This is a genomic window from Changpingibacter yushuensis (assembly GCF_014041995.1).
In the GTDB taxonomy this organism is placed as follows: Bacteria; Actinomycetota; Actinomycetes; order Actinomycetales; family Actinomycetaceae; genus Changpingibacter; species Changpingibacter yushuensis.
Genome location: NZ_CP059492.1, coordinates 57,672 through 115,342, shown reverse-complemented (window position 1 = coordinate 115,342; position 57,671 = coordinate 57,672). Strand labels below are relative to the sequence as shown.

Genomic DNA, 57,671 nt, shown 5'->3' with positions numbered 1-57,671 from the left:
GACATAACTTCGCGGGCCGACATGACGCTCGATCTCGGACAGTTGACATTGGACAAACAGCGTTAGGCACTTACATCCCAATTCTGGTTGTGGGAGTGGAGCGTTGAGAAAACTCAAACGGACTAGCATGCCAGGTCTGCTCGGTGACGGGAACCAGCACCTTCCGGTGGGATATGCCAAGGAGTATTTGAGGATTGAGTGATGCGTGGGGCGAGTCCGATGATCAGACAAGACTCTCAAGCATCTCCTCCACTCGGCCATGGGACAGGTAGTTAATCCCGATCTGGTGCCGCTTCAGTCAGACTCCTTGCGTGCACCATCACTGGCCACCGCCCGGAAGAACCCCGGCTCACCATAGCCTGCTGCGACGAAAGCCAACCCAATAGCATTAATCACTTCATCCACGCAGTTCTCTGGCACCAACGCAATGGCAGATCCTCCAAACCCACCACCAGTCATTCGGGCACCGATCGCGCCATGTGCCAGAGCTACATCCACCACAAGATTCAGCCGTTGTGTTGTCACTTCGAAATCGTCACGTAACGAGATATGAGATTGCGTCAAAAGACTGCCGATATTCAATGGCCCGGAATCGCGTAGCACTCGCACAGTCTCCAACACGCGAGCATCTTCACTCACTACGTGCCGTACACGACGGTAAGTCTCATCATCAAGCAGATGACGCCCGGCCTTAAGCAGTTCCTCATCAACATCACGAAGCTGCGCAACTCCCAACAACGCCGCTGCCTTCTCACAGGACGCCCTGCGCTCGGCATACTCGTTATCCGCATGTGAGTGTTCTTCGCGTGTATCAACTATGAGCAATACCAGATGATCAGCCCGCAATCCGAGCGGCACAACCTCCGTCTCGTTCGAGCGGCAATCCAGCAGAATCGCGCTATCTGCTTTCCCTTTCAGAGAGGCCGATTGATCCATGACACCAGTCGGAGCACCAACAACCGTGTTCTCCGCTCGCTGCCCAGCCAATGCGAGGTCAGTACGGGAAAGACCCAGATTCCACAGATCATTCAACGCCACTCCCACTGAACACTCCAGCGCGGCAGAAGAGGAAAGTCCCGCACCCAACGGCACATCCGAGACCACGAAGATATCAACGCCACGCGGCTCAGAACTCGGGTACCCAGCGTCCAGTACCGCGGCCATCCCCAGTACATAGGTAGCCCACTTAGGAATCTGATCACCGCCCACTTCTGAGAGCAGCGCCTCCACAACTCCGGTATACATCGCACTTGCTACCCGGAACCTGTCCGTACCATTGCAGCGCACGGCAACCCATGTTCGCCTATCGATAGCCAACGGCAGCGCAAAACCTCCGTTGTAATCTGTATGCTCACCGATAAGGTTGGCGCGCCCTGGAGCAGACCACACTCCTTCTGCCGGTTCACCATAGGTCGTCAGGAATCCAGCTTTGGCGGAGTCAAGCAAATGAGCCATCTATATTCTTTCGTGGTGGGGCATAGATCTTGCCCAAGTGGGTTCGGACTGCGGTAGTGGTCGATCTACCCATCGTTGACGCTTGCGAGCGCCTTCCGGAGGTTCTCAGCTTGAGTCTCCGGAGGAACATCACCGATAAATGCTCCCATCGCTGACTCCGAACCGGCCAAGTATTTGAGCCGATCCTTACCCCGCCGCGGCGAAGTTATCTGGAGCATGAGGCGCACCTTATCCCGGGCAACGTGCACCGGTGCTTGATGCCAAGCCGATATGTACGGGGTGGGATCTTCATACAATGCGTCCACACCACGCAACAACTTACGGTAAAGGAACGCAAGCTCGTCCTTTTCCTCACCAGTGAGACCGGCCATATCCGGAACGTGACGATGAGGCAACATGTGGATCTCAATCGGCCAACGCGCAGCAAACGGCACGAATGCAGTGAAGTGCTCACCCGCAAGCACCACGCGCTCAGAGGCCTGCTCGCGCTTCAGAATATCCGCGAAGAGGTCACCCGGATACTTCTCAATAGAGTTGAGCAACGCGCTGGTCTTGGGCGTGATAAACGGATATGAGTAGATCTGCCCATGCGGGTGATGCAACGTTACGCCAATCGCTTCTCCGCGGTTCTCAAAAGGGAAAACCTGCTGGACTCCCGGCACTGCGGAGAGCTCCGCCACGCGATCTGCCCACACTTCAACAATTGTGCGCGCCCGATTCAATGATTGCGACGCAAATGATCCCTGTGTCTGGGGAGCGAAGCACACAACTTCACAACGCCCGACCGAAGGTAGTACCTTTCCCTGGCCAACGGTGGTCAGATCGGCAAGTGCCGCAACAGGGTCAGAATCCTTCGGTGCCGTATCCGGTCCGAACGAAGGGGACTTGTTTTCAAAGACGACGACGTCGTAGTTGCTTGGGATCTCACTTGGATTCGTTGGGCTTGACGGGGCGAGTGGATCAAGCTCTGCCGGAGGGAGGAACACGCGGACCTGACGAGCTGCTGCGATGGAGATCCACTCCCCTGTCAAGGGATCCTGCCGCATCTGGGCAACAAGAGGGCGGGGCGGCATCTCACGAGTGTCCGCGGCCCGCTCTGCGGGAAGCCGAGTATCGGGATCGTCGTAGTAAATGAGTTCGCGACCATCGGCCATTCGCGTGGCGCGCTTGGTCACACCGGCACCAATTGTGGTTACTACCTGGACGGCGTGGGGGCCTTGAGCCTGCTCAATATCAATATCCACACTCACATTAAGCAACTTTCGTAATCGAAAGTCAAGGAACGGAATCTCAGCCTCAAACGAAACTATTCGAAATGTTTGACAAATCGTCGTAATGCGGCCAGACTTGGGAATGTGTCAGACAACACCAGCTCATTGAACCTTCCAATTGAGGTTCGCAGGTCCGCAATTCTCGAAACCCTCAAACAGCGTGAGTTCGTTCGAGTATCGGACCTTACGCGCCAGTACCACGTATCCGAAGTGACGATTAGAGCCGATCTCGCATGGGCCGCACAGGAACCTGGGGTCGTACGCATCCACGGCGGCGCTATGTTCGCACCCATAGATGGGAAAGAGCCGCGATACGAAGATGCAGTCGCTGCACATAGTGAGCAGAAGCGGCGCATTGCGGTGGCGGCCGCTGCCCGCGTAAACAGTGGAGATACAGTGATTCTGGACGTCGGTTCCACAACAGCGGCAGTGGCAGCTGCATTGGCGAACCGTCAGGATCTCACGGACGTTACCGTGATAACCAACAGCCTCTCCAACGCTCAGACGTTGGAGCCTCTGATCCCGCGCTTCACTGTGATACTCACCGGGGGAACACTCCGGCCCTTACAACATTCCTTGGTAGAACCGTTTGCCTCACACATTTTCTCTAGCATTGCGGCCAACATCGCCATCATCGGCGCCACAGGAGTGGAAGCTACGGCTGGAATCACAAACATCAATCTCCCTGAATCCGAACTCAAACGCGCGATGGTCCGCGCTGCCACTTCCGTAGTGGTGGTTGCTGACTCGACCAAAATTGGGCGCGTGGACAAGGGTAGGATTGCTCGGGTGGATGAGGTCTCCACTCTCATCACAGCAGGTGATGTGGACTCCGATCGTCTGGACGCACTCAAGTCCGCAGGGCTCGACGTCGTCGTCGCATAGAAGTACCACGAGCGAAAGGAAAACCATGGCTTGGCTCGTCACAGGAGGAGCAGGGTACATCGGATCGCATGTGGTCAGGGCCTTGCGCACCGCCGGTATGGAGGCGGCAGTAATTGATGACCTATCCACTGGGCACCGCGAGTTCGTGCCAACCGGTGTCCCGTTCATTGAAGGTTCGCTACTTGACAGAACAGCATTGGATGCGGCCTTCGGTGCAACCGCCATCGAAGGCGTAATACACGTGGCAGGCTACAAGTATGCTGGAGTATCTGTTGAGCGGCCTTACCACACGTACACCCAGAACATCACAGGTATGGTGAACCTACTCGAAGCCGCTCGGGAACATGGCGTTGACAAGATGGTGTTCTCATCATCAGCGTCCGTCTATGGAAACGTGACTGATGGCCTTGTCACAGAGGATACGCCAAAGGCGCCCACCTCCCCATATGGGGAAACGAAGCTTATCGGAGAATGGTTGTTAGCCGACGGCGCGCGTGCCCACGGCCTCAAGTACACCGCGCTCCGCTACTTCAACGTGGTCGGCTCTGGCACGCCAGAACTCTACGATTCGAGCCCCCACAATCTTTTCCCTCTGATTTTTGCCGCCATCGAGCAGGGCAAGATTCCCCACATAAACGGCGATGATTACCCCACCCCCGATGGCACCAACGTACGCGACTACATCCACGTATCAGATCTTGCCGCTACCCATGTGGCAGCCGCCCAGAAACTGCTCGAGGGCCAGACTATTGCAACTGCATACAACCTAGGAAGTGGCACCGGTGTTTCCGTACGCCAGATCATGGACGCTGCAGCACGCGTCACGGGCGCGGGCTTCACTCCCACCATCGCCCCACGTAGGCCCGGAGATCCAGCGCGGATCGTAGCGAGTGGCGAAGCTGCCACACGTGACTTGGGGTGGGCCAATACGCACTCAATTGATGACATGATTGCTAGCGCTTGGAAGGCAGCTCAGAGTCACCGCACCAATTAGCACGCAGGATACTTCCTGCCGTCGCGTTCGCAACAATCCGTTGCGCTCAGCAACAAGCTGTCACCTACACCTTTAGTTACTCACACAGTTCTCGATTTCGGATGCGGCCACACAATACCGCACCTGTGCCACCCTGCCTCATGACATGCGTGTTGCCCTGAGGATAGCTGATTGATCCACTTCACCTAACGGAACTCGAATACCTGCATTCACAAGCAGAGCGCCTGGAAGTTCTATTGGCTCGCTCATCCATGGGGATAACACGTCACGCCCGCGCGCGCTGACGATAGGATCTATCAACTCCACCTTGTAGCGCGCTGTGGTATCGAGTCCTGGGAGCCGCATTGCACCCAGCGGCCACGTTGCTGGCCGCTCCATCTGGAACAACCCGTAGAGTGCTTGGCTCTTGTCTGGAGCGACAGCGCCGATCACCGCGAGGCAACCAGCATGAACAGCACGATGGATCCGCGCGCGTGCTATGAATCCGCGGTACTCCTTGTAACGATCCACCCAGGCTGCCAGATCCGCCAACTCAACACTGTTCACATCGAGTAGGTTCCATTCAATTCCGAAGCTGGCGAACATCGCCACGGTAGCTCTGAAGCTCAGGTCATGAGTCCTGCCTGTGGTATGCGAACGCGGTGCGCCTACGTGTGAGCCCAAGAGCTCTGGCGGGCAGAGCTGCATCGTTCCCATCTGAATCTCTACACGCTCGTGTGGGTCGATACAGTCCGAGGCCCACACTCTGTCAGTGTGCTCCAAGATACCGAGATCGATTCGTGCGCCGCCCGACGCACACGACTCAATAAGAAGCCCCGGGTGAGCTGCCTTAATTGCATCCATGAGCCGATAGACGGCACGTGTCTGATTACGTATCGTGGCCTGTCCTGTTGCTGGCGATGCCGCATCAATAAGGTCACGGTTGTGATCCCACTTGATGTATGAAACTCCCAGGTAGCTAATCACCGCGCCTATTCGCTCCACCAGCCACGCATATGCACGTGGGTTCGAAAGGTCAAGGACATACTGGTGACGCTCCGGGATGGGCCTTCTCCCGCGAACGCCCAGTATCCAATCGGGATGTTCATGCGCCAGATCCGAGTTCAGGCTTATCATCTCCGGTTCGAACCACAGCCCAAACTCCATGCCAAGCCGGCGCACATGAACAGAGAGCTCTGCGAGTCGGTCTCCCCACACTTCCTCATCCACATACCAGTCACCCAATGATGAGGTATCGTCGCGTCGGCCACGGAACCATCCGTCGTCGACGACGAAACGTTCCACGCCAATACTGGCCGCAATTTCCGCAAGCCGCGCAAGCGTGGCGTAGTCATGCTCAAAGTACACCGCCTCCCACACGTTGAGAGTGACCAATTGTCCCTCTGTCAGTGCGGCATGTTCGTGCGAGCGGAGGTAGCGATGGAACTGAGCGGCCAATGCATCGAGTCCCTGCGCATGCGCGAAGTACACCCACGGGCTCGTATACGTCGCTCCAGTTTCCAGCGTCACCTCGCCAGACTGCAGCAGCTCACCCGCACCAACGACCTTTTGTCCGGTCGCCACCCGCTCGGCGTAGGCAACATTGTTGCCACTGTGAGCGACGTGTAATCCCCACACTTCGCCTTCGGAGTATCCACAGGCTTCTTCACCCACACACAAGACGAAGGCCGAATCGTGGCCAGTTCGCCCACGCCGCCCCTCCCGCAGATGCATCCCCACAGAAAAGGCAGTGCGTTGCTCCGTTCGTTCTTTCGTCCACCGGCCGGCGAAGTCAATAATCTGAGTTGCGCCCTCCGGCACAGGAAACGCTGTGACGATCCCGGCAAGCTCAAAAGGATCCGGCCCTGTGTTCGTGATGCTCGACTGAACGCGTACCAAGCCCTCGTCCGTGACCTCGATGCAGTCCACGAGCGTGAGACCAGCGGAGCGATCGGCACTTGTGATAGTTGCGGCCTCAGCCACAAAGCCCTGTTTGGCATGCCTGCCATCTGGGCCATCCACCTTTATGCTCACGTGCGTGAAAGAGGGCGACCAGGAATTGCCGCCAGCCCGGTGCCCCTCCACACCTGGTCGCCCGAACCAGCCTGCGGCGTGGGCTGGGTGAATCCCCACAACTAGCGGTTCATCAATACCTCCGCCGGGCACGGCGGGGACCTGCGAATCGACAAAGCTCGCGAGGTCCCCTGCACTCAGTTCTCCGGCATAGGTACCCCAATACTCCACCCGTGGGCTACTGCCAACGAAGTCGAGTATTACCGAGGTACCGCCATTGTGCAGGTGCAGGGGGCCGCTACTCATGCCCGTCTCTACAGGATTCCTTGGAACGCAAAGGTGAAGGATAGCTCCTTGTCAGCAGGAAGGCGGTACTCAGGAAGCGTCATGGCACCCCACGTATCGTCACCTCCCACACCACGGCGCATATACGCCGGCCGCAGAATAGTGCGGTGCGTGCGGGGCAGCTCGTTTGGGTGCAACGCATTCTCCACCTCAAATGGAGTCCACGGCAATGCAGAGAGTTCCATGCCGCCAGCCGTGCCGGCGCAGTCGAGCCGAATGCCATGACCTCGTTCATCCGTAATCTCTGCCCAACGCACGCCCGTGCGGTTGCCTGCTTCTTGTGGGCGCAAGTAAGGCGTAAGCATGGTTGCCACATCACGTTCAAACACGTCCAAGCGAGCTCCTTCACGCCTATCCACATAGCATTCTTCAGGACCTTCACCGTAATAGCGCAGGTTGTGCAGGTCCGCATCCACGGCCATCATGAGACTGAACTCAGGCATGTCGGGCAGCCCGGCACCGGGAGCGATCCGCGTAGTTACCTCGATCCGTCCCTGCCCATCCACCGCGTAGCTCACAGTGCTCGTGCTCTGTGGAGTAGTCGGAAGCACGTACGTAAATGTCACGACGACGACGTCGTCGTTCACTTCCAGCGTGGGATTCTCCAAAGATGCCAACGGTACGCAATAACGGCTGGCACCCAACCATTGAGCGTCGCGGCTCGGGCCTTTCCACCCCCGTTCATTCGAGGTAGGAGCATGCCAGAAATTCGGCAATGGCATACTCCGCAGAAGCTCCCTACCACCACGTTGGGTTTGACCATATCGGTATGAGACCAAACCTCCGTGGAGCTTGGAGAAGAGTGCAGAGAAGTGCTCGCCGTGTACCCCAATGTTGTGGATTGCGTTTACTACGGTTGGCGCCGATCCGCGTGCGGCGGCCACAGCGGCGTTCGCGGGGTTCGTGAACACCGCCTGATCTCCTGCGATACGGTGGCCCGCCGCTGCCCACGCAGTCGGTTCTGCCAACCTAAACTCGACGTCCACCGTGTATTCACCTGGAGTATCCGGTACCCGGACCGGATTGGGGTATGTACCGGTCTGACCAGGGGGAACAGCCGTAGCCAGCCCGTATTCTTTGATCGTGCGCCCCTCGCGGCGCAAAGTGACCACGCAGGTATAGGCGTTCGATGGTGTGAACAGGAATCGATTCTCGATCGAGATCGTTTCACGCTCAATCGTGGTGACCAACGCCCGATACACATGTGCCACTTCCTGCATGCGGGGTGTAGGAGTGTGATCGGCAAAGAGAATTCCGTTTCCGCAGAACTCCGCATCGTGTGGGGCTTCACCGCAATCGCCACCATAGCCGAAGTAGTGTTCGCCGTATCTATCAGTCAGCGCAATTGCTTGATCTGCAAAGTCCCAGATGAATCCACCTTGGAAGAGGGGCTCGCGATACGCCAGATCAATGTATTTGTGTACCGCACCGAAGGAGTTACCCATCGCGTGGGCGTACTCGCAAAGAATGAACGGCTTGTCACGATGAGTGGTTAGGTACTCCTCCACCTCGGCTGCTGGCGTGTACATGCGGCTCTTGACATCAGTGGTCTGAGGATATCGTGGATCCCAATCCACGCCCTCGTAATGCACTGGCCGATTATCCTCAGCACGGAAGTAATCAGAGACAGCGAGTATATCCGCGCCTCCAAACGACTCGTTGCCACACGACCACATGACAATGCTTGGATGGTTGCGATCCCGCCGTAGCATACTCGCTGCCCGGTCCAGGAGCACCGGAAGCCATTCAGGCCGATCTCCGGGGACCGCGGTTTCCACACCTGCGTTCTGATACCGAATCCTGTCCCACAGGCCGTGCGACTCCAGATTCATTTCATCGATAACGTACAGGCCATACTCATCGCACAGTTCATAGAGGAACGTGTTGTTCGGGTAATGACTGGTTCGAATAGCATTAAGACCCGCCGCTTTGAGGAGTTTGACGTCCTCTTCTGTGCGCTCCCTGCTCATCACGCGGCCTTGTAGGCCAAATTCGTGGCGGTTCACTCCCTTGAATACGATCCGCTGACCGTTGATCTTGAGAACGCCGTCTTCAATGCCGAACCGGCGCACGCCCACCTTCAGTGGAACAAACTCTGTGAGTATGCCCTCTGAGTCATACACCTCAAGTTCTGCTTCATAAAGATATGGATCCTCTGCGCTCCACAGGCGCGGCGCACTCAGGCTCACAGTTGCGGGTTCGCCTTCGCATTCTCCAACGGCCACCACACGTGCTCGCACATATCCGTCACCGACCAGCGAAGTATCAATGGAGATTGTTGCCCGGTCCATATCAGGAGTCAGCTCTGTGCGCACTATAACGTGTTCTGCATGTACTGCTGGCCTGCGGTACAAAACAACGTCGCGAAAGAGGCCCGAGAACCGATAGAAGTCCTGATCCTCAATCCACGAACCGCTCGTCCATTTGATTACTTGCGCAGCAACGCGGTTCTTGCCTTGGTGAACGAACTCAGTGATGTCGAATTCTGAGGGAGTGAAGGAATCGGCGCCGTAGCCCACGTAGGTGCCGTTGATCCACAGTGCCACGGCAGATTCAGCGCCCTTGAATGCAATCGAGAGCCTTTCGTTGGCTCCCACCGGATTGTCCAGAACAACATCTCTGACGTATAAGCCCACGGGGTTGAACTTTGTAGGGATCTGGCCGGGTTCTATACTCTCATGTCCATCCCATGGGTACTGTACGTTGGCATACTGTGGAAGGTCATAACCTTCCATCTGGATGTGTGCTGGCACGCGGATGTCATCCCATGTGGAACAGTCAGCATCAGACTTCTGCCACCCTTCTGAGACTTCTGAAGGATTGCGTACGTAACGGAACTTCCATGTTCCGTTCAAGCATTGTTCGAACGACGACGTGCCGAGGCAAGCTTCCTCATACGAGGCAAACCACCTGTGATCAGAGTGCGCTTCACGCCGGTTCTCCGAAAAGTACAAGGGATCAGAGACGCGGCTGAAATCGAAAGTCACTTTATGGCTCCTGTCATGCCCTCAGCAAAGCTGCGCTGAAGGGCCAAGAAGACTATTACTGCTGGAAGAGAAGCAATGAGTACGGCGAGCATGAGCACTCCGTAATCCGTTACGTAGCCTGCAATGAGGTTGGAGATCAGCATCGGCATCGTTTGATAGGACGAATCAACCAAGATCACCTTGGGCCACAAGAAGTTGTTCCATGCAGTCATGAATGTGATAACGGCCGCGGCTGCATAGGTGGAGCGCATTGTGGGCATGTAGATGCGCATAAAGATCTTCAACTCACTCAGTCCGTCCAGGCGTGCTGCCTCCAGAATCTCGTGAGGGAAGTTGCGGGATGATTGCCGGAACAACAGGATAAGGAACGGAGTGGAGATCGCTGGCAGAATCACAGCCCACGTTGAGTTGATCATTCCGAAGTTGCCAAACATCTGGAATAACGGGATCATCGTTGCGGCAAACGGAATCATCATCGCCAGAAGTAGCACTGCCATCAAGCGATCTTTGCCCTTGGAGTGATACACCTCGAAACCGTAGCCTGCAATAGAGCAGATAACGAGTGCAAGCGCGGTTGTTGCCAGAGCATTGACAGCAGAATGCCCAAGGGCAGCAAGCACATTTTGGCTGGAAACCAAGGAGTTCCAGTTATCGATAAGGCTCCCACCGGGAGTCAGTTTGGATCCCAGCACGTCACTGCTGGAGTTCGTTGCCGATACCGCCATGAAGTACAACGGGAAGAGCGAAAACGCAGCAACGATCGTGAGAAAGAGGTACATCGGAGCTTCACGAATGGCCTTAGTCACGCTTGTCACCTACCTTCATCTGGAACAGAGCAAGAACTGCAACAAGAATAAGAATCACGTACGAAAGAGCTGCCGCATATCCGAAGTTCGGATTCTTCTGGAATGAGACTTCGTAAAGGTAATGCGACATGGTCATTGATTGATGGGCGGGACCTCCTTGAGTGAGGTTCCATGATTCATCGAAGAGCTGCAGCGTTCCGTTCGTTGACATGATGGCCGTCAGTAGGATCATCGGCTTGAGCTGGGGCACCGTGACGTACCAGAAGGTCTGGAAGGAGTTGGCGCCGTCGATCTTGGCAGCTTCAATACTCGAGTACTCGATGTTCTGAAGGGCCGCCAAGTAGAAGATCATGTTGTAGCCGGTCCAGCGCCAGATCAGTCCAAGGATAATGACGAAACGCGCGGTATTGCCCTGTCCGAGCCAGTTGACTGGATCATCAAGTATTCCGATCTTCTCAAGAATGTCATTGATGAACCCGTCCTTAGCAAAGAGCGTACGAAAGACCAAGGAGTATGAGACCAGTGAGACCGCGCAGGGCAAGAATATAGCTGTTCGCCAGAATGCCTTGAACTTCAAATCACGCTTGTTGAGGATGTTGGCTAGCACTAGGGCCAGAACCAACATGATTGGTACTTGGATGATGAGGTAGAGGAAGGTGTTCTTCAGAGTCATCATGAAGATTTCATCGTCGAGCAGGCGCCGGTAGTTGTACCAGAGCGGCTCGGCGAAGCTCATGTTTGAACCACGCCCGGTCTGAAGCGAAAGGATGAACGCCTTGAACATCGGGTAGAAGTTCATAACCAAGATGAGGAATGCTGCAGGAAGCAGGAACGCCCATCCTGTGAGATTCCGCCGCTCGGAGTTACTTGGACCCCGGCCGTTTCGCTTCTTCACGCCAGGGGGCGTGGCCTTTTTATCGACTTTCCGGAAACCGAGCGTGCGCTTTTCTCCCGGAGCCGTCACAGATGTTGACACTGAGATGACCTTCCTGTGCTGGCCGCGAGCACTGCTCGCGGCCGTCCAATGGGATGGGGCTCAGGTGGTGGGGAGAACTGGCTCCCCACCACCTGATCCGAGATCCCTTACTGCATCGCGAACTCGACCGTGTCTTGTGCATTCTGTAGCGAGTCATTGGCGTCTGCGCCGCCAATGATCTCCTGAATCGCCGCACTCACAGCGTCACGAGCTTCGTAGTAGTACACACCTGTGTTGTTTGAAGGAACGTTTGCTCCAAACTCAACGATCATCTGGAAGATGGGCTGGCCGCCGAAGAACTCTGAGGGCGCTGCGTACACATCGGAGTCGCCAGCTGGCGACCAGTTCGCAATTGCGCCGGTGGACGGAAGGATCGTGTCATAAAGCTCGGTGGAGCCGGCAAAGGTTGACGCGAGGAAATCGTCTGCAAGTTCCGTGTTTGCGTTGGAACTGACCGCCCACGAAGAACCGCCATTGGCAGAGTAGTGGGTGGCTCCATCAACACTGTCCAAGCTTGGAAGGTTGGTGATCTGCCAATTGCCGGACTGGTCGTCAGCCGTCTGGATCGAACCAATGATCCATGCTCCGTTGATTGTTCCAGCAACCTGCGAGTTGACCAATGTGCCGATGTACTCATCCCACGAGTTGACCTCGAGGAAGATGCCGTCGTCGACCATCTGCTTGTAATAGTCAGTTGCCTCTACAAGGGCTTCATTGTCAGCGATGGTCGGGTTGCCATCTGAATCAAAGAGAGAAGCGCCGGCAGACTGCAGCATCATCATGATGGTGTCAGATGAACCTGCTTGCCCAGAAAGGATCGGCTGGCCTGTGGCGGCGAGAACCTGCTTGCCTAGGTCAATGAACTGATCCCACGTGACGTCTGTGAAGTCATCTACCGTCAAACCGGCTTCAGCCAGAAGATCGGTGCGAAGAGCCGTGATTGCCGTGCCCTGATCGAACGGCACGCCGTACTGTGTGCCATCTACGTTGCAGTATGCGTTCACAGCATCCGGGAACTCCGAGAAGTCAATCGCTGAGCTACTGAAGTCTGAGAACAAGTCTGGATAGTTGATGATGTTCTTCTGGCAGGCGTTGTTCTGAATGAGGAAGATATCTGGCAGCTGGTCATACTGCTGGGACTGTGCGATGGTGGTCAGTTTGGTCTGGAGATCGTCCCATGGGGTCTCAACAATGTTGAGAGTGAAGTCAGGGTGGTCTTCTTGGTAGACCTTTTCCGCTTCTTGCATGGCTGCGATGTTAAAGGCTGGGTCCCACGTCCAAACCGTAAGGCTTTGGTCGCCGCCGTCCGCCGAACTCTCTGAGTCGCTACTTCCGTTGCTCGAACCACATGCCGCCAGAATCAAGCTGAGCGGCACCATTGCTGCCATGGCCAAGTAGCCATGTTTCTTATGCGTCTTCATAAGTTGAAGATCCTCCTGTGTGTGGTGCAGGGTCTGGCAAAACCCGGCATTGTTGTGAGAGAGGCATCTTTGCCTTCTCGGATGTACCAAGCTGCTGCGCAGTTGGTGGTGACAGAAGTGTTTGGTCCGGAGGTGAGAAGCTGCATTGCTTCAAGCTCTGCTCGTGTGGAAGCGCCGAGCGCCCTCAACCAATCTAGACCGCGAATTGTTTACGTTGCCAACCGTAACACTGGTTGGCGTGAAATGTACTCTTTCGAAGATTTCTTTTTGACAACAATAGCGTCTATCAGCCAGTTGCGCGAGAGATTTGCTGAAACAATTTCATCTCGCCTTGTCATGAGGAGCTCAGTAGATCCGCAAATGCTAACGTAAACAATTTACGATGTGCTGATGCTAGACTCTCGAACATGGCCACACCCACCGGCATGGGCCGCATAAAGAACGGTCCCTCGATCAAAGACGTCGCTCTACTCGCAGGCGTCTCAGCACAAACAGTCTCTCGCGTCTCCAACGGAGCGGAGTCTGTCAGCACGGCAACTCGTGATCGGGTGATTGCCGCGATGGATGAACTCGGTTACTCGCCCAATTACGCCGCACGCGCCTTACGCAACGGATCCTTCGGCACAATCGGAGTGATTACGCAGCAGTTGCGAAGAATGGGTGAAAGTCTCACAACGTCCGCAATTGTCCAGGCAGCGGAGGAACAGGGCTACTCCGTCACACTTATCCAAGTGAAGAACCCAGAATCCGGCGGCCTCAAGCAAGCGGCATTCCGCATTTCGCATCAAGCAATTGACGGCCTCATCGTGGTGCGCTCGGGGCATGCAACCTACGGTTCACTCTCACTTCCACCTGGCCTACCGGTGGCAGTGTCCGACTCCCGCATGATTGGGTTCTTCCCGTCAGTTGTGGCTGACCAGGTCGCGGGAACGCGGGATGCAATCCACCATCTACTCGATCTGGGCCACCGCACGGTTCATCACATAGCTGGCGCACCAGACTCACAGCCAGCCCTGGTGCGGGCAGCCACATGGCAGCGCACACTAGGTGAATCAGGAGTAAGCACACCAGAGCCATGGGAAGGTGATTGGACGGCGCGATCTGGGTATCAGATCGGAGTGAGAATCGCTGGCGATCCTTCCGTCACGGCCGTCTACTGTGCCAATGACGAAATGGCCTTCGGGCTCATGCGCGCCCTTCATGAACACGGCTTGCGCGTGCCTGAGGATGTCTCAGTTGTGGGATTTGACGGAATCGACCTGTCAGAGTTCGCCTCGCCACCACTGACTACCGTGCGTCAAGACTTTGACAGGATCGGAAGAGAACTCTTTACTCTTGTCCACTCGCAGATCTCAACCGGTGTAACCGCGGAACGCCAACGCGTCGTCGTCCCAACGGAACTGTTGGTGCGCGGAAGCACTGCACCACCGCGCACCCACTAGTCGACGCAATCAGACGATCCGGTGCGTCCATTCACGCGTTGCGAACTTCGTATTGCACCGGTCCTGAGCAACAGCAATATCCGCCTCGGAAATCGCGCCGTCAGAAGCGTTGTACTTCTCTTTGAAATGGTTGTAGAAGACGTCGAGAATCTCCTCACGCTCCATGCCAGTTTGCGAACGCATCGGATCCACGCGCTTGACGGCTGACCTTGTGCCCTTGTCACGCACCTTCTCCTTGCCGATGCGCAGCACTTCCATCATCTTCTCCGCATTGATGTCATAGGACATCGTGACGTGATGGACCATGTAGCCGTTGGCCCAGCGTTTCTGTGCGGCGCCGCCGATTTTGCCCACTTCAGACGCAATGTCATTCAAGGGAATGTAACGTGCTTTGACGCCGCACTTCGCTAGGCTTTCCATCACCCACTGGTCAAGGAATGGATAGGACTGCTCGAAACTCAGGCCATCCACCAAGGCTGTGGGAATGACGATCGAGTAGGTGACGCAGTTTCCTGGCTCCATGAACATAGCTCCACCGCCCGTCACACGCCGCGAAACCGTGATGCCGTAACGATCTACGCCTTCTTGGTTGATCTCGTTCTCATACGATTGGAAGGAGCCCATAACCACCTGCGGGCCGTTCCATTCCCACAGGCGCATAAACGGCTTACGGTTTCCGGCGGCAACGTCTTCTGCAAGGGTCTCATCCAACGCCACGTTGATCATGGGATCCACAACGGGTCCATGAATCACATCAAAATCGATATCTTCCCAGCTCAGAGCATTCCCCAACGCACGCCTTACCGCAATCCCCACACCTTCAGGAGTCAGGCCGAACAAGGTGTCAGTGGGCAGCACCTCGCGAGAAATCCGGGCTGCCAAATGTGCGGCATCCGAATCAGCTGGCGCGCCTTCGAGTGCTCCCGTAATGCGATCCAATGCCTCGTCTGGTTCAAGAAAGAAGTCACCGGACACTTGGACGTTGTGAAGAGTACCGTCTTTCTCTTCGACGTCGACGACGACCAGCTTGCCCCCTGGGACTTTGTACTCACCATGCATGGAATCAATTATCTAACGTGCCGCATTCGTAATTGACAGTTGGGACCAAGGCAACAGGCAACCTCAAGAATCTCACGAGCCCGCAAGCAAGTATGCTTGTGTTAGGAGGTGTGACATGGACCATAATTCACGCGATTTCGACGACGCCTTAGCGGCGTATGAACATGACCGCGGCGCTCCTGATGTGGGTAGGGAGCCACCGGTTGAACCCATCGGCCCCGATGATCCCCGATACGTTATTGATACGTGGGAGAAGTGCTTGTGGGCCCTCGAACGCCAGATATCCATTGCGGAGCAGCATGGCTCCACCGTCAAGCTCACCTTCCAAACCCAGGACTCAACCCGGCTCCAGACTGTCATAGTCAATCCGGATCGAAACTCTGAGGACGAACTCTTCTATCACGTCAGCTCCGCAATTGGAGAATCGAACTTTGTGGATAGCGTGGGTATAGCGCAGGAAGTTGAGAAACTGGTCCTTGGTGACCTGCGCATTGTGAACAACCGGCTGGTCATCCACCAGTGCTACCGCGCCCGAAACCTTCCGTTTGCACGCCTCGAACGCGGCATCAAGTTCGCGGCTCGAACGGCCGATTGGCTGGAAGCCACATTCTCGGAGGGATTGGATGAATTCTGACATGAACGCCAACTTCTCCCCAGAGCGTGATGCTCAGACCTCCGCCACCCTCCTTGATTGGGATGATGTGCGGGAGAGTCTTCCGAGTGTCCTTGCACTGGCCATGAACACGGAGGAACAGATCGTTCTGGGCGTGGCGTGGCCCAATGGTCATCACCAGACGATCTATCTGTTCCCGCAGGGATCTGACAACTTCCGTAGCCTCTTGGGGATCCAAATCCCGCTCGGACCTGCCAGCCACGATTCGGTTGTGGCTCTGGCGAAAGCCTCTCTGCGCTATGTCCTAGGCGGCATTCGCGTGGTAGGTGACAACGTGGTTTTAGCGCACAGCACTGAGATTGCTGGTCAGACGGCCATTAGCTTAGCTCATGACATCGGCGCCCTAGCCGGCACGGCCGATACACTGCAGAACACGTACTTCGCAGACGGCAAGTTTCGTGGGGAGGCATCCTCCCGCCACAATGGAACTGATCAGGAAACTGCACCACCCGATGCGGAGCACTGATCAGCTACCTAAAACGCAACGCCCCAGCGCCAAAGTGTAAACAGAAGCGGAGAAGAATGAGCACCGGCTCCTTGCCCCCCGAGAATCTGACGAACTGGCAGGATTGTGCCGACGTCGTATCGCGCAACTTCGAATCCGACGACGTCAGTGCCATACATGTCCGCATTCACGTGCCCATCTCAGTGAACGGAGAAGACGCCATCCACCCTGCAATGGTGTGGCATGGCAAGTCCACGACCTCGGAGCGCGAGGTAGTGCACATCGCTTCCCCAGTGATCGCGGAATCTGGCGACATGATGGCGCTGGCCGCTGCTGCAGATTCCCTCCCATTGGGGGCGTTGCGCACAATGGGAGGGCTAGTGCACGTGCATGAGTCCCTCGTTATCGGGGCGCTTCCTCCTCTTCGGCTGATCGGCGCCGTGCGGCTCATTGCCACGGAGGCAGCCATCACCGCATCAGAAGCGATCTGAGGGAGAGATATGTTTGGACGCAAGAAGGACAAGCGGATTCTGACCGACTGGCCGAGCCTTCAAGATGCCCTCGTCGCCTTCTTCGATGCCACGCAGACGCCGGAAGGCGACATGTCCCTGCGCATCGAATGGAAAGCTGAGAAACGTCACCAAGAGATTCGAGTGACGCATGCGCCCACGCCGCTCGGACCCGTAGCATTCGTGACAGCTCCACTCCTGAGCGCACCCACCGAATCGCAACTGAAGTGGCTCATGAGCCAATCCGCCAAGTTGTTGATGGGCGGAATTGTCCTTGACAACGGTATTGCTCACCTCAGGTCCACTGTTCCTTTCGAGGGAACAGCTTTTTCAGAGATCGACGTGATTATTCGCCAACTCGCAGCAAACGCGGATAACCTGCGTGAAGAGATAACCGAAATCGGGTGAGCACAATGCTCACACACCGCTATCTCCAGCCATCCCGTCGATGATAATGAAACCTACGTTCGTGGCTTCGCCCTGCGCGTAGGTTCAGCCGTCAAAGGGTCTTCGGGCCACGGGTGGCGGGGGTACCGGCCCCGCATCTCCGCTCGGACCTGCACATATGCACCGCGCCAGAAACTCTCCACATCATCTGTTACGGCAAGCGGACGCTGAGCAGGCGATAGCAACTCAAGCGTGATGGGAACTCGTCCGTCTGCGATGCGTGGGGTAACCCGCCAGCCGAAGGCCTCCTGCAATCGGAGTCGCACGATCGGGCGCCCTGACGAATAGTCCACACGGGAAGTGCTTCCCGTTGGCACCTGTATGCGCTCCGGAGCAAGTTCCCCTATCCGGGCCGCTTGCGGCCACGGCAAGATGCGATCGAACTGTTCGGCTCGGATCGCTTGGAGCTTCTTGCCCCGGATGAACTGATTCAGCTCAGGGCCAGCCCACTCCTCAAGGCGGGCCGCGAGCGCCTCATCGCTGACGTCAGGCCACGGATCGCCCATGGCCATGTGGAGGAATGCGAGCCGTTCCCTCATTGAGACCGCACCCTCAGTCCATGTGAGCGGAAGCTCGCCTGAGGAGATTCGTGCTGTGACGAACTCCCGGGCCATATCTAGGTCAATCTTCGCCTCCTCACGCACGCTCAGCTCAATGGCACCGAGCGAACGCACCGTCAGTCCTTGCAACCGACCGTGGTGGAGACGAATGTGAGTGTTTTGCTCGATGAGCGATGCCGCAAGGACCTCTGCGAAGTCTCGATCAAGCGGCACTGCGGCGCGAATTACTGCATCTGATCGGCCTTGACCCCGATCCAGCTGCGCGATCGCAAGCCAAACCTCCCCTGCCAGCGGCGACCCAGTTGGAAGAGTAGCTCCGATCCCATTGGCTAGGAGATACCGGTTTGTGGGCTGCCCGTTGAGGGTGCGCACCCGCGCAATCCGTTCCGGGTAGGCAAGGCCGACGACGACGGCAAGGGCATCGTCTGCTGATCCCGTTGTGTGGTTGGCACCGCGGTTTAGCGAGGGAATGTCGATGCTGTGTGTGCCCTGTAGAGCAACCTGCCTCGCTATCTTTTCCAAGCGATCGGCCTGATGCTTCCACGTGGTGGATTGGGCGGCAACTGTGCGCCACCCGTGTGCGAGGTCGGCTCCGGGGATTCGGATGTCATCCTCGATGAGGGCGCAGACCTCGGCGGCGCGGCGGGGGCCGATGGCTCCCGCCGCGACGAGAAGGGCTCGGCCCACACGGGGCGAGACGGGAAGCCGTGCCAATTCGACGCCCAATGGTGTGGGCCGCCCCGAATCGAGTGCACCAAGAGAGGTCAATGTGGCTTCCGCCGCGTCCAGCGCTGCTGGTGGTGCCGGATCGATCAGAGCGAGCCCTGTACCACGCGGCGCACCCCAACAGGCCACCTCAAGGCAGAAGGAGACGAGGTCAGCCGTGCGGATCTCAGGTTCAGCGTGTTCCGCGAGTCGCGCCCACGTGTTCTCTGACATGCATCTATACGCAACACCTGGCCCTTCACGCCCAGCTCGGCCGGCCCGCTGAACTCCGGCGGCACGCGCCTCAAGAACCGTCACAAGTCCACCAACTCCCTTGCTGTAGTCCATGCGTGGTTCCCTGCTCAGTCCCGCGTCCACAACCGCTCGCACGCCAGGCACGGTCAGGGAGGATTCGGCAATTGCAGTGGAGACTATGACCCGCCGCAACTTCCCACCCGAAAGCACAGCATCCTGTTCCTTGGCACTCAACGAACCATGAAGCTTCATCACCTCAGCTCCACAACCAACCAGGTGGGCGGCGGCGTCGTCGACCTCCCTAACCCCGGGAACAAATACGAGGACGTCACCGTTCGTTTCGCTCAATGCGCGCCTAGCAGTGGCGGCAACGTGCGCCACAAATTCCCGGCGCACCCCCGTAGCTCCGTTCGTTCCCAGAGCTCCAAGGGGTTCTGAGCCGCGTGGAGGTTCTGCATAGCGCAACTCGATGGGATGAATTGCCCCAGGGATATCCACTACTGTGCCACCAAGCAAAGCGGCCGTACGTTGCGCTTCCACAGTGGCAGACATCGCGATGAGGATGAGGTCCTCACGAATCGTTTCACGTACCTGAACACACAATGCCATGGCAAGGTCAGAATCGATATGGCGCTCGTGCACCTCGTCCAAGATCACCGCTCCGACTCCCACCAACTCGGGGTCTCGCTGGAGGCGGCGCACCAACACGCCTGGCGTCACCATCTCAATGCGGGTCTGTGCGCTCACGCGCGACTCGCCTCGTACAGAAAAGCCGACTGTGTGCCCTATCGGCTCACCCAGCAGCGAGGCGATACGCCTCGCTGCTGCCCGTGCCGCCACTCGCCGAGGCTGAGTCACAACCACCCGCGAACTCTTGCCCAGCTGCGTGGCCACGAGCGGCGGAATGAGAGTTGTCTTGCCTGTGCCGGGAGGCGCTTGAACAACCAACACTCCGGGAAGGGCATCGCGCACTGCGCTGAGGCGGTGAGCAACCGGCAGGTCCGGCGGATTCGAAATGAGTTCCTCGAGGGACCCCCGACTCACCTGGCTTCCACTTCCGTCAGGTATGCCAATACCGCCCGAACTCGGCGATTGTCCTCGTCAGGAGACATGCCAAGCTTCGCGAAGACGCTTGCCACATGTTTGGACACAGCCGCCACGGAAAGAAAAAGCTTCTCACAGATCTGTTGATTGGACAGGCCCTGAGCCATGAGTTCGAGAACCTCTGTCTCGCGTGGCGTCAACGGGTCAAGCTTGGACTTCCTGCCGTGCACAAGTGACGCAGCAACCTCTGGATCCACCACGATTCCACCGGCTGCCACCACCTGAAGTGAGCGAATGAAATCTGCAACGCGTGCCACGCGGTCCTTGAGCAAATACCCAAGCCCGCCAACTCCATCGTGTGGGGCTGCCGGTTCAAAAAGCTTGCTCGCATAGGCTGGAGCGACGTATTGGGATAACACCATGATGCCTATTTCTGGAGATTCCTGACGAAGTTCGACGGCGGCGCGCAGGCCATCGTCGGTCATCTCGGGAGGCATCCGCACGTCCGTCACCACAACATCAGGCATCGCGTTGATCGCGAGCGCCACCAGTTCGGGGGCACTGGACGCCTGTGCCACAATCTCATGTCCCTGCCGTTCAAGCAGACCAACTAGCCCTTCACGGAAGAGTGCCGAATCGTCAGCCACAATGAGTTTCACGCGCTCTTCCTTTCCGTGGACATAGCCACGCCGAACTCTCCGTTGCGCAGAAGCAACGGTATCCTGCCACTCACTGTAGTTGGACCGCCGAGTGGACTAATCACATCAAGCGAACCTCCGAATGCCGCAAGCCTCTCCTTCATACCAGCCAATCCGTGATCAGGAGTAATGGAAGCTCCACCTGGACCTTCGTCGACAACCGTGATCCGTAGTTCGTCGTCGGCCGCCAAGAGAACGGAGACACCAGCATCAGGAGCGTATTTGGCAACATTCGTGAGAGCTTCAGAGACGAGGAAGTACCCGGCGGCAATGACGCCCTCCGTCATAGTGGGAAGCTCAATGGGCACTCTGACCAGTACGTTCATTGGGCTAGATGAAGCAAGGTCACGCACAGCTGCTTCCAGCCCGATGTCTGAAAGCACCTTCGGGTGGATCCCAGCCACCGTTTGGCGCAATGCCCGAAGTGCTGCATCCGAATCGTCTTGAGCTTTTGCCAGCAGGCGCTTAACCTCACGATACACATCAGCATCTATGTGCCCCTCTGTGACCGAATCAAGCAGAAGGTCCGCTTCACCAACACTCATGGATGCCGTCACAAGGTACTGTTGCGCGCCGTCGTGGAGGTCCCGCTCAATGCGACGCCGCTCAATCTCAAACGCGGCCACGATTTCGCGCCGAGACTCAGTAAGGGAGGCAACCGCCTCCGGGGTTCGGCACTCCTCACCTCGGTCTCTCCTGCCCAACCTCCAGCCATGTCCTTTTGCCATGGCTTCATCCTAAGCTGGTAGAGCTAGCCCTACCCTCTTTGGACAGGTGACACCATGGGAAGTCGACCCATTCTGAGATGAAATGATTCCATGAGCACATCACCAGCACCCTACTCAGGATCCGTTGACCGCGCCCTTACAGGCTCTGGGCTCGTCAAGGACTTCGGAGGCGTCCACGCCCTCGCGGGCGTAGACATCACCATTCCGGCCGGCCAAACGTTGGCAATTATGGGACCGTCAGGATCAGGAAAGTCCACTCTTCTCCACTGCCTCTCAGGGATCCTCGCACCAACTGCAGGGGACGTCTCGTTGCGAGGAAGCAGCGTATCAGGCCTCAATGACGCCACTCGCTCGAAGCTTCGGCTTCAGAACTTTGGCTTCGTCTTCCAGGACGGCCAGTTGATTCCAGAGCTCTCTGCCCGCGAAAACGTAGCAGTGCCGCTCATGTTGCGGGGATCTTCTCGCCGCAAGGCACTCGCGGTATCTGACAGGTGGCTAGGCAAACTGGGTCTGCTCTCCGAACGGAGCCGGCGCCCCGGTGAAATGTCTGGCGGCCAAGCACAACGCGTTGCGATCGCCCGGGCACTCGCGGGAGAACCGGCCGTCATCTTTGCCGATGAACCCACAGGAGCACTCGATCAGGCCACCGGCCATGAAGTCATGCAGCTGCTCACCACCACCGCACGCATGACGGGATCTACGCTTGTCGTGGTTACCCACGATCCCCAAGTTGCCGCTTGGTGCGGTCGTTTGGTGGAGATCCGCGATGGTCGGATCCATGCTGATTCGGCTGCCACCGCGACTTCGGGAGTCGATTCCTCCCCCCATTCGAACAGCAGTTCACAAGCATCATTCCCAGCGGAACCACGCGGAGGTGCCTTCTGATGGAAGCTCTCCGCCTTGCTCCCGGGCTTACTGCAGCCCGCCTACGTTCGCATTCTGGGGACGGTTGGCTGGATATTCTGGCCGTGTTGTCCTTTGCTCTCTCGGCACTCATGGCGCTCACCGTGGCGGGTGGCGTGTGGATGTTTTCCGGCTGGGCCACCAATCCTACGGCGCACATGCTGCAGACAGCTGAACACTTGGGTTGGGGCCAACAATCCGATCTCTTCACCGCATACTTCGGTATGGCGATGGGAGCTGGGGGCCTTCTGGTGTTCCCCATCTTCTCGTTGGGAGCGTCAGCTGCGCGGCTTGGTGCACGCGGCCGAGCTCAGCGCCTTGCCTCACTTCGACTGGTGGGCGTGACAGGATTCGAAGCCGTCGCCATGTCGATGGTCGAGACCGTTGTTCAGTGGATCATGGGGGCCGCTGTGGGTGTGGTGGCCTACTTCGCAACTCTGCCACTGTGGAGCAGCGTTACGTTCATTGACCAGCACATTAATCCCGCCCAGATGCGCCTTCCAGTCCCGCTGTTCTTTGCAGTCTTAGCATTTACGCTGGTCATCGCCTTGATCTCTACAGCCGTGGGCCTGCAACGAGTGCGAATCTCTCCGCTTGGAGTAGCCAACCGTGAACCGAATCCAGCCCTGCGTTTTTGGCGGGTGGGGGCGTCCGTTGCGGCCATCGCCGCTTTCGTTTTGTGGACGCGCACCGATCGGGCTCCAACAGACATGTGGACCTACGTGTCTATGGCTTTCATGCTGTTGATTGTTGTTGGAGGCATCTCCCTAGTTGGACCGTTCATACTTCAGAGCCTCGCGCGACCGGGTACGCTGACACGTTCACCCGCGATTCTTCTGGCTACCCGCCGCATTCTTGATGATCCACGAACCGCTTGGCGCAACGTCAGTGCCATCGCCTTGTTGTCTTTCATTGCTGGGTTCGTGGCCGCTGTTCCATTCGATAAGTCCGACGACGGCTCCGTCTCCCTCCTTCACGACGTCAATACGGGAGTCCTCATTACGCTGGCTTTTGGGTTTGCCTCCGCTGCTCTTTCAACACTGATGAACCAAACATCATTGGTCTTTGACCGCGCGCCACAAACTTACGCTCTGGCTCAGGTTGGCTTCCCTCGCCAGTTCTTCGGGCTCTCCCGCGCAGCACAGATCCTAGGACCATTGTTGTTATCCACACTCTTCACGACCGTTATCGGCGTATTCCTGGGATACTCCACGTCCACACTTGTGCCAAGCACGGATTCGATTGTGCTGGTGGGCGTGTTTATTCTCATTGGTATCGGCCTGTCAGTCCTGGCATTGCTCGCGTGCGAGCCACTGGAACGGCACGTCTTGGCAAATATGCGCAGGGCGAACGATTGAGCTCCGCTCGTGGCCTAAGCTGATCACATGATCATTGCAGTTCCCGTCACAACTGACGGTCAGGTAGACCCCCGCTGGGGAAAGGCGCATAACGTCGCTATCGCAGAAGTCCAGGACGATCGCATCGTTCGCTGGGATGAGCATGAAGTTGGTTGGGACGTGCTGCACGATGCAAGCACCGAAGGCTCGCATCACGCTCGGATCGTCACGTTCCTGAAAGAGAACGCGGTGCAGTCGGTCATTATCAACCACTGCGGCGCTCCCATGCTGAACACGATGACCAAGATGAACCTCGTCATCGCTACTGATGCAGAAGGCAACGCGAAGGACATCGTTGTTGGCACCGCTCCACTCATTCGCGAAGCTTTTGGCGGCTCCACTGAGCTCGAACCATCAGCCGGCGGAGGTTGTGGCTGCGGAAACTGTAGCTGCGGGCAGTAACTAACCGTATTTCGAGGTGCAAAGGCATCGACCCGCCCACGACGCCCACATGGACGCAATGGCGGATCGCCTCTAGGCGCACGATTCTAGGCGCACAGTCTGAGCACGATGATGGCAGCGCGCCTGTTTCTCTGACAGCAAGAGAAGCAGTCAGAGAAACAGGCGTCACCTGCAGACCTGAGTCAGAGCATTTTGCTGCGCAGTGCTCCAGAATCAAGCGGCGAGAGCTTACCCAGTGGAACGTCAAAGAACGTGATTGCTCCACGGTTACCTTCAATTGCCATCCGCGCAACAGCTCTGGCAGATGCCGCCACCACAGCTCCTGTGAACTCTGGATTGGAGTCCAGCGCCAGCTTGAAAGACATGATTTGCTTTGTGCCTTCCGATGTCTGGCCAAGCCGAATCACAGTTCCGCCGTGCGGCATTCCAGAGTGGTCGCGATCCAGCTCCTCCTGGGTGACGAATGTGACCGACGTAGTGTAGCCAGCAAAGTAGTTGGGCATTTCCACGATCTCCTTGGTGATCGCCTTGAGGTCCGCACCTTCTTGGGCTACGACGAAGCACTGACGGGTGTGCTTTTCCCGAGTACTCAAGTCACGTTGCTCGCCAGCGAGAATCCGCTCCTCGTTCTCGGTTACGGGGAGCGTGTATTGCACAGCATCCACAACTCCATCAATTCGGCGCAACGCGTCCGAGTGCCCTTGAGAGAGTCCCGGACCCCAGAACGTGTAGGTGCTGCCCTGCGGCAGGATTGCCTCGCCAAGCAGGCGATTAATTGAGAACAAACCTGGATCCCATCCCGTGGAGATGAGCGCAAGGTGACTGTTGGCACGGGCAGCAGAATCCACTGCCTGAAAATGTTCAGGAATTCGGGCGTGTGTATCAAATGTGTCAACTACGTTGAAGAGCGCCGCAGCTTCGGGAGTCTGAACTTCGAGATCGGTAGCAGATCCACCACAATTGATACAGACATCAACCTTGTCAACCCAATCCCTCATCTCGTCCACTGGCACTACCATTTCCGTGGCAGCATTCAAGGACGCAGGGTCGCGGCGCGTGAAGATCGCAACGACCTCCATATCAGGGTTCAGCGCAACAGCTTTCTCAACTGCCTGACCGAGGTTTCCATATCCATTGATTGCCACGCGGATGTTTGACACTACTGCACTTCCTTCTTGGAGTCGCGAGATCTTCGCGCCGAGTCGCGCCTGCGGAGCACTGGAAGCATCCGCATGCTCTCCTCTTTCAGCCTACGACTGGAGGGACTCACACTAGGTTAACTTGGCAGAGATCACGCTGTGAATGGCAAACAAGCAATGACCATCCCACCCTCATCACGAAACCTCGGCAGCCTTCTGCGAACGTGCGGCACTGACTAATCCGTGAATGGCAGCAGCCAACGCATCGCCCACCTCATCAGCAGTTCCACCCTGATCCGAAATCTTGAAGCTCTCAAACACGAGGTTGCGCGTGTAGGCCGCCCACACCGCCTGGTGTGGCACGTCCAGTGCCGCCCACTGGTCGGCTATGAAAGTATCTACCTGACCGTGAATGCCATCCACTCCATGCTGGGCGGACTCCCTCGGAGAGATCCCATGGCTGAAGCGTTGTGTGGCGCGCGGTGCGTGCTTGTTGGGGGCATGAGCGCTGCTCATCAACTCCATGAACCAGCTGTGAGATGAAGAAACGCTCTGCTGCAGGGAAGCTCGTGCGAACTGCACCAGCTTCTCCTCGGGAGAAGCCGATTCGTCTACGCTCCGAGAAATCGCCGAAGCCCATTCTGGGATGTGACGTTCTATTGCCAGCATCTTGAGATCTTCCACAGAATCCACATACCGATAGATCGAGTTGCGGGCGATTCCTACCTCCTCAGCTACCGCTCCGGCGCTGAGAGCTTTGACGCCTCCCTCGCGTAGCAGGCGCTCAGTAGCCTCCACAAGTCTGGCTTTGACAGCCTCATGGTGCTCACGGACCGTTGGAGCTGATATCTTCGGCATCTCATTCGTCTCTATCTGCGGTTTCGATCTCCGCTAGATCCTTCTTCTGAGTCAGACGATATAGCACTGGCAGGAGGACCATTGTGAGGAGGGTGGAAGAAACGAGGCCACCGATCACCGTAATGGCAAGTGGCTGCGAGATGAACCCGGCTGTGCCCGTGATTCCCAACGCCATGGGTGCCATCGCAGCGATGGTCGCGAGCGCGGTCATGATGATAGGACGGACGCGGCGTTGAGCGCCCTTATCAATCGCTTCATCAAGAGGCATGCCACGCCGCCTGTATTGGTTGATGAGATCCATGAGCACAATGGCGTTCGTAACAACGATGCCGATGAGCATGAGGATGCCGATCAGTGAGGAAATACCTAGCGGAGTGCCCGTAGCGAACAATGCAAGGAATGCTCCGATGGCCGCGAACGGAATGGAAACCAACAGAAGCACCGGCTGGACCAAGCTCTTGAGGATCCACACCAACACCACGTAGATGAGCAGAATGGCAGCGGCCATAGCCAAGCCAAGCTGACTGAACGTATCGGAAATCTGCTCGCCGGCACCTGCTTCAGTCGTGGATGCTCCAGCGGGAAGGTCGGTATCCGCCACAATGCCATTGACTGCCGAGCGGACAGAACCGAGGTCATCCGTGTTCTCCGGTGTAACCGTAATCGTGGCAGTCTGTTGGCCGTTGATAGTCACGACCGTCGGAACCACGGTGACCTCTTCAACCGTCGCAAAAGCCGCGATCGGCTGGCCCATGAGGGTCATGTTCTGCAACTGGTCCAGCGAAGTGACCGGATCGGCCAGTTCGATATAAATGTTCAGGTCAGTGTTGTCGATGGTCACCGTTCCGATGGAAGCTGAAACCATCTGTGCAGAGATGAGGCCGACGACGTCGTTCTCTGTGAGTCCTACAGCGCTTACGGCATCTCGGTTCACAGTAACTTGAACGGCAGGCTGCGCGGCATCAAGGTTGGAGGTGATCGACTTAGCGCCTTCCACGCCGTCAAGCGCTGCCAGGAGCTTCTCATTGGCATCGGCCAACGCGTCGTCGTCGCCAGCAACTACGTTGATCTCAATAGTGGAAGATGAGAGCGAGGTTGAATCCAAAGCCGACGCCGAATCCTCCGGGGGCACTACCGCCTGAAGTGCATCCTCAAGAGAGTCCGTGATCGCTTCCTGATCCGCGTCTGGATCAGTGGTAACGGTGTACGAAATGGCCGAAGTGGAGGAAGCACCTATGCCCGCTCCACCAATGATCGTGGCTACTGATTCCACTCCAGCAACGTTCTCAAGCGCTTTCTCGGATGTGGCAGCGCGCTCTACCATCGAATCTGTACTGGTACCGGCAGGGACCTGCTGCGAAAGGGAGACCATATTCTGACCGGTGTTGCCCAGCAGGTTGATCTTCAAGAGCGGAATGAGTGCTCCGCTGGCCACCAGTATCGCTACGGCAATGCACAGGGTGATTACAGGATGGCGTTGCGAGCTTCGCAACACTGGGCGGTAAGAACGCCGCAGCCACGTTCTCTTTTCCTTGGCTTCGGCCTCCGCTTGGCGCTTTGTGATGAGTTCAGCGACGCGAGCCTCGCGGTCATCCTCACGTTGCGTGCCGAGCACATCGGCAACCGTACCAACTGCAGAAATGGCATCAGCAGCCTCCCGCGCTTCCTTTGATGGGCGCAGGAACCAGTAAGCGAGCACAGGAACGATGGTGAGCGAAGTAAACAGCGAAGCCGCCATCGCCAGTACCACAGTCAAGGCAAACGGCTTAAACAGCTCGCCAGTCATACCCGAAACCAGTCCCACGGGAATGAACACCAAGCAGGTCACAATGGTCGAGGACGTCACGGCGGAGGCCACTTCACGGACGGCCATAAGGATGGCACGGCGTTTAGCTTCACCGTATTCCAAATGCCGTTTGATGTTCTCAATTACCACGATCGAATCGTCCACGACTCGGCCGATTGAGATCGTCAGGGCAGAGAGAGTCAGGATGTTGAGCGAGTAGCCCGCCACGTTCATGCCAATGAACGCTAGGAGCAGCGATAGCGGAATAGAGATCGCTGTGACGATGGTGGACCGCAGCGACATGAGGAAGAGCAGGATCACCACCACGGCCATGACCAAGCCCAGCGCGCCTTCTTCAGCAAGCGAGTTAATGGAGGTGGTGATGAATGGGGCTTGGTCGAAGATCGTCGTGAAGGAGACGTCACCGAGCGAATCCCTGACGGAGTCCAATTCCGCGCTTACGGCCCTCGAGGTGTCGATGATGTTCGCGTTGGCCGTGGGATAAATGATGAGCGCAACAGCGGCTGAACCATCAATACGTGAGACCATCTGCGAGTCCGCAGCAGTAATTGCCACGTCGGCGATGTCACCTAACGTGACGGTCCCCGATTCTCCCGTCACAGGGTTCGTGGCGGCGACGGGCAGAGCCTTCAGGCCGTCGATTGAGTCAATGGATTGACCTACCGTGACGTCCAACGTGTTGCCTTCATGTGCAACCGTGCCAACGGGAATCGAGAGCCCGTTGTTATCGAGTGCGGTTGCGATTGCAGACGCTTCAACCCCATTGGCAAGCATTGCTTCTTGGTCAAGCGAGATGGTGACCTCTTGCTCGGGTGCGCCGATAAGCTGAGCAGACGCCACTCCATCCAGCTTTTCGAGCCGCGGCAACACGTCCGTGCGCACCTTGTCAGCTGTGGAGGCCGCGTCCCCAGAGGTGGTAACTCCGATCATCGCGAGCGGAATGTCTGAGGTTCCCCCGGAGGTGACCTGAGTCGTTGTGTTCTCAGGGAAGGTATCCGAAGCAGTATCGACGGCCTGTTCGATCTTGGCGGTCGCGCGCGCCAAGTCGGTGCCGTACTCCAGTTCCACCGTGATCATTGCGTACGACGACGACGAATTAGTGGTCGTACTACTGACCTCAGCGATCGTAGACACCTGTTGCTCGATCGGAACAGCTATGCGATCACTGATCTGTTCGGCCGTTGCGCCTGCAGAAATCGCCACCACTGATACCGCAGGAAGCTCAACTTGTGGGATCAGCTCCTGGCGCATGGATGAGAGCGAAATGCCACCGAGTATTGCAGCCACGACGCATACGAGTGCGACGAAGGAACGGTTTCGTAGTGAGACGTGCGCGAGTCTGTGCATGAAAGCGAGCCTACTTGACTACACCAACGCTGGCTTCATCCGTCTAGATGTATCTCACAAAGCTGAAAACTCTATGGAATGAGCTTGAGCTTCCTGAATGCGTTGTAGATTCCGTCCTCATCAATTGAGGTGGTAGACCAGTCTGCCGCCGCACGAGCAGCAGGGGTCGCATTCCCCATCGCAACTCCGATTCCAGCGACCGAGAGCATTTCCACATCGTTTGCCGAATCACCCACGGCCACTGTGTCATGAACCGAAACCTTGAGGAAATCAGCCACTTTGGTCAAGCCGATCGCCTTGCTCATGCCCAGAGCGGAAAGCTCTCCTGTCAGACCATCTGGGTTGACGATCGATCCGTCCACGATTGTGTATCGGTTTAAGAAGTGTTCGCGAGCGTCATCAAGAGTGACTCCGCAACTGTGCGGGAGAGTGAAAGTGACCTTTGACGCCGTCGTCGGAATCCCTTCACGCACGTATGGCGCAATCTGCTCCGCGAAGGACGACCAATCTCCCTGGATGCCGCCATCGGCAGATCTCCCAACGAAACGTTCAAGGAAATTCTGCGATGGATTGAGGGATTCGGGAGACTGCCACAGCCAGCCAGCCCCCAGATCATCGAGCCATGAAGAGATCTCAACAATCTCCGGGTGGCTCAGGCGTTCGTCCTGAACCACATGGCCGTCCACTTCCGCGTATGCGCCATTCCCGCCGATGAAGCCAATGAAGCCAACCGAAAGCAACCAAGGGTAGATCTCATGCTTGGATCTGCCTGTGCAGAGAATCAAAGAGTTGCCCGCCGCCTGCGCGGCCGTCAGTGCCCGCCTAGTTGAATCGGGCAGCTGCTGATACTGATCGAGAAGGGTTCCATCAACATCAAGAAAAACGACTTTGCTCACGCAATCCATCCTTTCAGAAATACGCGGGAGTTTCTTGTGAGATCCATTCCTTTGGGGCGCGGGCAAAGGCAGGTGGTGATTTCTGCATGGAGTGGTTTGCAGCCCGAGCACGAATGCACAACCCGTGGTGCGAGAACGGTTTGCGGGTGGGCCAGTAGTACAACAGCAAGCCCGCTTGCATCACAGTTTCTCGGCGCAGTGCCCAAGACTGGGTCACAATAGACCCATGTCATCTTTTATGGAGTGGGCAACTCAAGTCGCATCAGAGCATCCCGACCTTCACGGAGCGTTCATTGATGTGGAAGGGGAATGGCTCGATGTCTTGCTGGCGGACGGGCGGACCGTGCGCTTTCGCCCGTCCCAGATGCTCAATCAGGAAGCACCTGAACCGGCCCGTCGGGAGATGTTGAATCGCCTCATCGCCATTGGTGTCAAGCTAGCCAAGCATTCCAGCACTACGGAGGGCACTCCCGGATCAGGTGTGAACGGCGATGGCAACGGTGGTGGCGATGGCAACGGTGGTGGCGATACCCGCAGTGCCGATGGACCTCAAGAAGGCGCGGCCACAGCTAACGGATCAGGTTCCGACGCACAGAATGCTGGCACTGCCGGAATGGAGGATGGCAATCACGCGGGTACTTCCGACTCTTCGCAATCGCCCGATGAAGCCCTCCCCTTCGATGACCCATCGGATATCGAGGCATCCACATCGCTGAGCGACCAGAGCTTCGGGCCGCAAGTGGCTCGGGGTCCGAACGGAAACCCGTTCGGACCCGCATTCGATGCACTCTTCGGCGCAACCTCTCAGGATGCTGGCCAACGCGAACTCACAGATGGCGAGGAAGCTGCGCAAGATTTCGATGAACTCGACGGCGAGGAATCCTCCGGACTCATCCTTCCGATCGTCCGTGCGGCAGACTATTTCATCTCCTCTCACAACCACGCCGTGGGAGATTCGATGGTCTACATTCCACTCACTGACTTCGTAGGAGTGGGCCTCGCAGATGACAAGCCCGACACCATCGAACCGATTTACTACTCTGATCTAGGCGAACGCGGCCTCACTTCGGAGATCGGCCCACTTTTCGCAGACTCTGTGAACTCCCTGCGGCACCTCAACCTCCAACCCGGGCGTCCCGGCCTAGAGCTGGGCGTCACGGAGATTGGTGGCGCCGAAGTGTTCATCTTCACCGGGCCAGCCAATTACCAAAGTTCATGGTTCGCGGACTTAGACATGACCCAGACGGTCTCAGAATCGCTGGTTGCCGAATACGGTGACAGACTGCCACTGTTCGTACCCGCGAGCCGCACCAGCTTCTTCGTGATCATGGCTGACGATCCGCACCTCGCGGACGTGTTCGCCTCACTGCGCAACCGTGTGGGTGAACAGGATGCCATCTATCCTTTGCCCCACACTGTGGCAGCTGACGGTTGGCAGGAATGGATTCCGCTACCTGATCACCCTGCTGCCGACCTTCTGAGCGAGCTCCGGGTGACCCACCGGGAGCGGATATATGCCGCACAAGCCCTGGCAATGCGGCAATGGCCAGGTGACTTGGGTACCATCAAGGAGTTTGAGACTCGCCATGTCAAGTCCGGTTCCACGGTCTCATCCGCACGCTGGGAGAGCACAGATGGCCATGGCTCCATCCCCTCGACTGACTTCATCAGCTTTGTGCGCCACGGCAGCGGCCTGCCGTGGGACGAAGATCGTGGCGACCTAGTGACAGTTCGGTCTGTGGTGGCCCGCGATGTATGGCCAGAAGGAATCGCCGCATCCGCTGACGTCTGGCCACCTCGATTCGATGTAAAGGGGTTCCCGACTCCCAACCAGATGGACGCGTTGCGCCAAGCCTCCTACCGCGAGATCTGACGACGACGGCGCTACGCCTTACGTCCCCAATTGCCCGCGTAGAAGCGTCCCAAGGTCTCCTCTTTGAAGGCCACATACGTGCCGTTCTCCATCGCCTCCCGGATCCGGTCCACAAGATGAATCGTGAAGTACTCATTGTGAATCGTCGCGAGAGTTGAGGAGATCATCTCCTTCGCCTTGAACGCATGGTGGAGGTATGCGCGTGAGTAGTGCGTGCACGTGTAGCACTGGCAATCAGGCACGAGTGGGCCGAAGTCGCGCTTGAACTGTGCGCGAGTCACGTTGAACCGGCCATCGGGTGAATAGATCGCGGCGTTACGGGCTACTCGGGAAGGATTCACACAGTCAAACGTGTCAGCACCAGCCTCAACTGCCGCAAAGAAATCGTCAGGCTCTGAGATTCCCAACAGATGACGGCCACGATCTTCAGGCAGCTCCTCGGCCACCCATCCCACGATCGTGCCAAGGTTCTCCTTCTCCAGCGCGCCACCAATACCAAAGCCGTCAAACCGCTGACCGTCAATCTCCATGCTCCCCAAATCCTGAGCAGCTTTGCGGCGCAGATCCTCGTATTGGGCACCCTGAATAACTCCAAAGAGTTGCTGATAGGGCTTGTTACGCTGCTCGCTCAGACTCTGATGAGCCTTCAAACACCGCTGCGCCCACAACCGGGTGCGTTCGAGCGCTTCCTCTTGATACCCGCGCGAGTTGAGCAGAGTGGTCAGCTCGTCAAAAGCGAAAATGATGTCCGCACCCAACTCATGCTGAATGCGCATCGAGATCTCTGGAGTGAACCGGTGGACGTCACCGTTGAGGTGCGAACGGAACCACACGCCGTCGTCGTCGACATTAGCGAGCCTCTCCTTGGACGGAGCCACCTCGGTGTCTGCTCTACCGGAACCGGAGAACTCCTCGGAAAGCACCTTCTTGAAGCCAGAACCAAGCGAAAGAACTTGGAAACCGCCAGAATCCGTGTAGGTGGGGCCATCCCAGTTCATGAAAGTTCCCAATCCGCCAGCATCATCCACGATGTCCGAACCCGGCTGAAGGTAAAGGTGGTACGCGTTCGCAAGCACTGCTTGTGCGCCAGCATCCTTCACGAGTTCGGGAAGAACCGCCTTGACAGTTGCTTTGGTTCCCACCGGCACAAATGCAGGTGTTTGGATGTCTCCGTGCGGGGTGTGGATCACGCCGGTGCGCCCAAGCGGCTTTCCAGTTCGTTCACCATGGGCACCGGACTCAAGCTGCGTCTTGAGAGTGAAACCCGTGGTAGTTTCTGCGGGAGCGGGCGAGGTTTCCATGGTGACCTTTCACCTTGAATGGGCAGACGTGGGACGTGAGGAGCGTGCGAAAGCGGATTACGATCACAAGCCGGTGGCGGCCAATGTGATGTGCGCTGAAACTAGATCACGCGATCCGGTTCAGCCAGTTCGAAAGCGGGCGCCGCCTCTGCATATCCCGGTTCAACACGCTTCACAGCTTTGACAACCCTATACGTGATAGGGAGGAAGAGTGCCTCGATCGCCACCTTGTAGATGTAGCCAGTAATCATGAGGTTGAGGATGGTGGAACTGGAGGCCGACCCTACCCATGCGATGAGGCAGAAGAGCACCGTATCCGCTGCCTCGCCTACCACCGTTGAACCAAGTAGCCGCGCCCACAGATGCTTCTCGCCATAGCTTTCCTTGATCTTGACCAGCACATATGAGTTGAGCATCTGCCCGGCCAAGTATCCGATGATAGAGGCAGCAACGAATCGAGGAACCACGCCGAGCACTGCCTCAAACGCCTCTTGGTTCGTGTAATCAGCAGCGGCCGGCGCAATCTGAACCAGCCAGAACGTCAACGACGCGAGGATCTGGATAGCGAAACCCATGATGATTGTGCGGCGAGCGTACGCGAATCCGTACACCTCTGAAAGCACATCGCCAAGAATGTATGTGAGCGGGAAGAGTATCGCGCCGCCGTCAAACACGAGCGAGAGCGGGCCGACCTCCACACCGATGAGCTTGGTAGCGCCAATGTTCGATAGCAAGAGAAACGCCACGAAACAGACTGCGACGATATCCGAGATTCCGCGAGGAGTTGATGCGAAGCGAGCTTTGGCGGCAGACATGATTGACCCGAGTTTCTTAGTTGAGGAACCTTGGCGCTCGAAAGCTACAAGCGCCAATCCGGTGCTGCCACCACACGGATACAACCAAAAAGTATAGCCGAGGTATTGCAGACCTCAACGTGAGCTTCACTGCCACGGCATATGCGCTTCCTCATCGGAGAGGCAGTGCGGCAGTCCTAGTACTGAATGCGCAGCACGGCAGAACCGTCCGTAGGGCTTGTGCCCTGCGTGATCTGGAGTTCCTCACCATCGCGATACCCAATGGTCTGGCCTGGCATGAGGAAGGCGTCCGAACTCACGATGTAATCGGAGATATTGGCCAGCAAAGAGTACATCTCTTCATCGCTGCGAACCGACTCCACTACCTCTAAGTCCAAGTGCCCAAAAAGCGGAAGGCCCAATGTGCGGCCGTTTGCTAGGTCTGGCCGGAAGGTCCGAACAGCCACCCACAGCGGCAGCGGCGCTTGGCCCTGAGTCAAAGAGTTGGCCAGTTCGATGATCATCTCTGGAGGCTGAACCACTCCCAGTTCCTGGCGGTACACCCCCACGGCAGCGGGCTCACGAAGCAGCACATCGAGGAGTTCTGTAAGTACTACGTGAGCAGTGAGCATCCTCTTGCGGCGCTGCGAAGGAAGATCGTCAACCTCGCCTATCTCTCCATTACCGGCCTGATCCCCAAGAGGAGCGAAGCAGGTAATGGCCACATAGAACGAATGGTCCGGGAGATTTCCGCGTTCCACCTGAAGTTTCTCCGGTACTGGAGTCAACATGACCAAGATGCCTTCAAGCGTGAACCGGTAGATCCTTCCAGCCGAAGAACCTGCCCCTAGTTGTCCTGCGGGCACAGATTCCCAGACTGGTTCCACGCTTTCATTCCAGATCGTGTTGATCCGGGCCACTGCGGCTTCCAAGTCAATTGGTGCTTGGTAGAGCACCGCAGCAGAGAGGAACTCTGGAGCTAGGGGATGGATTGCGGAGACGGGCAACTGCTCGCTCATCAGGCTCCTCACGTAAAAAACTGGGCGGTGCGAGACGACAGCAGCATTCTCGCACCACCCAGCAATTTGGCAAGGGATTCGTTGATTCCCTCCCGCTCACCTCAGTTGGGACGAAACACACTTACCAGTGCGCACATCACTATGGAAGGCGCAAGATTTCAGTTGTAACTGCTGACGTGGTGACTCATGATGGCTCATCATATTACGTCAGATTCAGTTGTAGTAATTCTAAAGTGTGGACGGAAGCCCTGCCAAGCCCTAGAACTGCTATGGCTACCCATATACACTATGTGCATTGACGGACCCACACTACCAGTATTGGCGCGCAAAGATGCGGAACGTGAGCATCAAGACTCATCGCGACCCGTCAGATTGAGAAAGTGCGGACCGCGCGCTTCGAGTTCTGCAGAGAAAACCGCTCGCCACTGGCACCACGGCTCCTTTGACAGATAATCATTTGAAAACCGGAGATCTTCAGTGACTTCAGTCACGCAGAACGTAGGGATCTTGAGATCCACTACAGGGCCGAGCCGTTCGCATTCCGCGACCACCAACCCAGAGTTTTGACCTCCAAACACGTCAAATTCCCATCCATCTTCGTCATACCAAAGAGAATGCCGGTTCTTCAGGATGATGTTGGGAGATCGGCGCAGGATCTGGGAAGCAACGTCAATGTCGATCTGGTTCTCCGTCTCATAGCGCTCACCAGCGATAGCAGGAGACTTGACCGCAATGGTTGCCGTAACTGCGTGACTTTGGCGGTCAGGTTCATACACTCCTGCGTCCCTGAGAAGCTTGTGAAGCTGGCGCCGCTCGTATGCACCAAGAAAGTCCACTGCCTCATCAAATGGCGGGAACTCGATCGAAGTCTCAGGAAAGGTCAGCCGCACCCTGACGGCATAGCCCTCCTCAGCAAAGAGGTAGGCCTGTGCAATTACCTGATGAGAGCCGTGGGTCAGAACGTCCCTCGGCAGCTCCTTCACGAGGAACTTCCGTTCAAACTCGAAATGTAGGTCCTCGGAGTCAAAGTGCTCGCCCATACCCCAACGATACGGAACATCAAGCGGACAACGGTGGAGACTCCCCTACCAACACGGCACACTTGTTGCTATGGCAAGCGAACTACCCAGTGGAGTCGACGTGGTCGTCGCCGCTCAAACCTTAGGCAACACGGTCCGTCACACTCCCCTCGACCTCTCACTGCGCCTTTCGGGGATTCGGCGCCAGCCTGTGCTCCTCAAGCGTGAGGATATCCAAGTGGGCCGTTCCTACAAAGTGCGCGGCGCCTACAACTTCATCTCCTCACTTTCACAAGAGGAACGCGAAAGCGGAATTGTGTGCGCCTCAGCCGGGAATCATGCCCAGGGTGTCGCATTCGCCTGCCGCCAGCTGAAGATTCACGGCAAGGTGTTCCTACCCAGTACCACCCCACGCCAGAAGCGCTCCCGAATCCGCGATATTGGCGGGCGTTGGATTGAACAAGTCATCGGCGGAGCCACCTTTGACGAAGCTTCGGCGGCAGCACAGGAATACAGTCGCGATCATGGCGCAACCTACGTCCATCCCTTTGACGACCCTCGCACCATCGCTGGTCAAGGAACCGTAGTCAAGGAGATATTCGAGCAGGCATCCGAAATACCCGCAACAGTTGTGGTGCCGGTCGGCGGCGGCGGATTGCTTGCAGGAACTGCGATCTGGCTCCGCACGTTCCACCCCGAAGTCCATATCGTTGGGGTGGAACCGGAGGGAGCGCGCTCAATGGCGGCCGCACTCGAAGCCGGCGGCCCAGTCACTCTTCCCGAAATCGATGCTTTTGCCGATGGCACTGCTGTGGCACGCGTGGGCGACATCACCTATCGCATTGCCCGCGACCTTGTGGATGAGATCATTTCCGTCCCCGAGGGTGCCATCTGCACGGAGATGCTCGACCTCTACCAAGTGGAAGGCATTATCGCCGAACCCGCTGGCGCCCTGGCCACCGCCGCAGTTGCCCGCTTCCTCCCTGACCTTCCAGACGGGCCTATCGCATGCATAGTTTCCGGTGGAAACAACGACGTTTCGCGGTACGACGACGTCGTCGAACGCTCGCTTGTGTATGAAGGACTGCGCCATTACTTCCTCGTCACGTTCCCGCAAGAACCCGGCGCTCTGCGGCACTTCCTTGACGATGTTCTAGGTGAGGGTGACGATATCGTTCTATTCGAATACACGAAGAAGAACAATCGTGAGACCGGTCCAGCACTCGTGGGAATCGAAATCGATGATCCGGCCAACCTGCCCGGGCTGCTAGACCGGATGGAGGCGTCGCGCCTTCACATCGAGAAGCTCGAGCCGAACTCACCCGCCTTCTCATTCCTACTCTGAGGTAACCTTGCGAAGGGTTTTCCGTCCTGCTACGGAAGACCCTTGCTAGTAGAGACCGTGCGGTCCCGGCGTGATTCGCCTCCAGTTTCCGCACAGAAGCCGACGAATCGAGTCCAGCGTGAATATCAAGCAGGCAATCGCCTCGACATACATGAAGTTCTCCAAATGGACTTTTGTCCATGAGGAGCTTCCACCGAAGGTCGTCGCAATCGGTGCACCACACACGTCCTACTGGGATGGCTGGTTGATGCTGATGGCCTTCTGGAAGGTGGGGCGACCCTTCAAATTCCTGGTCAAGGACTCAGCCATCAAGGCGCCTGTCATTGGGCCAATCATCCGGGCGGTAGGCGGAATCTCAACGGATCGCTCCGCCCACCACGGAATGGTTGGTTCCCTCGTGAACTCTGCCCGCCAGAATGAGAGTTTCACTCTTATCATTGCGCCGAAGGGTACGCGCTCACCTCGGCGCTACTGGAAGTCAGGCTTCTATCGCATTGCGTTAGAGACGGGCATGCCCATCCAGCTCGGCTTCATCGACTCCACGACAAAGACCTACGGCTGGGCCGGCACCATGGAGATCACTGGTGACATCGAGGCAGACATGGAGAAGATCCGTGCCTTTTATGACGGCAAGCTTGGGTTCCATTCCGAGAAGACCAGTGTTGCTCGGCTTCGCGCTGAAGACGACGCCGAAGTGCGCGCATGGCTACTCGGAGACCACGAGAACTAACTCCGAACGGCCTTGATGAGCCGCTCGATCATCTGAGGTCCGCCAGTGCGCAGGCCATCATGGTGGTAATCGTTAGTGATGAGTGGCTTCAAGCCACGAATCTCGTGAGCCGTTGCCAGCGAGATCTCGTAGGGAACGAACATGTCATCCACGTATATCCACGCTGCGGTGGGGACGGTATTCTCCGCGAGCGCGGCCTGTGGATACAACTCCGGCCACTGCGTGTGGAACGCAAGCTTCTCAGCGGCCTCCGCCATGGGTGCGAGCGCTGGATCGCTGGCCACCTGCCAGGGGTAGATCGTCTCACCAGTGAACCGGAAACCACCTTCTTCTCGGCGCAAGTCCAGTTCGCCACTGCCACCGGCAGCCAGCTCTGGGAGCCTAAACTCTGGGTACTCACCCCGCATGCGCTGTGCAGCCCACGCTGTTGGGCCAGAAGACCGCTGGCCATAGATGGCCTCGTGAATCACGCCGTATAGCGGATTGTGTGCATATGAGAGTTGTTCACATACCCGCGCGAGGAACTGCGGGCGCAGGCGGCGCTGACCGCCGCATTGCCACACTGGGTTCTCAAGCAGGAAATGTAGGAGCTCCAGCCCGTAGGAATATCCCAGAACGATCCCAAGTTGCCGGAACCGGGCGGGAGTGAGACGTTCGCCGTTTGGCATGGTCTCTTCCACGTCAGCCAGATGTGTGGCGATGAACCACGCCGTCGCTTCATCTTCTGGATAGCGGGCGAAGAACTCCTTGTTGCGCGTGGCGGTGGACTTGTATGTGCGGCGATAGACCTCGTCTGCCGGAAGATGCGTGGAGGGAAGGCCCGCGGTGATAAATGCTTCCGAAAGGCCCTTGGGGCTCTGCGCTAGGTATGCCGTGACGGTGAAGCCGCCGAAGCTCTGCCCCAGCGTGGCCCACGGGAGGTCTCCTTGAAGAGCTTCACGCAATGCCTCGGCGTCGCGAACAATGGAATCTTGCCGGAAACACGAAAGGTAGGCGGCCTGAACGTCTGGGTCGCCAGCAGCCGTGACAGCCAACGCCTCAAGTGGATGTGAGTTCCCAGTTCCGCGTTCGTCAATGAGCACCACACGGAAGTGGTCCAGCGCCGTTTCCAGCCATGAACCGATCGGCGCCATACGCGGGCCCGCTGAACCCGGACCACCTTGAAAGAACACCAGACGCGGGTCAGAATCATGCCCGTCACGAACGTACTCGCGAGCAAACACTTCTATCGTGCTGGGAACGTTGCGTGTTGCCCCATCATGTGGGAGAAGCCCCATCGCTCCGAAGTAATCCAAGGGCACCGTAATCCAGTGTTCGAGCATCTTGTGGCCATCAATGCGGTACGCGGTTGTCTCCATGCCTTCAAGGCTACCCACGGCCCACGCCGCCTCAATCTCCACAGGAGGTGAACCACCTCACCTGTTGGCGATCTTCAGCAGATTGGACGGGAAAGTGCCGCAGGTCCCATTCAGCGGCAATAATGGGGGCATGAGTATCCAACAATTGCCCCTGAACAGCGGGAAACACATACCTCAGCTCGGGCTAGGCACGTACAAGATGTCAGAGGCGGATACCCTTCGGTCGGTCGGATATGCACTCGAACTGGGATACCGCCACATTGATACCGCGCAGATGTATGGAAACGAAGCCGCCGTAGGCAGAGCCATTGCTGAGTCCGGGATCGCCCGCGAAGATATCTTCTTAACGTCGAAGCTTGATAACCCCAACCATCGGCCCGAAGATGCGCGGCGAACCTTCACCCAGTCTCTTGAGGACCTGCAGACCGATTACGTGGACCTATTCCTCATTCACTGGCCTTTGCCCGACAAGTATGGTGGCGACTTCATCAGTACGTGGAAAGTTCTGGAGGAGTTCGCCGCAGATGGACGATCAAAGTCAATCGGGGTCTCCAACTTCCAGCAGCACCATCTTGAAGAACTCATTGAAGCGACTGAGACAGTCCCAGCTGTGGATCAGATCGAGTTGCATCCCTACTTCCAGAATGTGGGAGTTGCGGAATTCTGCCGCGAGAACAACATCTGCATCGAGGCATGGGCGCCGTTAGTTCGCGGAATCATTGTTGCTGAGCCAACGGTCGCCGCGATTGCCGAGAAGCATGGCTGCACTCCCGCGCAAGCGGTTCTGGCATGGCACCTAGCCAAGGGTCACGTCATCTTCCCGAAGTCCGTGACGGAATCGCGGATTCGGGAGAACTTCGCGGCACAGGAGGTTGAACTGACGGTTTCTGACGTTGAGCTGCTCAACGAATTGGACCGAGGAGAAGCCGGCCGCACTGGTTACAACCCTGACACGATGACACGGTCCATCTAGCCGTACCGCGGTGGCCCATAAAGCTCTTCATCACGCGGATGTCCACAGTGTCGCACGAGCTAGGCAGGGTCTGTCATTCAGGCTTAGCATGTGCTTCATAGCCAATATGGCGGAAAAGAGGATTTCAATGGTCAACTTTGCGTACACCATCGCCGGATCGGAAGCTACAGGCGGAGCCGGATTTCAGGTCGATCTCAAGACCTTCCAGCAGCTCGGCGTCTACGGGATGGGCACGCTGACCTGTATCGTCTCGTTTGACCCAAACAACGGCTGGGCACACCGGTTTGTACCGGTAGACCCCACAGTTATCCACGATCAGATGGAAGCCACACTCACTGCTCAGGATATAGACACAGTGAAGATTGGCATGCTGGGGCACCCAGCAACAATCGATGCCGTGGCCGCGGGCTTAGCTAGGCAGTCTTGGGCCAACATCGTTCTTGATCCAGTTCTCATTTGTAAGGGACAAGAGCCAGGGGCTGCACTCGATACAGACACCGCCCTGCGGGAGAAGATCTTGCCACTGGCCACAGTTGCCACTCCGAACTACTTCGAAGCATGCACCTTGGCTGGTATGGAGAAGCTTGAAACCGTGGAGGATCTCGCGGAAGCCGGTCGCAGGATTGCCGAACAGGGACCCTCCTATGTAATCGTCAAGGGTGGAATCGACTTCCCAGGGCCGGATGCCGTGGACGTCCTTTGGGACGGCACGGAAGCCACCGCGTATTCGGTTCCCAAGATAGGCGAGGAGCGCGTTTCTGGAGCCGGCTGCACGCTCGCAGCAGCTATCACCGCTGAGCTGGCCAAGGGTGCAGATATCCATGATGCCGTTCGCGTGGCAAAGGAAATGGTTACAGCAGGCATTGCAGCTCGTGTTGGTGCACACACTCCATTCTCAACTGTATGGCAAGGTGCTTACACCGCCTGAGTGGCGGCTGGCAGGGGCAAATCGAACGCGTGTGGGCGAGGATTCCTCGCCCACACGCGTTCCTGCAAACAGTCTATTGAGCTACCTCAGCAAACCTTGCGAAGTGGCCTTGGAATGCGAGTTCCACCTTGCCGGTGGGCCCAGACCGCTGCTTTCCGATGATGATTTCGGCCATTCCAGGGCGTTCTGATTCCTGCCCGTTGACATCGTCGCGATGGATGAGGAGCACCACGTCGGCATCCTGCTCCAACGATCCAGATTCGCGCAAGTCAGCCACCTGTGGGCGCTTGTCATTGCGCTTCTCTGGGTCACGATTGAGCTGCGCTACCGCCACGATGGGCAGATCCAGTTCCTTCGCCAAGAGTTTAATGGAGCGCGAGAAATCTGAGACCTCTTGCTGGCGCGACTCGATCTTCTTTCCTGATGTCAGAAGCTGCAAGTAGTCGATCACAATGAGCTGGATATTATGCTGCTGCTTCATGCGCCGGCTCTTGGCCCTAATCTCACCAAGAGTCAGGTTTGGCGAATCGTCCACGATCAAGGGTGCGCTAGATACCTTGTCCAGCGTGAGTGCGATTCGCTGCCAATCATCCGAAGTGAGTTCTCCCTTGATCATTCGGTCAAGAAACACCCTCGATTCGGCTGCCAAAAGCCTCATGGACAGTTCCGTCCGGCTCATCTCTAGGGAGAAGTAGGCACAGGGAATATCATTGTGCACCGCCGCGGAGCGGCAGAAGTCCATTGCGAGCGTCGACTTTCCCATGCCTGGACGCGCTGCCACGATCACCATTTGACCCGGACGCAGCCCGTTGAGCTTCGAATCGAGCTCAGAGAAGCCTGTTGATACTCCCTGCAGGCCACCATCGCGATTCGCGTTCGCCTCAAGCTCGCTGTAGAGATCAGGAACGATCTCACTGAGTGTTGTGTACTCACTTGCATGGCGCTTCTCAGTAATTGCCAGTACTTCTGACTGAGCTGTGTTCACTAATCCAGCTACATCAGCGCCATCGGTTGTGTATCCGAGCTGGACAATCCGAGTACCAACCTCTACGAGCGCGCGTAATTCGGCTTGTTCGCGGACGATATCCGCGTAATAGGCCGCATTTGCCGCAGTTGGAACGCTGGCAACTAACGTGTGAATGTAGGGCAGGCCGCCGATCCGTTCGAGTTCACCGATCCTCTTTAGCTCCGCACCCACAGTAATGGCATCGGCTGGTTCACCTTTGCCGAACAGTTCGAGGATGATTGTGTAGATCGTTCCATGTGCAGGGCGGTAGAAATCGGAAACCTGCAGAATCTCGATGACGTCCGCAATGGCATCCTTTGACAAGAGCATGCCACCGAGCACTGACATCTCCGCGTCAATGTTCTGGGGTGGAGTCCGCTCGAAGGAAGACCCGCCGAGTCCGTCACTTACTGCCGTCATACATCCACCTCTTAGTTCTGCTCATCGGGACGATTCCGTGGTGCGGCCCGCTGCCACATGCGAGGTGCCCTCGCGTGCCGTTCAGCCCTCCAGCATAGTGCCACCGTGCCACGGCGGCGGGGAAAGTGAGAATGCCTGTACAACCTCGGTTCCCAAGCACAATCGAATGCCGATATGCAAGTTGTTCAAACATTCGTTCTGTGAATACACGCCGAAGATGATGTGGATATAACTCGCGTTTCCTGTGGGGAATTGGTGGTACTTATCCACACATTCTCCTAGAGATGTGCACAATTGGGGATAACTTGGATCAGATTGGCGTCATTTCGTCCCCAGCGTTATCCACATCGGTGGATATCTCCATTCATCATTTCCATCCACAATTGCTCAAATGTGACTCGCAATACCTCAACCCCAACACGAAGTGTTGTGATGTGGACGACATGGAGGACACTCGTCAAGCCCCGGAAGTCACCAATTGTGCTCGCTCCTAACCATTAATCGGACAGATCAATTCCATTTTTCGAGACGGCTTCTGATCGAACCGCGTACCCGCATCACAGTGACAAGTTATTCACAGGCTCGCAGGCACTTCGGCCGCAGCGAGATCACCAACTAGGCTGGACTGGTGGCAGACCAAGACCAGTTCACCGAACCCAACGGATCACCCGGAGCAATCGATCGTGAGATACGCAGGCTCGCTCTGCCCGCACTCGGCTCTCTACTCGCCGAACCGCTGCTCATAGCCGTGGATTCAGCCATGGTTGGACACCTTGGGACCACCCCGCTGGCGGGCTTATCTCTGGCATCAACTATCCTCACCACAGTGGTTGGATTGTGTATCTTCCTGACCTACGCCACCACTGCTGCCACCGCTCGCCTCCACGGAGCCGGGCACACAGACCGCGCAATCCGCCAGGGAGTGGATGGAATATGGTTGGCCGCAGTACTGGGCCTCGTTCTCGGAGTAATCCTCTTCATCTTCGCGAGTCCGCTACTCCAACTCTTCAACCCAGAACCCCAGGTGCTCGAGCAAGCGATCCACTACCTGCGGGCCTCCGCTTTTGGCCTTCCTGGAATGCTGCTCGTGCTAGCGGCCACCGGCGCAATTCGCGGATTAGGAAACACCACCACTCCGTTGTATGCCACCACAGCCGGAGCCCTCCTTAACATTCCGCTCAACTACTCCCTGATCTACATCGCCCACTTCGGTATCGCAGGCGCCGGTGCCGGAACCGCTATCGCCCAGACCTTCATGGGCGCGTGGCTCTGCGCCGTCGTCGTCAAGAAGGCTCGGGAACACAACACGTCACTACTTCCATCTGGCGCTGGAGTACTCACCTCCGTCAAGGACGCCGGTCCACTCATCGTTCGGACAATATCGCTGCGTCTGGCGATCCTCCTCCAGATCTCTGTTGCCACAAGCATGGGCACCGTCGCCCTAGCCTCAAACCAAATCACAATGAGCTTCTGGAACTTTGCAGCATTCGGGCTGGACGCCTTGGCTACCTCGGCTCAAATCCTGGTGGGCCAGGGTTTGGGTTCAGGCAAGAAAGCCCGCGTGCGCGCCGTGCTCAACAGGTGCCTCAACCGAGGTGTTTACTACGGAACGTGGCTTGGCGTGGCCATGTTTGCTCTCAGTTGGATACTGCCCATTCTTATGACCAGCGATCCGGACGTTCACGCACTCGCCACCCACACCATGTGGGTTACAGCCCTCGCAATGCCGATAGCCTCAGTGGCGTACATGCTGGACGGAGTGCTCATCGGAGCGGGCGATACGCGGAGGCTGGCAATCTATATGGTGGTGGCATTGGCGGGATTTGCTCCTGTCGCCCTCATCATCCAAGTCCTTGCCACCGGTGCCACGGGCCAGATCTTGCTGTGGGCTGCGTACGCACTTATCTTCATGAGCCTACGTGGAGTCACCATGTTCTTCAGGGTGCGCGGCGAGGAGTGGATGAAGCTTGGTCTGAAGTGACCTGCACCCGTGCCATGGTCAGCTTGACCCGTGCCCGACGGAGTTAAGGCCGTACCCAAGCCAACTAGACCCGTGCCCGACTGAGTTAAGGCCGTACCCAAACGCGCTGCACCAATAACTCAACGTCAGACGGGCGGCGATCCACACATCGCCGCCCGTCTCCATCTGAATTCTCAATGGACGTTCCCGGGAAAGGAATACCGAGAAGTCCATGTGGAGCGCTGCTGTCACTACCAGATGGGATATTTAGTTGGGTAACCACTCAACAACCACACCACGAATGGTTGTTGGCGTCCGGGTAGCTCCACCAGCGACTCTGGCTCCCACACACATTCAGGAGAATCAATTCCACAGAACCAAAGCGGCCGGTTTTACTGCCGACACCATTATGAAACCAACCCAGCCTCAAGAAGTCATGGGACTAAGCTGGGAATAGTCTGGAATCTGGATTCCCTTGTAGTTGCCTTTTTGGCACAGGTCCATACTTACGGCTTGCGACGCCGCCGCACACTCACAAGCACCACAGCGCCGATAGCGCCAAATCCCACGAGCACAGTCCACAAAGCGGGCTGATCAAAGAAGGCGCCAATGCTCCACCCATTCGCATCCGGCTCCGGATTCTGGGTGGGGTCACCAATCTCGATCTCCAACTCGTGGCGTGACACCGTAACCGAACCGTCGGCGTTCACTTGCGGAAGCGACGCCATAGCAGCGGCAAGGTCCAGACGCGTCCATCCCACATCTCCCCCGCGGGCCAGCTTGCCGGAAAGATCCAAAGGATAACCGGACTTTAGCGCGGTTTGCTCAAGAATAGCTCTGCGTTGAGAAGCACTGAGGTCTGGGAATGCCGTAAGTATGAGATTCTCGGCTCCGGGAGGAACAGTGACAGTCACTGTGGTGTCACCCGTGGCGGGCAAACCATAGGTCAGCGCGAAACGGCTGGCAGCCACCGCTTGGTCAGTGCTCGCGTTGCGACCCGAATCCACCTGACTTGTGAGGCAGGACGCCAAGTCCGCATTGCCCAGTTCGGCCTCACAGTACTGCGCTAGATAGCTGCGCAGTTCATCGCGGGCAGCATACAGGCTCACACGGAAGTCCTCATCACTCCACCTGGCAGCTACCGTGCGAGTCGCGAGCGCCCGTGCACCAATCACATCGATCGGTGAACTCACGCCCAGAACGATCTGGCTTTCTGCCACATCAGCTCCGCTAGCAATGATCTGCGGCCCAACTTCAGGAAGCATCGTGGCAAGCACAAGCGCTTCCTCATATGCAAGAAACGCGCCGTGGCTTATGAAGCTGAACTCTGCCTGCTCCCCATCGCCCAGCGCATTGAGCTGTTCCGCATGTGTGGTCAGAGGACTCGCGATCTGGTACGTTTCCGCCACCTTGCCCAGCGAATCCCAAGCAGGTGTGACACCCTCACCGTCTCCGAGGTTCACCTGAGCGATAAGCCCAGTGGTCAGCGGCAACGAGCCCCCTTCAGATCCCCGTTGGTAGTACCCCGCGAGGTCTTTTCCAAGTCCGTTGACCACATACACCGATTCCGACGACGACGCCTTCGCATCCGCAAGCGCCTGACTGATCCGCGTATCACTGGCGTACGTGTTAGCACGGATGACGTAATCCATACTTGCGGCGAGAACGTCGTCGTCGAGCATCTCAACGCCTTTGAACATGGGGACAACGTCAGGATCCACATCAGATTCGTAGACGATTGCGGGCGCGGGATCTTCAGAAGGGGAAGGTGAAGGTGAAGCGGTTGTGGCTAGCGCCGATGGGGTCAAGCCCAAAAACAGCGCAAGGAAGCCAGCAGCCACGTGAGTGCGTGCACGCACGGTTTTCACCACCTTCGGACATGAGCGGTCACAAATCTACTCCGAGACTACCGGCACAGCAGCAGGAAAACCGAAATAAGCACACCTATGAGAACAGGGTCAATGTGCCCGCTACGAAGGCCGAATCGTCCACGCACCCTCATTGACAATCGTCCACGCACCCTCATTGACAACTGTGCGGGCGGCAACCCCACGAAAGTCGCCGCCCGCCGGATTCCTCTGTATCTGAAGGTCGCTCTCTCACAACGGGGAAACACGTTGTGCACACATCTGAGAGCTTTCGCGCCATGCGCGGGCCAGAGGAATCTTTATTCAGTTGTCTGGGACACTTGTCCGAATGTGCCCCGTGGTAGGGAGGAGTCACGCTCTCCGGTCACCTACCGACAAGAACTAGATAACACCACTTTCCCAAAAAGACGGTGTGTGGATACTGGGAAATCGTAGGGAATTGTGGACCGGGCTGTCCGCCATGCCCGGTTCGTCTGCCATGCCCGGTTCGTCTGCCATGCCCGGTTCGTCTGCCATGCCCGGTTGGTCCGCCATGCCCGGTTCGTCTGCCATGCCCGGTTCGTCTGCCATGCCCGGTTGGTGCGCATTGCCTGAGCGGTCCGCCATGCCCCACCGGTCGGAAGAGGGCTCACGTGGGCCCTTGCCACCAACGCCCCCAAATGCGCTTAACGCCACCACAGATCCCTCTATAGCATGCTGCATTCTCTGGCGGTATAGGCCATAATGAAGTGACTGGGCGGCGGGGCCCTGAAGCGCCTTCGCTCACCGTACACAGACGAGGAACTGAAATGCCACGAATGAACGTCGAGTCGTTCAACCTTGACCACCGCACCGTTTCGGCCCCTTTCGTACGAGTGGCTGACGTTAAGCACCTTCCCCATGGCGACGTGCTGACGAAGTATGACGTCCGGTTCTGCCAGCCAAACGTCGCTCACCTTGAGATGGATGCCGTGCATTCAATCGAGCATTCGTTCGCCGAATTCGCACGTAACCATAGCGACGTCGTCGTCGACTTTTCTCCCATGGGATGCCAGACAGGCTTTTATTTGATCCTTGCCGCGCAACCCGACGTACCGGGAACCATTGAGCTCATTGCCCAGACATTCGCCGATATTCTCAATGCAAGCGAAGTACCCGCCGCCAACGAGGTTCAATGCGGTTGGGGCGCACACCATTCACTGCTCGGGGCCCAAGAAGCGGTTCGAGCAATGCTCACCAGCAAGCCCGAATGGGCTCACGTTCAGGAGGTCACCCCGTGATACGCATTCGCGCAATCGTTCTGGCCGCTCAGGAAGAAGAAGTCCGGCCAGTTCTGGCGGCGCTTGAAGCCACCGCCACCAAGCCCGCCAAGATGGCCTGCCCCGTTGCATCAGCATGGGTTGCCGCCTCCACCCATGGCAACACAGTCATCCTCAAAACAGGGATCGGATTGGTCGCCACAGCTTCCGTGCTGGGATGGGCACTAGCTCGATTCTCACCCAAGGTTGTGCTGTTTACCGGAACCGCGGGCGGCCTGGCACCAGACATTCGGGTGGGTGACGTAGTGGTTGGCACGTCCTACACGTACGGCACTGCGGATGCCACGGCATTTGGGTACGCACCCGGCCAAATTCCGGGGCAACCCGCCGTGTTTCAAGGGGCAGAAGAACTGCTGGAACACTGCCCGTTGGACGTCAAACGGGGGCAGATGCTTTCCGGGGATTCATTCGTCACCGCACGCAACATCGGTGATATGCGCTCCAAGTTCCCGGACGCGCTGACAACCGACATGGAGACCACGGCCGCGGCACAGGTGTGCGCTGCATGGAACGTTCCCTTTATCGCCGTCCGGTGCGTCTCCGACCTGTGCGGGCCAAGCGCAGAAGACGACTACCATATGGAACTCGATCACGCCTCCGAGCTCTCGGCTGAGGCCACATTAGCTTTGCTGGCGTACTTGGCCGAACCCGTTCCTTCCGGCCCCAATCAGAAGTTCTCCAAGGAGCTGTTGACGCTCGGATTGCTGACCGTGTTCGCACGGGTGCGCAACCTCGATCCCGTGGATCCACGGGAGATTTCTGACGATCTGCGCGAGGACCTAGTGCGCAACCTCCCCCCGCAGCATGTCAAGCATCTCGAGGTCTTGCTTGGGCTGGCCGCGGCCGCCGAACTTGCCATCAAGAACAACCCCGAACTGACCCTCACGGCAAAGCAGTATGACCAAGAGCGCTCGAAGTTGGCCAGCGAAGTTGGCGTAGATACCGGACGAGGCAAACTCGCCTGGCCGCCCACGTCTCAGACCATCATCAAACGGTTCAATGGTTACTGGAACGATGCGCTTGACAACGTTGGCTTGCGCTCCCAGCTGGGGCGCAAGCGCGGAGGGCTCAAGTTCTCAGATCAGGACTACATCCACGCGTTGCGCAGTTTCTCCATCTGGTCGGCCAAGCGCGGAATCTCGCCGAGCTATAAGGCATACCAGCAGTGGATTAAGGATACGGGCCGCCGTGGCGGCGTGCCTTCGGGTGCAGCGATCCGCCAACGGTTTGGGTCGTGGCGCACTGCTGCTCACGAGGCGCAGATCTAGTCCCGCCTGCTCACTGGGCGCCCTCGCCTTCAACCAGTTGTTCTGCCGCACCGATTTGGTCAAGCAGCCAAGCAAGGATGAATGCCTGTTGGCGCCACTTGTCGTAGCGTCCGCGCTTGCCGCCATGCCCCGCGACCATTTCAATCTTTTCAAGAATCGGGCGCCCACTCTGGTTCTTGGTAGTCTCCCTGAGTATCTGCACCCACTTCGTAGGCTCAACGTAAGAAACTCGCACGTCGTTGAGTGACGTGGTGGCCAAGATCGCCGGGTACTGCACTGCTTGCACGTTCTCAGTGGGAGCGTATGACTTCATGTACTCATACGCTTCCTTATCCGTAATGGGGTTTCCCCACTCCTCCCATTCGCCTGCCGTGAGGGGAAGCTCTGGCTTGAGCATGGTGGTAAGCGCATCAACAAACGGCACACCAGCATGCACTGCGCGATAGAGGCTCGGATCAAGGTTCACAACGGCACCCATGAGCAGCCCACCTGCCGAACGACCTTCTGCTGCTAGCCGATCCACGTTCACCCAGCCGCTCGAGATCAACCAGCGCGAGCAGTCCACGAAATCAGTGAACGTGTTCTTCTTGGTCATCATCTTGCCGTTGTCGTACCACTCGCGGCCCATTTCGCCGCCGCCACGCACGTGAGTCCACGCCACAACCACACCGCGATCCAGGAGAGAGATATACCCTGGCCAGAACTGGGGATCATTGGATACTTCGTAGGATCCGTAGCCGTAGATGTATCCAGGGTTAGTGCCATCAGGCTTCACATCGCGACGACGAACGATGGTCAAGGGAATCGGGGTGCCGTCCGCTGCTGTGACCAATACGCCCTCTTGAACGTAAGCAGATGAGTCATAGTTAGGAGTAGGCAGTTCCTTAAGTACCCGTACCTCGCCCGTTTCAACTCGGTAGCTGCTGGTACGCGGTGGGGTCAGCGTTGACTCGCTTGTGAACGCGATGTCTTGCGCTTCCCAATCATTGGACTGGTAGAACTCGATTGTATGGAGCGGTTCAGCCGGCACCGGCTCAGACCGTTCCCATATAGGCCGTTCGTGGGGCTCCTTGTAGCCAACTGGCCCTTCCTTCAGATCGTGGCACGAGGCAAGCCTGCGCGTGACGCGCAGGGCAGTCTGGCCACCTGACCGCATAGAAATTACGGCAAAATCGCGGAACGCATCAACATCAAGGATTCGCTCGCCGGGTTCAGGCTCAAGGATTGACACCCATTCGAAGGGCGCGGCGGTGCGGATGGGCGCGGTTGCGAGTTCAAAGTCCGCGAAGTTGGCGTTGTGAATGATCAACAAGTGATCGTTGGCAGGCTCCACTGAGTACTCAAGCCCGTGCGTGCGCGGACACACCAGTATCGGGGTGGCAAGAGGCTGATGAGTTGAAACTAGCCGAACCTCAGAAGTAGTTCGCGAAGCGGAGTTGATAACAATCCACTGCCCATCGCGAGATGGCACGTGCCAGATCTCGAACTGTTCGTCCGGTTCTTCATAGAGCAGCCGATCCGATTCAGAGGTTGTGCCTACGGTATGTAGCCACACTTGATACGTGCGCCAAGCATCGTCAACCCGCGCATAGACGACACCAGAAGAGTCCGCCGTCCATGCCAAACCGTATCCGAGCCCCGCCACGGAATCGTCAACGATCATGCCCGATTCGATGTCGAAAATGCGCAGAGTGAAGTGCTCATCACCCAAGAAATCCACGCCAAGCGCGCCAAGTTTTCCATTGGGCGACGCAACAAACTCTGAGGTGGCAAAGAACTCCTGGCCTTCGGCCAACGAGTTGCCGTCATATACCAGCTGCTCACCTGCTTCACTCTGAAGCACTGCTTGGGATGGACGAAGTTCCGTCAGCGCAGGAACGCGGTATACCGCCGGGTACTGCTTGCCCTCCCACGTGCGCCGTAGGTACCACCAATCGCCGTCGCGTTGAGGAACGCCGATGTCTGACTCCTGCGTACGCGCAGCCAGTTCGCCCACGATCTTCTCCGTCAGAGGCCCGAGGTGAGCGGTGTTCTGGGAGGTCCATGCGTTCTCAGCATTGAGGTGGTCAATGACCTCAGGGCTGGCCTTATCACGGAACCATTCGAAGTTGTCAGTGTACGAATCACCGTGGAACAGGCGTTCCGTGGGGACTTTCCGTGCCACGGGCGGATGAGTGAGATTCATGGTTTCAGTCTACTTCCCACTACTTCCCGTACTTTCGCGAGGCAGCTACCGCGAGGGAGTCGCACAACTCATTCGCCTGATCACCTGCGTGGCCCTTGACCCATTCCACGTCAGTGCGGCCAGTACGGTTCTCATAAAGATTGAGCAATCGTTCCACCAGTTCGCGGTTCTTCACGGGTTTGCCGTCGGATTTCTTCCATCCCTTTCGACGCCATGCGGGTGCCCACTTCGTGACCGTGTTGATCACGTACTGCGAATCGCAACGGATGAGCAGATCTGGTGCTGGCCCCACATACTCAAGTCCCTCAATGAGGGCCGTGAGCTCCATAATGTTGTTGGTAGTGCGAGCGGCACCACCGCTGCTGCGCGCACCACTGACCTGTTCCACCCAAGCCCAACCGCCCGGCCCCGGATTTCCTGAACAGGCACCATCAGTGGCGACTACGGCGGCGTACCCCAGCTTGATTTTCCCGATCGGCCCGGTACCCTCCCCGGTAACCGGTTGTGCATCGGCCGCGCCTATGGGAGCTTTCACGGTACTTGGACCCTGCGCCGCCAACGGCTGCACCGCCGCCGCACCTTCAGTATCCGATGCCAATCCCACCTCAAGCCCGAGTTCCTCACCAAACAGATCATCGGCGTAGTAGAAATCGGAGTCCAGTGTGCGAAACCCTGGTGCAGAGGCACGCATTCCGATGCCTTCGAGAAGATCGAGGGTATCGGGGTGCCAGAGTGTTTGGGGACGCCCAGATTCAAAGAGGGTTCCCGCGAGAGTGTGACGTTCGGCCAAATCTGTGGGGTGCGACCCTTCAGCCAGATGAAGCTTGGCCAAGCCTTCAAGGACATCGTGTGGCTGTAGGCCTAGGATGTCCGCGATATCAGCAGGTGAAAGCCAGTTTGTCATGGCTCAAGAGTAGCTGGATCCACAGACACATCCGGTGAGGGAAGAGTCCCACAATCTGCGCAGGCACTCTGGGGCGGGTAAATTGGTGTCAGAACGATAGAAGGAGACACTAGATGCTGCCCTTGTCCGCTTATCGGGACGCTATTCACCTGGATGAGCCGCTCCCAGACACTGATAATGATCCGCGGTCATTCGACGAACTCATTAACGTCGCGCTCAACGGCCTCGAGGGCCGCCCGCTAGACGAACCGCGCCCAGAACGCTCCGTCTTCACGATGAGTGGCCTGTTCAACACACTTCGTGTGGAACTGATGAAGCGCACCCCCAGCGAACTTCCTGAGGAAGTCTCCAACGCAATCCGGAGCCTCCTAGTTCGCCACTCCGCACACTTGGGCCGCACCACAGGCGCCAACCTCATGCGGATCAATGAAATGTGGCCGCAGTCAGATTACGGTTCAGCTCGAAACGTTGCAGTGTGGCGTGGAGACGTTCGCGAACTCGTAGTGGACGCCGTGGTGAACGCTGCGCTCCCCGATCTTCAGGGCTGCCGCAATTCGCTTCACCCGTGCATCGATAACTATATTCAGGGTCAAGCCGGCCCTTGGCTGCGCAACGATTGTGCGATCATTCATGAACTTCAAGGCTCCGATGAAGAAATCGGCGGCGCCAAGTTGACCCGAGGCTACTGCCTCCCAGCGAAGTACGTGTTACACACCGTCAGTCCACGCATTCAGAACGGCGTGATCACAGATGCTGACCGCGAGGCACTCGCCAGCTGCTACACCTCATGCCTTGACCTCGCGCTGGAGAAGGGTGATATCCACACGGTCTCGTTCTGCGCACTCTCCACAGGTGAGAACGGGTTCCCCTTTGAAGAGGCAAGTAGCATTGCTCTGACCACAGTCAATCGTTGGCTTGTCAAGCATGGCACCGGGGTTATTCGCCTCATTGTGTTCAACATCTTTGAAGATGAAGATGCAGAACGCTACAGCAATCTGCTTGCGAACTGGATCGAAGACTGATCGCGGCGTATCACACCAGCTAGATAGAAGGGTTGGGAGGCTTCCGCAGAGGCCTCCCAACCCTTCTTTCCTTGCTACCGTCAGTCCTGCTGCCACACATTCCACAAATGGGCGTACTCCCCATTTGCCGCAATGAGTTCATCGTGGCTACCGATCTCAGCTAGGTCACCATCAATCATGACGGCCACTCGATCGGCATCATGCGCAGTGTAGAGCCGATGCGCAATCGATATGACAGTGCGCCCAGCCAACACATTAGCCAGCGCTCGTTCGAGCGATCGGGCCGCATTCGGATCGAGAAGTGACGTGGCTTCGTCAAGCACCAAGATGCGCGGATCGAGCAATACGATGCGTGCCAGCGCAATCTGCTGTGCCTGAGCAGGCGTCAGCTTCTCGCCACCAGAGCCAACCTTCGTCTCCAAACCATTATCCAGAGACTCAAGCCATTCAGCCGCCTCCACCGACCGCATGGCCTCACACATTTCGGCGTCAGTAGCTTCTGGTTTCGCCAGCCGCAGGTTGTCAGCCAGTGTTCCCACGAACACGTGATGTTCCTGAGTCACAAGTGAGACCGATGCGTGGCGTTCCTTCTCTGGAATACGCGTTACTTCGGCACCTCCCACCTGGATCTGCCCACCTTCTGGTGGATTGATCCCGGCAATGAGGCGGCCGAGCGTGGACTTACCAGCACCCGAAGGTCCCACAATCGCCAAGGTCTCGCCAGGAAGTACATCTAGGCTCACGCCGTGAAGCACCTCTTCGCCTGTGCGATAGGCGAAGCGCACGTCCTTGATCGTCAACTCTTCGTCACGAGGATGCTCTTCGGCGACGTCGTCGTCAGACAACTCATCGCTGAGCTCCTCCACTCCGAAAATACGTGAGAAGGACGCCGAAGCAAACTGGAGTTCGTCAACCCACCACCCCAACTCGTTCAATGGGCTACGCAACTGCTGGGCGTAAAGCGCCACAGTGGTTACAGCACCCAACGTCGTGAGCCCTTGACCCATGAGGAACGCACCCCAAAGCACTGTGATGAGCATAGGCGAATACACGGCTAGAACCATGAGCATCATAAACAGGAACCGCATCCAAGCTGTGTAGCGCTCATTGCGCCACAGTTCCCGGATCAGCGTGTCCATGCGCGAAATCCGATTGCGCCCCAAATCGAGCGAATCTACCGTGCCGCCTTGTTCGATCGCCTCTGAGACCACGCCTGAAGAACCCGCCCACAGCGCAGATACCGCGAGATAGGCCGGGACCGTACGGCGCACATACCACCTGATGATGAAGTACATCGGAATAATCGGTAGTACGACGACGACGCCGACCCTCGGGTCAGCCACGAACGCCGCCACCATGGTCACCACGATCGTCAGGATTGTGATGATCACTCGGGAGATACCACGCTGGACGAACACGGCCACGCGGTCCACATCGTGTGTGGTGCGGCCAAGGAGGTCGCCGGTACCCGCCGACTCCACAACTGAGAGCGGCAGATGCGTGACTGCGTAGACCACCCGGTTACGCAGAGCGAGGAAGACCCGCTCGCCCAGCTTCATGGCTTCGTGTTCCCCAAAGAAGGAGAGGATGGCCTGAACGAAGACTAGAACAAACAGGACGATGACGAGGTTCCGGATATACCCGAAGTTCGTTCCTTGTGAAACGGCATCAATGGCGGCACCGATGAGGTACGGGCTAACAACCGCGACGAGCGCCACAAAGAGCTGTAGGGCCACAACCAACACAAACTTTCCTCGGTATTCGCGCAGAATGCCTGAGAGCTTGTGCAGGATAGTTCGCGTACTTGCGATAGGTAATCTCATCGTTCCTCCTTTCCGCTTATGCCGGCTTGGGCGGCACTTACGTCCACGGGTTTATCAGTAGATGGGCCCACCTCTCGGTGCACGACCGCGTAGTAGCGGGGATCCTTCAGCATGGCATGGTGCTGCCCGCGCGCCACCTCGTGGCCCTCCTCAATGAGGATGACTTCATCGCACTGGTCGAGCACCAAAGGAGAAGAAGTCACCAAAACAGTGGTCTCACCTGCGCGATTGCTGGCTAGGCGCTGCGCAATTCGAGCTTCCGTGTGCGAATCAACCGCGCTGGTGGGTTCCACCAAAACTGCGATCGCCGGATCGTGGGTCAGAGCGCGTGCCAAGGCGACTCGTTGGCGCTGACCACCTGAGAGAGACCGGCCACGTTCGGCAACCTGCCCCCCGAGCCCACCATCCACTGAGGTCAACACGTCATGAGCGTCTGCAGTGGAGAGCGCCTCATGAAGCTTGGTGTCCTCCGGATGATCTGACTCCGGCTCGTCAAACAGTGCGCGCGTCTCGCCTCCTGGGGCATGAATATCCGCGATCTGTTCGTCAACTCCACGAGGATCGATCTCTGCCGCCTCTGGGCCAAGGAGCCCCGAACGCAGCGTGCCGGTGAAAAGCTCAGCGATCGCGCCGGAAAGCACGATGTTCTCACGCACTTCACTGACCGGAACTGAACGCAAGTCGATGTCACCCGCGTAGGTGGTATCGGCGTCGTCGACCCTCGTCAGACGGGTGGCGATGGCTGAAGAAGCTGCCGGATTATCCGAAACGAGCGCAGTGATTTTCCCGCCGCTAATCGTGACTCCGGAGGTGGCGTCAGTCAAAGAGGTGGTGCGCCAATCGATTTCCGGCGCCTCTGGATCCACGGCGGCATCGGTGACCAGCGGCGTTGCGGAAAGGAGCCGCGACATCTTCTTCGCGCCCACCCAGCCTCGCGTGCCGGTCTGGATTGCGTTGGAGATCGCGCTGAGCGGCATCGCCAGGAAGGCGGTATATCCGTAGAAGGAGAACAACTCGCCCGTGGTCATCTCGCCTTGGTAGGTGAGGTACAGGCCCGCCCCAACTACGCATGCCGTGAAGACCGCAGGTCCTGCGGTCTGAACGGCATTGAGCAATGCACGCTGAAATGCAACCTTAAATCCAGCCTCCATCACCTGCTCAGATTGAGTGCGGTACTTTGCGTTGTACACATCCTCGCCACCCACTCCACGCAGAACACGAAGTCCGACCACGGCGTCCGAGGCAAGCGTTGTGAGTTTGCCTTGCTCTTCGCGTTGCGCGGTGATCTTCGTCTTCAACGGCTTAATGATGCGAGTGATGATGGCCAGGACGATGGGCATGCCGATCGTCACGAATAGCCCGAGCGGCACATTCACATTAAGCATGAGTACTGCCACCACTACGAACGCCACAACAGAACCCACTGCGTCCGGAATGAATGCAATGAGCTGACCCAGCTTGTCGCCGTCTGTGGTTACCACCGCGACGATGTCGCCTGATGGCATCTCCTTGCCAACATCCGTGCGGCGGCCGAACACTGTTCGGAGCAGGCGCCGCATCGGCTGCCATGTCCCCCGCAACCACAAGATGATGGCAACGGGTTCTTGGATGCTGCAGAGCGCGACAACCACGATGAGACCCACGGTATACAGCGCGTTCGGAACGATTGCGCTGGTTAGGCCGTGCTCAATCCCGGAGTCGAGCATGTTGCCGATCGTCAGCGGCAACAGTGCCATTGCAACAAACAGCAGGGATGAAATTGTTATAGAACCGAGTAGCAGTTTCCAGTTGCTGGAAAAGAGCTGCCCGATGATTTTGCGTGGTGAGGTGGGAACCTGCTCTGGCTCTGTCACCGGCTCGCGCATGAAACGAGGCCATGTGGACGGAGTCGGACCGAGGCGCACACCGTTGCCTTTTTGCGGCATGGAAGTGCTTTCCAATCCTTGATGTTTTTGCGTAGATGAACCAGAGGACTCTGGATATGGCATTGTTCCGCTTTCCGAAACATCGATCAGTACGGAAGGCGCAGAGGGAGCGCCAGCAACCGGACAGACGTGTGGGATGTTCTCTTAGATCCAGCGTAGGGTGATGAACCCTGATGGATCAGCTAAAGCAGACATGAAACATGGTT

General features: G+C 57.4%; 46 protein-coding genes. 19 read left to right on the top strand and 27 right to left on the bottom strand.

Going from position 1 to position 57,671, the window contains the following annotated elements:
• Window positions 1-294: 294 nt before the first annotated feature.
• On the bottom strand, window positions 295-1,455 hold the full coding sequence (galK, locus tag H2O17_RS00475; protein WP_182049861.1) for a galactokinase: 1,161 nt from the start codon (window positions 1,453-1,455) through the stop codon (window positions 295-297).
• A gap of 65 nt (window positions 1,456-1,520) precedes the next feature.
• Window positions 1,521-2,699, bottom strand: coding sequence for a galactose-1-phosphate uridylyltransferase (gene galT, locus H2O17_RS00470; RefSeq protein ID WP_220456782.1), 1,179 nt, complete (start codon window positions 2,697-2,699; stop codon window positions 1,521-1,523).
• A gap of 111 nt (window positions 2,700-2,810) precedes the next feature.
• Here galT and H2O17_RS00465 point away from each other — a divergent pair, with 111 nt between their 5' ends.
• Window positions 2,811-3,611, top strand: coding sequence for a DeoR/GlpR family DNA-binding transcription regulator (locus H2O17_RS00465; RefSeq protein ID WP_220456781.1), 801 nt, complete (start codon window positions 2,811-2,813; stop codon window positions 3,609-3,611).
• 25 nt (window positions 3,612-3,636) lie between these two features.
• Entirely contained in the window at window positions 3,637-4,605 is a 969-nt protein-coding gene (galE, locus tag H2O17_RS00460; RefSeq protein ID WP_182049860.1) for a UDP-glucose 4-epimerase GalE, read from the top strand.
• A 138-nt stretch (window positions 4,606-4,743) separates the two neighbouring features.
• Here galE and H2O17_RS00455 read toward each other — a convergent pair whose 3' ends face one another.
• The 5 genes from H2O17_RS00455 to H2O17_RS00435 all read right to left on the bottom strand — a co-directional run bounded on the left by H2O17_RS00455 (window position 4,744) and on the right by H2O17_RS00435 (window position 13,132).
• Window positions 4,744-6,903, bottom strand: coding sequence for an alpha-galactosidase (locus tag H2O17_RS00455; RefSeq protein ID WP_182049859.1), 2,160 nt, complete (start codon window positions 6,901-6,903; stop codon window positions 4,744-4,746).
• Between the two features lie 8 nt (window positions 6,904-6,911).
• Window positions 6,912-9,929 (bottom strand): beta-galactosidase, LacZ type, encoded by a 3,018-nt coding sequence (lacZ, locus tag H2O17_RS00450; RefSeq protein ID WP_182049858.1) that lies wholly within the window; start codon window positions 9,927-9,929, stop codon window positions 6,912-6,914.
• A complete protein-coding gene (locus tag H2O17_RS00445; protein WP_220456780.1) occupies window positions 9,926-10,735 on the bottom strand; it encodes a carbohydrate ABC transporter permease in 810 nt (269 codons plus the stop codon). Before H2O17_RS00445 ends, lacZ begins: the two co-directional genes overlap by 4 nt.
• Window positions 10,728-11,711 (bottom strand): carbohydrate ABC transporter permease, encoded by a 984-nt coding sequence (locus H2O17_RS00440; RefSeq protein ID WP_246311264.1) that lies wholly within the window; start codon window positions 11,709-11,711, stop codon window positions 10,728-10,730. The genes H2O17_RS00445 and H2O17_RS00440 overlap by 8 nt, the downstream gene beginning before the upstream one ends.
• A 107-nt stretch (window positions 11,712-11,818) precedes the next feature.
• Window positions 11,819-13,132 (bottom strand): ABC transporter substrate-binding protein, encoded by a 1,314-nt coding sequence (locus tag H2O17_RS00435; RefSeq protein ID WP_182049857.1) that lies wholly within the window; start codon window positions 13,130-13,132, stop codon window positions 11,819-11,821.
• Window positions 13,133-13,539: 407 nt separating this feature from the next.
• Here H2O17_RS00435 and H2O17_RS00430 point away from each other — a divergent pair, with 407 nt between their 5' ends.
• On the top strand, window positions 13,540-14,574 hold the full coding sequence (locus H2O17_RS00430; RefSeq protein WP_246311263.1) for a LacI family DNA-binding transcriptional regulator: 1,035 nt from the start codon (window positions 13,540-13,542) through the stop codon (window positions 14,572-14,574).
• Between the two features lie 9 nt (window positions 14,575-14,583).
• Here H2O17_RS00430 and lplAB read toward each other — a convergent pair whose 3' ends face one another.
• Window positions 14,584-15,633, bottom strand: a complete 1,050-nt coding sequence (gene lplAB / locus H2O17_RS00425) for a lipoate-protein ligase LplAB (RefSeq protein WP_182049856.1) — start codon at window positions 15,631-15,633, stop codon at window positions 14,584-14,586.
• A gap of 115 nt (window positions 15,634-15,748) precedes the next feature.
• On the opposite strand from lplAB, the gene H2O17_RS00420 reads away from it, so the two are divergent.
• From H2O17_RS00420 to H2O17_RS00405, 4 genes are read left to right on the top strand one after another with little or no spacing between them, the layout of a single operon-like run.
• Window positions 15,749-16,267, top strand: a complete 519-nt coding sequence (locus H2O17_RS00420; RefSeq protein WP_182049855.1) for a hypothetical protein — start codon at window positions 15,749-15,751, stop codon at window positions 16,265-16,267.
• Window positions 16,257-16,772, top strand: coding sequence for a hypothetical protein (locus H2O17_RS00415; protein ID WP_182049854.1), 516 nt, complete (start codon window positions 16,257-16,259; stop codon window positions 16,770-16,772). The genes H2O17_RS00420 and H2O17_RS00415 overlap by 11 nt, the downstream gene beginning before the upstream one ends.
• A 56-nt stretch (window positions 16,773-16,828) precedes the next feature.
• Window positions 16,829-17,242 (top strand): hypothetical protein, encoded by a 414-nt coding sequence (locus H2O17_RS00410; RefSeq protein WP_182049853.1) that lies wholly within the window; start codon window positions 16,829-16,831, stop codon window positions 17,240-17,242.
• Between the two features lie 9 nt (window positions 17,243-17,251).
• Entirely contained in the window at window positions 17,252-17,668 is a 417-nt protein-coding gene (locus H2O17_RS00405) for a hypothetical protein (protein WP_182049852.1), read from the top strand.
• 53 nt (window positions 17,669-17,721) lie between these two features.
• On the opposite strand, the gene hrpB is transcribed toward H2O17_RS00405, so the two are convergent.
• The 3 genes from hrpB to H2O17_RS00390 are packed head-to-tail and all read right to left on the bottom strand — an operon-like array spanning window position 17,722 to window position 21,697.
• Window positions 17,722-20,271: an ATP-dependent helicase HrpB gene (gene hrpB / locus H2O17_RS00400; RefSeq protein WP_182049851.1), complete on the bottom strand. Its 2,550-nt coding sequence runs from the start codon at window positions 20,269-20,271 to the stop codon at window positions 17,722-17,724.
• Window positions 20,268-20,930, bottom strand: a complete 663-nt coding sequence (locus H2O17_RS00395; RefSeq protein WP_182049850.1) for a response regulator transcription factor — start codon at window positions 20,928-20,930, stop codon at window positions 20,268-20,270. The genes hrpB and H2O17_RS00395 overlap by 4 nt, the downstream gene beginning before the upstream one ends.
• Window positions 20,927-21,697 carry a sensor histidine kinase gene (locus H2O17_RS00390; protein ID WP_182049849.1) on the bottom strand — a complete coding sequence of 257 codons (771 nt, stop codon included), beginning with the start codon at window positions 21,695-21,697 and terminating at the stop codon, window positions 20,927-20,929. Before H2O17_RS00390 ends, H2O17_RS00395 begins: the two co-directional genes overlap by 4 nt.
• Window positions 21,698-21,787: 90 nt before the next feature.
• Between H2O17_RS00390 and H2O17_RS00385 the strand changes: the two genes are divergently transcribed.
• The 3 genes from H2O17_RS00385 to H2O17_RS00375 are packed head-to-tail and all read left to right on the top strand — an operon-like array spanning window position 21,788 to window position 24,399.
• Window positions 21,788-22,582, top strand: a complete 795-nt coding sequence (locus H2O17_RS00385; protein WP_182049848.1) for an ABC transporter ATP-binding protein — start codon at window positions 21,788-21,790, stop codon at window positions 22,580-22,582.
• Window positions 22,582-23,958 carry an ABC transporter permease family protein gene (locus H2O17_RS00380; RefSeq protein ID WP_182049847.1) on the top strand — a complete coding sequence of 459 codons (1,377 nt, stop codon included), beginning with the start codon at window positions 22,582-22,584 and terminating at the stop codon, window positions 23,956-23,958. Before H2O17_RS00385 ends, H2O17_RS00380 begins: the two co-directional genes overlap by 1 nt.
• 27 nt (window positions 23,959-23,985) lie before the next feature.
• The gene (locus H2O17_RS00375) at window positions 23,986-24,399 is read left to right on the top strand and encodes a NifB/NifX family molybdenum-iron cluster-binding protein (RefSeq protein ID WP_182049846.1); all 414 of its coding nucleotides are present in this window, start codon (window positions 23,986-23,988) and stop codon (window positions 24,397-24,399) included.
• A 182-nt stretch (window positions 24,400-24,581) separates the two neighbouring features.
• On the opposite strand, the gene H2O17_RS00370 is transcribed toward H2O17_RS00375, so the two are convergent.
• From H2O17_RS00370 to H2O17_RS00355, 4 genes are all read right to left on the bottom strand, one after another.
• On the bottom strand, window positions 24,582-25,559 hold the full coding sequence (locus tag H2O17_RS00370) for a diaminopimelate dehydrogenase (protein ID WP_182049845.1): 978 nt from the start codon (window positions 25,557-25,559) through the stop codon (window positions 24,582-24,584).
• Between the two features lie 174 nt (window positions 25,560-25,733).
• Complete coding sequence (locus tag H2O17_RS00365; RefSeq protein ID WP_182049844.1) at window positions 25,734-26,396, bottom strand: TetR/AcrR family transcriptional regulator; 663 nt, start codon at window positions 26,394-26,396, stop codon at window positions 25,734-25,736.
• Between the two features lies 1 nt (window position 26,397).
• Window positions 26,398-29,550: an efflux RND transporter permease subunit gene (locus H2O17_RS00360; RefSeq protein ID WP_182049843.1), complete on the bottom strand. Its 3,153-nt coding sequence runs from the start codon at window positions 29,548-29,550 to the stop codon at window positions 26,398-26,400.
• A 71-nt stretch (window positions 29,551-29,621) separates the two neighbouring features.
• Window positions 29,622-30,446, bottom strand: a complete 825-nt coding sequence (locus tag H2O17_RS00355; RefSeq protein WP_182049842.1) for a Cof-type HAD-IIB family hydrolase — start codon at window positions 30,444-30,446, stop codon at window positions 29,622-29,624.
• Window positions 30,447-30,672: 226 nt separating this feature from the next.
• Between H2O17_RS00355 and H2O17_RS00350 the strand changes: the two genes are divergently transcribed.
• Window positions 30,673-32,319 (top strand): hypothetical protein, encoded by a 1,647-nt coding sequence (locus H2O17_RS00350; protein WP_182049841.1) that lies wholly within the window; start codon window positions 30,673-30,675, stop codon window positions 32,317-32,319.
• Between the two features lie 11 nt (window positions 32,320-32,330).
• On the opposite strand, the gene tgt is transcribed toward H2O17_RS00350, so the two are convergent.
• The 4 genes from tgt to H2O17_RS00330 form a co-directional block, all read right to left on the bottom strand.
• Entirely contained in the window at window positions 32,331-33,620 is a 1,290-nt protein-coding gene (gene tgt / locus H2O17_RS00345) for a tRNA guanosine(34) transglycosylase Tgt (protein WP_182049840.1), read from the bottom strand.
• Between the two features lie 101 nt (window positions 33,621-33,721).
• The gene (locus tag H2O17_RS00340; RefSeq protein ID WP_182049839.1) at window positions 33,722-34,435 is read right to left on the bottom strand and encodes a queuosine precursor transporter; all 714 of its coding nucleotides are present in this window, start codon (window positions 34,433-34,435) and stop codon (window positions 33,722-33,724) included.
• Window positions 34,436-34,611: 176 nt separating this feature from the next.
• Window positions 34,612-35,433 carry a DUF4261 domain-containing protein gene (locus H2O17_RS00335; RefSeq protein ID WP_182049838.1) on the bottom strand — a complete coding sequence of 274 codons (822 nt, stop codon included), beginning with the start codon at window positions 35,431-35,433 and terminating at the stop codon, window positions 34,612-34,614.
• Between the two features lie 347 nt (window positions 35,434-35,780).
• Window positions 35,781-36,473, bottom strand: coding sequence for a CYTH domain-containing protein (locus H2O17_RS00330; RefSeq protein WP_182049837.1), 693 nt, complete (start codon window positions 36,471-36,473; stop codon window positions 35,781-35,783).
• Between the two features lie 70 nt (window positions 36,474-36,543).
• Here H2O17_RS00330 and ilvA point away from each other — a divergent pair, with 70 nt between their 5' ends.
• Both ilvA and H2O17_RS00320 read left to right on the top strand, forming a co-directional pair.
• On the top strand, window positions 36,544-37,797 hold the full coding sequence (gene ilvA / locus H2O17_RS00325) for a threonine ammonia-lyase IlvA (protein ID WP_182049836.1): 1,254 nt from the start codon (window positions 36,544-36,546) through the stop codon (window positions 37,795-37,797).
• A gap of 118 nt (window positions 37,798-37,915) precedes the next feature.
• Window positions 37,916-38,527: a 1-acyl-sn-glycerol-3-phosphate acyltransferase gene (locus tag H2O17_RS00320; protein ID WP_182049835.1), complete on the top strand. Its 612-nt coding sequence runs from the start codon at window positions 37,916-37,918 to the stop codon at window positions 38,525-38,527.
• On the opposite strand, the gene H2O17_RS00315 is transcribed toward H2O17_RS00320, so the two are convergent.
• On the bottom strand, window positions 38,524-39,885 hold the full coding sequence (locus H2O17_RS00315) for an alpha/beta fold hydrolase (RefSeq protein WP_182049834.1): 1,362 nt from the start codon (window positions 39,883-39,885) through the stop codon (window positions 38,524-38,526). The two genes, H2O17_RS00320 and H2O17_RS00315, sit on opposite strands and share 4 nt — an antisense overlap.
• A 130-nt stretch (window positions 39,886-40,015) precedes the next feature.
• Here H2O17_RS00315 and H2O17_RS00310 point away from each other — a divergent pair, with 130 nt between their 5' ends.
• Together H2O17_RS00310 and thiD are read left to right on the top strand one after the other, a co-directional pair.
• Window positions 40,016-40,858, top strand: a complete 843-nt coding sequence (locus H2O17_RS00310) for an aldo/keto reductase (RefSeq protein ID WP_182049833.1) — start codon at window positions 40,016-40,018, stop codon at window positions 40,856-40,858.
• 127 nt (window positions 40,859-40,985) lie between these two features.
• Complete coding sequence (thiD, locus tag H2O17_RS00305) at window positions 40,986-41,786, top strand: bifunctional hydroxymethylpyrimidine kinase/phosphomethylpyrimidine kinase (RefSeq protein WP_182049832.1); 801 nt, start codon at window positions 40,986-40,988, stop codon at window positions 41,784-41,786.
• Between the two features lie 73 nt (window positions 41,787-41,859).
• Here the strand turns inward: thiD and dnaB are convergent, their stop codons facing one another.
• Window positions 41,860-43,212 carry a replicative DNA helicase gene (gene dnaB, locus H2O17_RS00300; protein ID WP_182049831.1) on the bottom strand — a complete coding sequence of 451 codons (1,353 nt, stop codon included), beginning with the start codon at window positions 43,210-43,212 and terminating at the stop codon, window positions 41,860-41,862.
• Window positions 43,213-43,840: 628 nt separating this feature from the next.
• Here dnaB and H2O17_RS00295 point away from each other — a divergent pair.
• Complete coding sequence (locus H2O17_RS00295; RefSeq protein WP_182049830.1) at window positions 43,841-45,193, top strand: MATE family efflux transporter; 1,353 nt, start codon at window positions 43,841-43,843, stop codon at window positions 45,191-45,193.
• Between the two features lie 485 nt (window positions 45,194-45,678).
• On the opposite strand, the gene H2O17_RS00290 is transcribed toward H2O17_RS00295, so the two are convergent.
• Both H2O17_RS00290 and H2O17_RS00285 read right to left on the bottom strand, forming a co-directional pair.
• Entirely contained in the window at window positions 45,679-47,031 is a 1,353-nt protein-coding gene (locus H2O17_RS00290; protein WP_182049829.1) for a phosphatase PAP2 family protein, read from the bottom strand.
• Between the two features lie 390 nt (window positions 47,032-47,421).
• The gene (locus tag H2O17_RS00285) at window positions 47,422-47,715 is read right to left on the bottom strand and encodes a hypothetical protein (RefSeq protein WP_182049828.1); all 294 of its coding nucleotides are present in this window, start codon (window positions 47,713-47,715) and stop codon (window positions 47,422-47,424) included.
• Between the two features lie 113 nt (window positions 47,716-47,828).
• Here H2O17_RS00285 and H2O17_RS00280 point away from each other — a divergent pair, with 113 nt between their 5' ends.
• Both H2O17_RS00280 and mtnN read left to right on the top strand, forming a co-directional pair.
• The gene (locus H2O17_RS00280) at window positions 47,829-48,299 is read left to right on the top strand and encodes an S-ribosylhomocysteine lyase (RefSeq protein WP_182049827.1); all 471 of its coding nucleotides are present in this window, start codon (window positions 47,829-47,831) and stop codon (window positions 48,297-48,299) included.
• The gene (gene mtnN, locus H2O17_RS00275; protein ID WP_246311262.1) at window positions 48,296-49,606 is read left to right on the top strand and encodes a 5'-methylthioadenosine/S-adenosylhomocysteine nucleosidase; all 1,311 of its coding nucleotides are present in this window, start codon (window positions 48,296-48,298) and stop codon (window positions 49,604-49,606) included. The genes H2O17_RS00280 and mtnN overlap by 4 nt, the downstream gene beginning before the upstream one ends.
• Window positions 49,607-49,616: 10 nt before the next feature.
• Here the strand turns inward: mtnN and H2O17_RS00270 are convergent, their stop codons facing one another.
• On the bottom strand, window positions 49,617-51,791 hold the full coding sequence (locus H2O17_RS00270) for a S9 family peptidase (RefSeq protein ID WP_182049825.1): 2,175 nt from the start codon (window positions 51,789-51,791) through the stop codon (window positions 49,617-49,619).
• Window positions 51,792-51,810: 19 nt separating this feature from the next.
• Entirely contained in the window at window positions 51,811-52,695 is an 885-nt protein-coding gene (locus H2O17_RS00265) for a ribonuclease H family protein (protein WP_182049824.1), read from the bottom strand.
• A 113-nt stretch (window positions 52,696-52,808) separates the two neighbouring features.
• Here H2O17_RS00265 and H2O17_RS00260 point away from each other — a divergent pair, with 113 nt between their 5' ends.
• Window positions 52,809-53,717 (top strand): macro domain-containing protein, encoded by a 909-nt coding sequence (locus H2O17_RS00260; RefSeq protein WP_182049823.1) that lies wholly within the window; start codon window positions 52,809-52,811, stop codon window positions 53,715-53,717.
• 80 nt (window positions 53,718-53,797) lie between these two features.
• Here H2O17_RS00260 and H2O17_RS00255 read toward each other — a convergent pair whose 3' ends face one another.
• Together H2O17_RS00255 and H2O17_RS00250 are read right to left on the bottom strand one after the other, a co-directional pair.
• Entirely contained in the window at window positions 53,798-55,540 is a 1,743-nt protein-coding gene (locus H2O17_RS00255) for an ABC transporter ATP-binding protein (protein ID WP_182049822.1), read from the bottom strand.
• Window positions 55,537-57,405 carry an ABC transporter transmembrane domain-containing protein gene (locus H2O17_RS00250; protein ID WP_182049821.1) on the bottom strand — a complete coding sequence of 623 codons (1,869 nt, stop codon included), beginning with the start codon at window positions 57,403-57,405 and terminating at the stop codon, window positions 55,537-55,539. Before H2O17_RS00250 ends, H2O17_RS00255 begins: the two co-directional genes overlap by 4 nt.
• Window positions 57,406-57,671 lie beyond the last annotated feature (266 nt).

Bases quoted from the DNA above. Each gene is read 5' to 3' on its own strand.
- H2O17_RS00310 (WP_182049833.1), top strand. From the start codon at position 40,016: ATGAGTATCCAACAATTGCCCCTGAACAGCGGGAAACACATACCTCAG.
- H2O17_RS00250 (WP_182049821.1), bottom strand. From the start codon at position 57,405: ATGCGCGAGCCGGTGACAGAGCCAGAGCAGGTTCCCACCTCACCACGC.
- H2O17_RS00455 (WP_182049859.1), bottom strand. From the start codon at position 6,903: ATGAGTAGCGGCCCCCTGCACCTGCACAATGGCGGTACCTCGGTAATA.
- H2O17_RS00330 (WP_182049837.1), bottom strand. From the start codon at position 36,473: ATGGGCGAGCACTTTGACTCCGAGGACCTACATTTCGAGTTTGAACGG.
- H2O17_RS00350 (WP_182049841.1), top strand. From the start codon at position 30,673: ATGTCATCTTTTATGGAGTGGGCAACTCAAGTCGCATCAGAGCATCCC.
- H2O17_RS00410 (WP_182049853.1), top strand. From the start codon at position 16,829: ATGAGCACCGGCTCCTTGCCCCCCGAGAATCTGACGAACTGGCAGGAT.
- H2O17_RS00255 (WP_182049822.1), bottom strand. From the start codon at position 55,540: ATGAGATTACCTATCGCAAGTACGCGAACTATCCTGCACAAGCTCTCA.
- H2O17_RS00265 (WP_182049824.1), bottom strand. From the start codon at position 52,695: ATGACAAACTGGCTTTCACCTGCTGATATCGCGGACATCCTAGGCCTA.
- H2O17_RS00315 (WP_182049834.1), bottom strand. From the start codon at position 39,885: ATGGAGACAACCGCGTACCGCATTGATGGCCACAAGATGCTCGAACAC.
- H2O17_RS00360 (WP_182049843.1), bottom strand. From the start codon at position 29,550: ATGCACAGACTCGCGCACGTCTCACTACGAAACCGTTCCTTCGTCGCA.
- tgt (WP_182049840.1), bottom strand. From the start codon at position 33,620: ATGGAAACCTCGCCCGCTCCCGCAGAAACTACCACGGGTTTCACTCTC.
- H2O17_RS00390 (WP_182049849.1), bottom strand. From the start codon at position 21,697: ATGGCAAAAGGACATGGCTGGAGGTTGGGCAGGAGAGACCGAGGTGAG.
- H2O17_RS00435 (WP_182049857.1), bottom strand. From the start codon at position 13,132: ATGAAGACGCATAAGAAACATGGCTACTTGGCCATGGCAGCAATGGTG.
- H2O17_RS00375 (WP_182049846.1), top strand. From the start codon at position 23,986: ATGATCATTGCAGTTCCCGTCACAACTGACGGTCAGGTAGACCCCCGC.
- ilvA (WP_182049836.1), top strand. From the start codon at position 36,544: ATGGCAAGCGAACTACCCAGTGGAGTCGACGTGGTCGTCGCCGCTCAA.
- dnaB (WP_182049831.1), bottom strand. From the start codon at position 43,212: ATGACGGCAGTAAGTGACGGACTCGGCGGGTCTTCCTTCGAGCGGACT.
- H2O17_RS00340 (WP_182049839.1), bottom strand. From the start codon at position 34,435: ATGTCTGCCGCCAAAGCTCGCTTCGCATCAACTCCTCGCGGAATCTCG.
- H2O17_RS00270 (WP_182049825.1), bottom strand. From the start codon at position 51,791: ATGAATCTCACTCATCCGCCCGTGGCACGGAAAGTCCCCACGGAACGC.
- H2O17_RS00420 (WP_182049855.1), top strand. From the start codon at position 15,749: ATGGACCATAATTCACGCGATTTCGACGACGCCTTAGCGGCGTATGAA.
- H2O17_RS00385 (WP_182049848.1), top strand. From the start codon at position 21,788: ATGAGCACATCACCAGCACCCTACTCAGGATCCGTTGACCGCGCCCTT.
- H2O17_RS00405 (WP_182049852.1), top strand. From the start codon at position 17,252: ATGTTTGGACGCAAGAAGGACAAGCGGATTCTGACCGACTGGCCGAGC.
- galE (WP_182049860.1), top strand. From the start codon at position 3,637: ATGGCTTGGCTCGTCACAGGAGGAGCAGGGTACATCGGATCGCATGTG.
- H2O17_RS00415 (WP_182049854.1), top strand. From the start codon at position 16,257: ATGAATTCTGACATGAACGCCAACTTCTCCCCAGAGCGTGATGCTCAG.
- galK (WP_182049861.1), bottom strand. From the start codon at position 1,455: ATGGCTCATTTGCTTGACTCCGCCAAAGCTGGATTCCTGACGACCTAT.
- H2O17_RS00260 (WP_182049823.1), top strand. From the start codon at position 52,809: ATGCTGCCCTTGTCCGCTTATCGGGACGCTATTCACCTGGATGAGCCG.
- H2O17_RS00430 (WP_246311263.1), top strand. From the start codon at position 13,540: ATGGCCACACCCACCGGCATGGGCCGCATAAAGAACGGTCCCTCGATC.
- H2O17_RS00380 (WP_182049847.1), top strand. From the start codon at position 22,582: ATGGAAGCTCTCCGCCTTGCTCCCGGGCTTACTGCAGCCCGCCTACGT.
- H2O17_RS00335 (WP_182049838.1), bottom strand. From the start codon at position 35,433: ATGAGCGAGCAGTTGCCCGTCTCCGCAATCCATCCCCTAGCTCCAGAG.
- thiD (WP_182049832.1), top strand. From the start codon at position 40,986: ATGGTCAACTTTGCGTACACCATCGCCGGATCGGAAGCTACAGGCGGA.
- H2O17_RS00280 (WP_182049827.1), top strand. From the start codon at position 47,829: ATGCCACGAATGAACGTCGAGTCGTTCAACCTTGACCACCGCACCGTT.
- lplAB (WP_182049856.1), bottom strand. From the start codon at position 15,633: ATGCATGGTGAGTACAAAGTCCCAGGGGGCAAGCTGGTCGTCGTCGAC.
- H2O17_RS00365 (WP_182049844.1), bottom strand. From the start codon at position 26,396: ATGCCGAAGATATCAGCTCCAACGGTCCGTGAGCACCATGAGGCTGTC.